This window comes from Paraburkholderia sartisoli, from assembly GCF_900107685.1.
Lineage (GTDB): Bacteria > Pseudomonadota > Gammaproteobacteria > Burkholderiales > Burkholderiaceae > Paraburkholderia > Paraburkholderia sartisoli.
This window is the reverse complement of sequence record NZ_FNRQ01000001.1, coordinates 1088777-1146447: the sequence shown is the minus strand read 5'-3', so window position 1 is coordinate 1146447 and position 57671 is coordinate 1088777. Positions and strand designations below refer to the sequence as shown.

Genomic DNA, 57671 nt, shown 5'->3' with positions numbered 1-57671 from the left:
GGCGTACACAGCGACGACAGCCTGAGCGCGCCCGCCACCGATTGCCCCCGGCTTGGCCGGGCGCTTGCGCTATACGGCGCCGCCGATGCGCATTGCAAGGCATCGGTCGACAGCCAGCAAGCCGACCTCGACACCGCCCTCGCGCGTGCCGCCGACATCCTGGCGCAGGCACGCAGGCCGCTGTTCGGCGGCATGGCGACCGATATCGCCGGTGCCCGCTCGCTGTATGCGCTGGCCGCGCATTGCGGCGCGATCGTCGATCATCTGCATGGCGACGCGCTGACGGCATCGACGCTCGCGCTGCAGGATCGCGGCGCGTTCTTCACGACGCTCTCCGAAGTCCGCGCGCGCGCCGATCTCGTCGTGGTGTTCGCGTGCCAGCCGTCAGCGCGCCATCCGCGTTTCTACGCGCGCGCGACCGGCACGGCTCCATTCACGCGCACATTCAGGTTCGTCGGCTGCGAAGCCGATCCGGCCGTCGACGCGCTCAGGCACGCAGGCGCCGCCTCGCTCCTCGCGGGAGGCGACCTGTTCGACCTCCTCGCGGTGTGGTCCGCGCTGCTGGAGGGCCGCGGCGTCGAAGCGCTGGACGATGCGAGCGGCACGGCACGCGCGCTGGCGGGCCTGATCGACGAGATACACGCCGCGCGCTACACGGTGTTCGTCTACGAGCCCGAAGCGTTGCCCGGGCCGCACGCGGCGTTGCTGATCGAAGCGCTGAACCGGCTCATCAAGGCCGTGAACCGGACCACGCGCGCCGGCGGCCTGCCGCTCGGCGGCGCCGACGGCGCGCTCAGCGCCAGCCAGACGTTCACGTGGCTATCGGGTTTTCCGCTGCGCACGCGCATCGCCATGCCGGGACGTCTCGCCGAAGCCCCGCTCGACCATGATCCCACGCGTTATCGCACCGACACGCTGCTCGCCCGCCATGAGGTCGACGCGCTGCTGTGGGTGTCGAGCTTCGGACCGCAGCCGCTGCCGGATACGCTCGATCCCGATGTGCCGGCGATCGTGCTCGGCCATGCCGCGATGGCGGCGGCGACAGCGAGCGCGGCCGCCGCGCGTCGCGGGCCGACGGTCTTCATTCCTGTCGCGACGCCGGGCATCGACATCGGCGGCCACCTGTTCCGCATCGACGGCACGGTCGTCGCGCCGCTTTCCGCGGCCCGCCATGCCGGTCTGCCTGGCGTCGACGCGATCGCCGCGCGCCTCGCCGACAGCGTCGAAAAAAGCCGCCACGCAGACACGCCCGCAAGCGGCGTCGCGGGTACCACACGGAGCGCGCCATGAGCCTCGCGCGGCTAACCGGCGGCCTCGTCTACGATCCGGCGAACAACGTCGACGGCGAACGCCGCGACCTGTATATCCGCGACGGCCGCATCGTCGCGGCGCCGCCGGCCGGCACACATATCGATCACGATTACGACGCCACTGGCATGATCGTGATGGCGGGCGGCATCGACCTGCATTCGCACATCGGCGGCGGCAAGACGAACCTGTCGCGCCTGCTGCTGCCGGAAGACCATCGCAACGACGCGCCGCGCGACTCCAGTTACGAATCGGTATCGGATGCCGAGGGCCGCTATCTGCGCATGCCGTCGTGCGGCGTCTGCGCGCCGGGCACGCTCGCCACCGGCTATCGCTACGCGGAAATGGGCTACACGGCCGCGTTCGAGCCGGCGATGATGCCGTCCAACGCGCGCCACACGCACCTGGAAATGGGCGACACGCCGATCATCGATCACGGCGCCTACGTGATGCTCGGCAACGACGAACTGCTGCTGCAGATGCTCGCCGCCCGCGACGGCTTCGAGCGGCTGCGCGACTACGTCGGCTGGACGCTGCATGCGAGCAAGGCGCTCGGCGTGAAGGTGGTGAACCCGGGCGGCATCTCGGCGTTCAAGTTCAACCAGCGCTCGCTCGACGTCGACGAGGCGCACGTGCATTACGGCGTCACGCCGCGCGACGTGCTGCGCACGCTCTCGCGCGCGTTGACGGAGCTGCGCGTGCCGCATCCGCTGCACGTCCACGCGAGCAATCTCGGCGTGCCGGGCAACGTCGCCTCGACGATCGCGACGATGGACGCCGCCGACGGCCTGCCGATCCACCTGACGCACATCCAGTTCCACAGCTACGGCACGGAAGGCCCGCGCAAATTTTCCTCGGGCGCGCGCGCGATCGCCGAAGCCGTCAACGCGCGGCCGAACGTCTCGATCGACGTCGGCCAGATCATTTTCGGCCAGACCGTCACCGCGTCCGGCGACACGATGATGCAGTTCAAGAATGCGCCGCTCGCCTCGCCGCGCAAGTGGATCGTGGGCGACATCGAATGCGACGCGGGCTGCGGCATCGTGCCGTTCCGCTACCGCGAGCAAAGCTATGTGAACGCGCTGCAATGGATCATCGGCCTCGAGATCTTCCTGCTGATCGACGACCCGTGGCGCGTGTCGATGACCACCGACCATCCGAACGGCGGCCCGTTCACGAGCTATCCGCACCTGATCCGCCTCCTGATGGACAAAAGCTTTCGCGACGAACAGATCGCGAAGCTGCATCCCGAGGCGCAGGTCGCGAGCGCGCTGCCCGAACTCACCCGCGAACTGTCGCTCTACGAGATCGCGATCGTCACGCGCGCCGGGCCGGCACGCCTGCTCGGCCTCAAGGATCGCGGCCAGCTCGGCGAGGGCGCGGCGGCGGATATCGCCGTCTATCGCGACGACGCGGATCGCGAGCGCATGTTCTCGTCGCCCGCGTATGTGTTCAAGGACGGCCAGCTCGTCGCGCGCGACGGCACGCTCGTCGCCACGCCGACAGGCGGCATCCACTTCGTGTCGCCCGACTTCGACCGCGGCATCGAGAAAACGCTGCGCGCGTACAGCGACGCGAACCTCGTCGGCAACTTCGCGCACGCGGCGATCAGCGACGACGAAATCTGCGCGTGCTGCCGCGGCGGCCGGCTGCTGCCCGTCGCCTGTTTCACGGCGGTACGCCCATGACCCACGCCGCCACGCCGATGGAAATCAACGGCACACTCATCGACGACACCTTCGCGGAAGCGTTCCCGATGAAGGCCACGCGGCTCGTCATCACCGCGCACACTTCCGTCTGGGCGAGGCACGCCGCGCAGTCGCTGACCGGATTCGCCACCTCGGTGATCGGCTGCGGCTGCGAAGCGGGCATCGAGCGCGATCTCGGCGGCGACGAAACGCCGGACGGACGGCCTGGCGTCGCGGTGCTGCTCTTCGCGGTGTCGTCGAAGGAACTGGCGAAGCAGATCGAGCGACGCGTCGGCCAGTGCGTGCTGACATGTCCGACGACCGCGATCTACAGCGGCATCGACCCCGCGACGAGCCAGGCGCCGCGCTCGGACGACGCCGCGCTCGGCAAGAACCTGCGTTTCTTCGGCGACGGCTGGCAGATTTCGAAGATGATCGGCAACACGCGCTACTGGCGCGTGCCGGTGATGGACGGCGAATTCGTCTGCGAGGAAACCGCGGTCACGGTCAAGGGCGTCGGCGGCGGCAACCTGCTATTGCTCGGCACCGACATCGACGCCGCGCTCGCCGCCGCCGAAGCGGCCGCCGACGCGATGCGCGCGCTGCCGAACGTGATCATGCCGTTCCCGGGCGGCGTCGTGCGCTCCGGCTCGAAAATCGGCTCGAAATATGCGGGCGCGACGGCGTCGACGAACGACGCGTTCTGCCCCACGCTCACCGGCCTCGCGAAAAAAAGCGAACTGACCGCCGAAGTGGGCTGCGTGATGGAAATCGTGATCGACGGCCTGACCGATGCCGACGTCGGCGCGGCGATGACGGCCGGCATCGCCGCGGCTACCGCGCGCGGACGCGCCGCCGGCGTGCTGCGGATTTCAGCGGGCAATTACGGCGGCAAGCTCGGCCCGTATCACTTCCATTTGCATGAAATGGCGGCCGCTGCCGGGCGGAGGCCCGCATGAGCACGACCACGCTGCGCGTCAGGCACGCGCCGGGCTTTCGCGTGGACGCCGCGCGCCTGCTCCCCGCCGCGCTCGCTGCGTTGCCGGTCGCGGACGTGGCGCGCATCGCGTTGCCCGCCGGCAACGAAACCTGCGTGGCGGCCGACCTGTTCGACATCGCGCGCGCGGATAGCGAACACACCGCGCTCGTGATCGAAGGCGACGTGAGCTGGCTCGACCACGTCGGCGCGCAGCTCGACGCGGGCAGCCTCACCGTGCGGGGTTCGTGCGGCGATTACGCCGGGTTGCGGATGAACGGCGGCACGCTCGTGATCGAAGGCGACGCGGGCCGCTTCACCGGCTGTGAAATGCGCGGCGGACGCCTGACGGTGACGGGCAACAGCGGCGCGTTCGCGGCCGGCGCGCTGCCAGGCGACATGGAAGGCATGACGGGTGGCACGCTCACCATCCACGGCCACGCCGGCGCGCGCCTCGCGGACCGGATGCGCCGCGGCCTCGTGCTGGTGGGCGGCGACGCGGGCGAATGCGCGGCCTCGCGGATGGTGGCGGGCACGGTCGGCATTGCGGGACGCGTCGGCGCGCACTACGGTTATGGCATGCGGCGCGGCACGTTGCTGCTGTTGCAGGCGCCCGCGCGGATTCCGCCCACCTTCACCACGGGCGGACGCGGCTTCGACGTGTTCTGGTCGCTGCTGGTGCGTTCGTTCGCGCAGGAAATCGCGCCGTTTTCGGCGTTACGCGGCGCGGCGTTGCCGCGGCGATACGCGGGCGATCTGGCGGTGGACGGCCGTGGCGAACTGCTGATCGTCCGTTAGCGGCAACGGATTGCCGGGTGGACCCTGGGTAAAACCGGATGGCCCGCGGCACGCGAGAGGAACAAACAGAAAGCGGGCGACGTGCAACATCAAGGCGGCGCCCGCGCAAGAACATGGAGGCAGGCATGAACACCGCGCAATCGCCCGATGCGACCCGGAACCCCGGGGCACACGGACCGCGCTATGCGCCGTCGCTGATCGTGCTGCACTGGCTGATCGGGCTCATCATCATCGCGATGCTGGGCATCGGCCTGTACATGGTCGGCCTGCCGAAAGGCCTGCCGTTCAAGGCGACCCTGATCAACTTCCACAAGTCGCTGGGAATGACCGTTTTCCTGCTGGTGCTGATCCGCATTGTGGTGCGCATGGCTGTCGGACGACCGGCCATGCCGCCTATGCAAGCGTGGCAACGCGCCGCCGCGCGCATTACGCAGGTTCTTTTATACGTGGTGATGATCGTGATGCCGCTCGCCGGCTATCTCGGCTCGTCGTTCAATTCATATGGCACACGTTTCTGGGGCATTCTGCTGCCCAAATGGGGCTGGGACGACAAAGAATTGCGGAGCGTCTTCTTCGGCGTTCATACGATCTGTGCATGGATCATGATCGCGCTGATCGCACTGCACATCGCCGGTGCGCTCAAGCATCAGCTGGTCGACCGCGACGGCCTGCTCGCGAGGATGCTGCCATGAACACACCGGCCAGGTATCTTCTTCGACCATTCGCGCCGGCCCTTCGCGGAGGCGCCCGATGAAAATCCGCGTACTCGGTTCCTCGGCAGGCGGCGGGTTTCCGCAGTGGAACTGCAACTGCCGCAACTGCGACGGCGTGCGGCGCGGCACGTTGAAGGCGACGCCACGCACGCAGTCGTCGATCGTCGTCGGCGCGAACGGCGAGGACTGGCTGCTCGTGAACGCGTCGCCGGACATCCTCGCGCAGATCGCCGCGCATCCTGAACTGCAGCCGGCGCGCCGCGCGCGCGACAGCGGCATCGCCGCCGTGCTGACCATGGACGCGCAGATCGATCACGTCACCGGCCTCCTGATGCTGCGCGAGCGCGACACGCCGCTGCCGCTCTACACGACCGATGTCGTGTGGCAGGACCTGAGCAGCGGCTTTCCCGTCACGTCGATCCTGTCGCATTACTGCGGCGTGGAGCGGCATCGCGTGCCGTTCGACGGCGAGGCGTTGACGATCCCGGCGCTCGCCGGTGTGCGCATCGAAGCGCTTGCGCTGTCGAGCAAGGCGCCGCCGTATTCGCCGCATCGCGAGGCGCCGCAGCCGGGCGACAACATCGGCCTGTCGTTCGTCGACACGCACTCGGGCAAGCGGGCGTTCTACGCGCCCGGCCTCGGCGCGATCGAGCCGCATGTGATGGCGGCGATGCGCCAGGCGGATCTGCTGCTTGTCGACGGCACCTGCTGGACCAACGACGAAATGATCCAGCTCGGCCTGTCGGGAAAAACTGCCGCCGACATGGGGCATCTCGCGCAAACCGGCGCGGGCGGCATGATCGAGGTGCTCGATTCGATCGACCGTCCGGGCGTGCGCAAGGTGCTGATCCACATCAACAACACGAACCCGATTCTTGTCGAGGACGGCCCCGAGCGCCGCGTGCTCGCCGAACACGGTATCGAGGTCGCCCGCGACGGCATGGCCTTCGAACTCTGACGCACGTTGACATGAACCCGACCGATGGAGACCCGCAGGTGAACACATTGCCCTTCCCGCCCCGCAGCAACGTCGAACCCGCGCGCGCCGGCGACTCGAAGCCCGCCTGGTCGCGCGAGGAATTCGAGGCACAGTTGCGCGCCAAAGGCGCGGGTTATCACATTCATCATCCGTTCAACGTCAAGATGAACGGCGGCGGCTGTTCGCACGAACAGATTCGCGGCTGGGTCGCGAACCGCTTTTACTACCAGATCAACATTCCGCTGAAAGACGCCGCGGTGCTGTCGAACTGCCCGGATCGCGAGACGCGGCGCCGCTGGGTGCTGCGCGTGCTCGATCACGACGGCTACGGCGACGACGAAGGCGGCATCGAAACGTGGGCGCGTCTGGGTGATGCGGTCGGCCTCACGCGCGACGAACTCTGGTCGCTCGAACATGTCGCTCCCGGCGTGCGCTTCGCGGTGGACGCATACGTGAACTTCGCGCGCCGCGCGCCGTGGCAGGAAGCGGTGTGCTCCTCGCTCACGGAAATCTTCGCGCCGCAGATTCATCGCGACCGGCTCGCGACGTGGCCCGCACACTATCCGTGGATCGAGCCTGCCGGGCTCACGTATTTCCGCTCGCGCATCTCGCTCGCGCAGCGCGACGTGGAGCACGGCCTCGCCGTCACGCTCGGCTACTTCAGGACGCGCGAGCAGCAGGAACGTGCGCTGGACATTCTGCAGTTCAAGCTCGACATCCTGTGGACCATGCTGGATGCCATCGAAAAGGCCTTCCCGACATGAACGACACCCCTTCCCCGGAAAACGGCACGCAGGCTGCCGGTGGCGCGTGGCGCCCACGGCTGAAGAAACTGTTTCGCCTGCAGTGGGAGCCGGCGCAGGACGCACACGTGCTGCTCTACCCCGAGGGCATGGTGAAACTGAACCCGAGCGCCGCGCAGATCCTGCTGCGCTGCGACGGCACGCGCGATCTGCCCGCGCTCGTCGCCGACCTCGAACAGGCGTTCAGCACAACGGGCCTCGCGCCCGAGGTGCAGACTTTCGTCGACCACGCCCAGACGCGCGGCTGGCTGGAATAAACAGCATGACCGACCTTTCCCGTCCCGACACGATTCCGCGGACCGCCGCGCTGTCCGAAGCGAAACCGGAAGCCATCGCGCCGCCGCTCTGGCTGCTCGCGGAATTGACGTATCGCTGCCCGCTGCACTGCGTGTTCTGCTACAACCCGACGAACTACACCGACCATTCGCGCGAGCTCTCCACCGCGCAGTGGATCGACGTGCTGCGCGAGGCGCGCGCGCTGGGCGCGGCGCAACTCGGCTTTTCCGGCGGCGAGCCGCTGCTGCGCGACGATCTCGAAGTGCTGGTCGGCGAGGCGCGGCAGCTCGGGTTCTATACGAACCTGATCACGTCGGGCATCGGCCTGACCGATGCGCGCCTCGACGCGCTGAAAGCGGCGGGCCTCGATCATATCCAGCTGTCGTTTCAGGATTCGACGCAGGAGCTCAACGACTTCCTGAGCAGCACGCGCACGTTCGATCTCAAGAAGCGCGTGGCCGCGTCGATCAAGGCACATGATTTTCCGATGGTGCTCAACTGCGTGCTGCATCGCTTCAACCTGCCGCACGTCGACAAGATCATCGACATGGCGCTCGCGATGGGCGCCGAATACCTGGAACTCGCGAACACGCAGTACTACGGCTGGGCGCACACGAATCGCGCGCAGCTGATGCCGACCGCCGAACAGCTGCAGGAAGCGGAAGCCGTCGTCAACCGCTACCGCAAGGAAACCGGCGAGCGCTGCAAGATCTTCTTCGTCGTGCCCGATTACTTCGAAACGCGCCCGAAGCGCTGCATGAACGGCTGGGGCGCGGTGTTCCTCGGCATCGCGCCGGACGGCGCGGCGTTGCCGTGTCACACCGCGCGCTCGCTGCCAGGTCTCATGTTTCCGAACGTCACCGAAACGCCGCTGCGCGAGATCTGGTACGAGAGCGACGCGTTCAACCGCTTCCGCGGTTTCGGCTGGATGAAGGAGCCGTGCCGCAGTTGCGATGAAAAGGAGCGCGACCTGGGCGGCTGCCGGTGCCAGGCGTATCTGTTGACGGGCGACCCGGCGAACGCCGACCCGGTCTGCGACAAGTCGCCGGAACATGAGCGCGTCGTGCAGGTCGTGCGCGCGGCCGCCAACCGCGCGCCGGAGCAGCCGCTCGTGAAAGAGCAACCGGTGCTGTTTCGCAACGACGCCAATTCACGACGGCTCGCTTCGGCACCCGATGGCCACCCACCGGATCACCCGGTCAGTCGAGGAGATCGCACATGACAACCGCCCCCGTCTCCGTCCTGCTGGTGGACGATCACGCGGTGGTCCGCGAGGGCTACCGGCGGCTCCTCGAACTGAGCCCCGACGTGCGGGTCGCGGGCGAAGCGGGCGACGCCGCGCAAGCCTATCAGCGCTTTTGCGCGTTGCAGCCTGACGTCGTCGTGATGGACCTCGCGTTGCCGGGGGCGAGCGGCATCGAGGCGATGCGGCGCATGCTCGCGCGCGAACCCGACGCCCACGTGCTGATCTTCAGCGTGCATGAGGAAACGCTGTTCGTGCGGCGCGCGCTCGATGCCGGCGCGCGCGGCTACGTGACGAAGGCGAGCGCGCCGGATGTGCTCGTGGAAGCGGTGCGCTCGGTCGCCCGGCGCGTGTGCTATCTGAGCGCGGATGTCTCGCAGGCGCTCGCGCTGCGCGCGTCGTTTCAGGAAGGGCCGCCAGGGCGGCAGCTATCGGCGCGTGAATTCGAGGTGCTGCGCCTGCTCGTGCAGGGTTACACGCTGCCGAGCATCGCCGAGCGTCTCGGCCTGAGCCAGAAGACGGTGGCCAATCATCAATCCGTGATCCGGCAGAAGTTCGGCGCGGACAACGGCGTGCAACTCGCGCAGATGGCAAACCGCCTCGGCCTTCATTTTTCGGAATTCGCCGCGGCGCCCGCCGGTTCACCGGCTGCGTTCGGCGCCACCGGGCTTGCCTGAGTTGGCACCGGCACGGGCACGCGCGCGCAAAAGAGAAACCCGCTGCCCGGCTCGCTCGCGACGTGAAACTCGCCGCCGAGCGCCTCGACACGCTCGCGCATGCCGATGAGCCCAAGCCCCTTGCGCGGTATCGACAGATCGACGCCGGGCCCGTCGTCGGCCATCGTGACGACGATCTCGCCGCCCTCGCCCGCCGTGCGCACCAGATAAATCTCCACGCGGGCGTTGCGCGCGAACTTCGATATGTTCGTGAGCCCTTCCTGCACAAGCCGGTAGAGCGTGATGTTCCGCGCGTCGCCAAGCGTGGAGAAATCGCCTTCCACCGTCAGCGTGAAAGAAACGCCCGGCAGCCGCTCGCGCCAGCCGTCGACGCAATGTTCCAGCGCGCCCGGCAGGCCGAATTCGTCGAGCCCGGTCGGGCGCAACCGACGGATCATGCCGCCAATCTCGCGGTACACGTGATGCGCGCTTTGCATCAGCGCGAGGGCAATCCGGTGGATCTCGGGCTCGCGCGGAGCCGCCAGATCGCGGATACGCGCGGCGTCGAGTGAAATCGCGTTCAGATACTGGCCGAGTTCATCGTGCAGTTCACGGGCGAGGTGACGCCGCTCGTTTTCCTGCGCATCGATGCCCTGGCTCGCGAGCCGGCGATTGTCGGCGAGCAGCCGTTCGGCTTCTGCCTCCAGTTCGCGGCGCCGGGTCAGTTCGCGCTGCGCCTCGCGATAGCGGCGCCACGCGAACCACGCAAGGCCGCTGGCCAGCACGAACAGCGTGGGCGGCAATTCGTCGACCTGGAAGCGCTCGGCACCGCGCGTCCAGCGATAGAACCGTTCGCCGAAATCGAGCGTCGCGCACAGCACCGCCGCGATCACGCCGATCGCCGCCACGCACGCCAGGTCGCGCCGCACCGTCGAGTGCGGTGAGGCGCGCTTGCCTGCAGCGGAAGAAGGTGAGGAATCGGGTGGCATCACGAACCTATTCTACGCAGCGAATCCGCTGCAATTGCATGCGCGCGCAACGAAAACGGCCATCAGGAACGCTTCCCCGCACGATCGGGAGAACTTCCCGGGCCATGCGGGACCGCCTTGTGCGACGCTATCTGTAAGGTACCGAACCGGTCCTGCGCGTACGCCTCGACATCCATGCGAACGGCGGCACGCGAAGCATCACTCCGACAACGACAACCAGCGTACCAACAGGGACAACGATGAAGAGCATGCCGCACAACGTGCCCCGAGCGCATCCGTTCAAACCCCGTGCCGCGCTGCGCCTGTGCTTCGGTGGCGCGCTGGCGGGCGTGAGCGTCGTCGCCGCGGCGCAGGACGCCTCGTCCGTGCCGGCCGCGCCCGCGACCGCGATCGCGGCTTCCGCGACGCAGGCCGCCGTGCAGGAGCTGCCGCCGATCATCGTGATCGGCACCACGCCGCTCGTCGGTGTCGGCACGCCGCTCGAACGGGTACCGGCGAACGTGCAGACCATACGTGGACGCGATATCGACAGGCAGCACCCGGTCACGCTCTCCGACTACTTCTCCGCGAACCTGCCCGGCGTCGATATCTCCGACGCGCAGGGCAACCCGTCGCAGGCCGACATCAACTATCGCGGGTTTACCGCGTCGCCGCTACTCGGGACGCCGCAGGGGCTGTCGGTGTTTCTCGACGGCGTGCGCATCAACGAACCGTTCGGCGACGTGGTGAACTGGGACCTGATCCCGCAGGCCGCGATCAGCACGATCCAGCTGATTCCCGGCTCGAACCCGAGCTTCGGGCTGAACACGCTCGGCGGCGCCATCGCCGTCACGACGAAGAACGGCAACACGAACCCTGGCGGCAACGCCGAAGTCAGCTTCGGCTCGTTTGGCCGCAAGATCGCGCAGATCGAACAGGGCGGCGCGATCGGCTCGAACCTCGACTACTACTTCACGGCCAACGTCACGAACGACAACGGCTGGGCCGATCACAATTCGAGCCAGTTGCGCCAGGCGTTCGGCAAGCTGCGTTACCACGATGCCGACAACACGATTTCGCTCTCGATGGGCGGCGCCGACAACACGCTCAACGGCTCGCAGACCATTCCGAAGTCGTTCCTCGACAACCGCAGCCAGGCGTACACGTATCCGGACACCAACGAGAACAGCGTCGGCTACCTGACGCTTTCCGGCGAGCACTATTTCACGCCGAACGTCGAGCTGAGCGGCAACGTCTACTACCGGCACTATCGCAACAGGAACACCAGCAGCAACGTCAACGACGACTTCGGCAGCATCGGGGACGACGGCGACGTCGACACGATCCAGGCGACCAACGACCAGTCGGTGATCGTCACCGACAGCTACGGCGCGAGCCTGCAACTCACGTTGCTGAACCGGCTGGCGGGCATGGACAACCAGCTCGTGCTGGGCGCCGCCGCCGATTTCGCGAACTCGCATTTCACGCAGCAGTCGCAGAACGCGTTTTTCACCGACACGCGCGCGACCATCGGCATCGGCGGTTTCGAGCCGCAGACCGACGCGAAGACGCGCAACCAGACGTTCGGCGTCTACTTCGAGAACACGCTGGCGTTCAACGAGCAGTGGTCGATGACGCTCGCCGGACGCTACAACTGGTCGAAAGCCGTGATCAGCGACGACAGCGGCATCCAGCCGCTGCTCGACGGCAACCATACGTTCTCGCGCTTCAACCCGGCGGTGGGCATCAACTGGAACCCCACGTCGTATTTCACGGCGTACGCAACATATAACGAAGGCATGCGCTCGCCGACCGCGATCGAGCTGGCCTGCGCCGATCCGGCTTCGCCCTGCTCGCTGCCCAACGACTTCATCGCGGACCCGGACCTCAAGCCGGTCGTCTCGAAGACATTCGAGATCGGCGCGCGCGGACGCATCGGCAGCGCGACGTCGTGGAGCGCGGCGATCTACAGCACGACGCTCGACAACGACATCCAGTTCGTCAGCAGCAACGGCGCGGCGAGCTCGCTGGGCTTTTTTCAGAACGTCGGCAAGACGCGCAGGCAGGGGCTCGAACTCGCGGGCCGCACGCAATACGGTCCCGTTGGCTTTAGCGCGAGCTACAGCTACGTCGACGCAACCTATCGCTCGTCGTGGACGGAGAACAGCGCGAGCAACTCCAGCGCGGACGCCGAAGGCAACATCACCGTCAAATCCGGCGACAGGATTCCCGGCATTCCCGCGAACACCGTCAAGCTGCGCGTCGACTATTCGCCGTTTGCGAAGTGGAACATCGGCACGAACCTGTCGTATCGCGGCAGCATCTTCGCGCGCGGCGACGAGGACAACCAGGATGTGAACGGCAAGATCCCCGGCTATTTCCTGATCGACCTCGACACGACGTACAACGTCACGAAGCAACTGCAGATTTTCGGCAGCATCAAGAACCTGCTCAACAAGAAGTATTCGACGTTTGGTATCGTCGGCGAGAATTTCTTCAACGGGCCGAATCACACGTTCGACGGCGCGAACCCGGTCAACGAGCAGTTTCTGGGTCTCGGCGCGCCACGCGGATTCTGGGTCGGCATGCGGTACGCGTGGAATTGACGCGGGCGGTGATGGTGAAGATGGGGGTTTGAGGCACAGTAGAACGGAAAACCGGGTCGAGTATTTCCATGAGTCACTGTCTACCGGATCACGTAAGGGCCGGGGCTCACTCTCGTCAAGGGTCATGGGCGTCGCCGTGAAAAGAATCGGCCCCGCTCGCCTTTCGATCCGGCCTGAACCGGTCGAGGCGAGCAGGACCTGGCCCACTGCAGCCCAGTGACGCTCAGTCGGCGAGCGGCCCGCGCGATGTCTCCCGACTCGCGAGCATGGCTATCAAGGCTACCCCTGCCGCCCCTACCATGTACCACGCCGGGGCCAGCTTGTTGCCGGTCGCATGAATCAACCAGGTCGCAACGAACGGCGCCGTACCGCCGAACAAAGCGTTTGCTGCGTTGAAACAGAAGGCGAAACCGCTGTAGCGCACGCGCGTCGGAAAGATCTCTGACAGAAAGCACGGCAGCGTGCCGTCGTTCATCGTCAGGAGCGCACCGAACGCGATCTGGATCAACACGATCGTCATGAAGCTGGCACCGACGAGCCCCTTGAACAGCGGTACCGTGAGTATGGCAAACAGGATCGAAGCACCGATCAGCATCGTTTTGCGACCGACGCGGTCCGACAGTGCCCCCATGATGAAGATAAAGCCGATATAGGCGGCAAGAGAGATCGTGGCCGCAATAAAGGACTGCGTTTCGCCCATCCCCATCTCGGTCGACAGATAGGTTGGCATATAGCTCAGCACCAGATAGAACGCCACCGCGTTAAGACACGTGACGCCAAACGCGATCAGCATCTTGCCGCGATGGACGCTCAGCAGTTCCCTGACCGGTGCGCGTGCGACATGATGGGACATCTCCAGCGCCTTGAACCTGGGGGTATCTTCGAGGCGAACCCGAATGTAGCGGCCAATCAGCCCGAACGGTGCGGCGAGCAAAAACGGCAGGCGCCAGCCGAAAGACTGGATCTGTTCGGTGCTCAGCACCGCGTGCAGGACCGCGACGAATATCGAACCGAACAGCAGGCCAGCCGCCGTGCTGGCCGGAACGATACTCGTATACACGCCCCGCTTGCCCTCCGGCGCATATTCGGCGAGGAAAGCGGACGCGCCCGCGTACTCACCGGACGCCGAGAATCCTTGAATAAGTCGAACTAGCAGAAGAAGGATCGGTGCCATGACGCCGACCTGCGCATAGGTCGGCAGAAACGCAATCGCGAAGGTCGAAGCCGACATGATCAGGATCGACAGTGAGAGCGCCGTCCTGCGCCCGATCTTGTCGCCGAAGTGCCCCCAGATGATGCCGCCGATCGGGCGGACGATGAACGAGATCGCAAATACGGCGTAGGCGGCGAGGAGTCCCGTCGCAGCGTCGGTCTTCGGGAAAAAGACGACCGCGATGATGGTCGCAAGATAGCCGTACGATGCGTAATCGAACCACTCGACAAAATTGCCGATGAAACTGGCCATCGCAGCGCGCTTGAGCAGGCGCCCGTCTGCCACCGGAGTGGCCTGACCATCGCCCGACGCGAATGGGGATGGTATGCCGGGCCTTGAGATGATGCCGGCTGACGCCGATCGACCTGAAACCGCTTTCCTGTCACTCATTTGTCGTCTCCAGACATGAATCGTGAGATTGCTGTGTTCCGGTGGCGGCTCTTGCGGGCGCCTGTCCGATGCGTCCGTTCCCTGGCGATATGCCGGGCCCGTTTGAGCGAATAGTAGACGCTCGACCAATCGAAAAATTTCCAGCTACGACGGAACACTTTCTCGTTTCGACATCGCGGGTATACACCGGCGAACGAACAACCGGCGCGCGGCGCTAGCGGAAGGTCTTTCGGATATCGGGTGAGGAATCATCGTCGGGTGGTGGGCTCAGAACGCTGCCGAGGGGCGCCATATCCGATGCGTGATCGAGAAGCCCAGGCAGCGCTGCCTGAAGTGCGTTCTGGTATCGCTTGCGGCCTTTGCTGGGCAAGATTTCAGACATCTACCCTGTAGCGTGCCGCGAAGTGCATCGTCGATGTGAAGCCCAGGCGAGAACGGGCGTCATCCAGCAGCTGGGTGGGGCGATGCAGCAGCTGGCGCACACAGGAGGTGACGCGAGCCTGCGGCTACCCGTGTTGCCACGTCCTCACTGCGTTGAAGCAGCCATGGTTGCTTTCGTTCATTCCGATGCCGCAAGGGGCGATCACGCCTGCGCGCGCAATGGCCTCTGAAATGCCGCCAGCAGCGCGCCTGCCCCCAGTAGCATCGCGGAGTAGACCAGACCGCGCGAAAGTCCCGCCCCATCGGATACCCAGCCGATCACGAGCGGCCCGACGATCTGTCCGAACGCGAAGACAATCGTGAATGCGCTAATCCCCCTGGCCCAGTGACTGGCAGGCAGGTTGTGCCGGACAAAGGCCGTGGTCGACGCCACGGCGGACAGGAAGGTGGCGCCGAACAGCACCCCTGAAGCAAACGCAATCAGCGGATGCGTGAGCAACGCGGGCAGCAACGTCGCAAGCCCGAGCAGGCCGTTGAGCACCGCGAGCGCCAGGCCGCCGCGCATGCGGTCGAGCAACCCGGACCAGAGCCGCGCCGACACGACCGTCGCCGCACCGAGCAGGATGTAGAAGGCGGTCACGACGGCTGCGCTCATTCCGGCATTGCGCAGCAGCGCAACGATAAACGTCATGTAGCCGATATAGCCGACGCCAAAAAGTCCGTAGCCGGCCAGCGCCAGACTGAAGCGCGGCCAGTTCGGCGCGTGCCCCTCCGCGACGCGCGAACCCACTGCCGGCGAAGCCACTGCGTGGCCCGCTGCGATCCTGCGTGCCGCGCCGATCGCGATCAGCGAGAACGCCACGCACGCCGCCGCCAGCGCGAACCACGCGAACTGCCAGCCGTGCGGGGATTTGAGAATCGTCAGCGGCACGAGCAGCGCGGAGACCACGATACCCCAGCCCGTGCCGCCGTAGTACAGGCCGAGCACGAGGCCCGCGTCGCGCGGCCGGGTCGACGCGAGATGCGCCGCCAGCACGCCGCCGCTGACGAAAATGAACGCGCTGCTCGCGCCGGTTATGACGCGCTGGGCAAACAGCGTATGCATATCGGACAGCACACCGCTCACCGCCATCAGCAACGCCGTCGCCACACAGCCCGCGACGAACAGCGCACCGGGTGGCCAGCGCCGCGACAGGCGCGGAAAAGCCAGCGCGCCGAGAAGATAACCCAATGCATTGGCCGTGTTCATTGCGCCGGCTTGCGCGAAACTCCAGCCCAGATCGCTCTTCATCGCGGGAAGCAACAACGCATACGAGAATCGCGCGAGCCCCAACGCAATCGCGCTCCCCAGCGAAAGCCCCACCGCCAGCAGCAGCGTGTGCATCCGGTCCGGCGGTTCAGCGTCCGCTGACGGCGACGCCGGTTCACGCTGCGGATCGCACCTGCATCCCTCGACGAAACGACTCAGGTACGCACCCGTCCAGGCGCCCGCACGTCGTGTAAAGCTCGTGCCCATTTCACCCTTTATTGGTTCTCCGTCCGGCAGCGGTCGCAAACCATCGATCAGCAATTGCACCCTGCCACGTTCTGGCCAGCTCGCTGGGATCACGAACATTGCAAGCTCGCGCCCCAGTCGCTTTTCTGTTCGTTGACTGGAAAAACCCGCGCGGGCCATCCTGGTGCCCAGACAGACCGGGCAGATTCTACATGCGCCACATTGCTTCGCGTTTTCAACATCCGCGACATGCCCAGGACACTATGAAGCAGCCCGCCCTACTGAAGCACGACGGTCCGGTTACCGTTGATGAAAATTCGATGCTCGATAAAAAGCTTGACCGCGCGCGCAAGGGCGAGGCACTCAACATCACGTCCGGTCGCGAGCAGCCGGTCGGGGCCGTATGCGTGCGTCACCCGTTCGACGACCTGCTCGATGATCGGTCCTTCGTCGAGATCGTCGGTGACGAAATGCGCGGTTGCGCCGATCAGCTTCACGCCACGGGCATGCGCCTGGTGATACGGTTTCGCGCCCTTGAAGCCAGGCAGGAACGAGTGGTGAATATTGATTGCGCGACCCGCGAGGGATGCACTGAGCCCGGCGGACAGCACTTGCATGTAGCGCGCCAGGACGACCAGTTCGGCTCCGCTTCGCCTGATCAGATCAAGCACCTGCGCTTCCTGCTGGGGCCTGGTGTCGGCAGTCAACGGCAAATGATGGAACGCGATGCCATTCGCGGCACCCAGTGGCGCTAGATCCGGATGATTCGACGCAATCCCGACGATGTCCATCTTCAGTTCGTCCATGCGCCAGCGGAACAGCAGGTCGGCCAGGCAATGATCGAACTTCGACACCATGATCAGTACCCTGGGTTTCACCGACATGTCGTGGATCGACCAGACCATGTCGAAGCGTGTCGCGACGGCCGCGAACTCGTCGCGCAACGACGCAACGTCCAGGTTGTGCGCGGATGCAGCGTGGAAAATGCAGCGCACAAAAAAACGTGTGGTGAATTCGTCGTCGAATACATCGAATTCGTCGATATAGCATCCCCGCTCGTCGAGAAATCGAACCAGCGCTGCCACCTGTCCGGGAGCGCTGGGACAGATGACAGTCAGCGCGAACTGTGGTGCCCGATCCGTGCGCTTCGTAATGGTTTCGGTCATGACGACTCCGTATGTGGGATGTGTCAGGCGTGCCTGGCTTCGGCGACGCGTGCCGCCGCCGTGCCGGCACGCCAGCGCAGATAGTCTTGACGACTCCAGCGCAGGCGCACACCGACCTGCGCCGCCGACCGCACGGCGTGCGGTTTGTAGAGCGTGAGCACAGCGCTTTCGAGTATCGTGAAGCGGTCGAACGCCAACGCCAGCAGATCCGCCGCGAGCCGCTCGACCAGGTCCGTGTGTACCTGTTCGTCGAGGTAAGCGCACAGCATCTGGCAGAACGCGTCGTAGTCGAGGCAATCGTCGATATGCTCCGGCAATGCCTGACTTCGGCAATGCAATACCGCATCGATCACCACCGGCTGTGATGCGCGTTCATGACCATGGATTCCGACTCTCGTCTGCGCCCGCAACTGGTCGATCACGACATCCCATTCGACTGTCGGTCCTGCTTCCGGATGTTTCATCGAATGATCTCCTCTGTATGACGCACAGCAGCCGGCGCGCGTGCTATGCAAGATACGGCTGCGCCGCATCGAGCAACATCAGGCAGAAGTATTCGGCGAAGCTTCGCCGCACGATGACCTGAAACCGGTCGCCACCGTCGCGGCACACCATGACACCGGCCTTGAAGAAGTGCGTCTGCGCACATTGCCCGTCCGCGAACACGCGGGGATGCAGATCGAGCGGGCAGCCGCTCGCCAGCACCTCGCGCACATGTGTGCCGGCAATATCGATCATCGTGTAACCGCTGCTCACGTCGACGACCGCATGGTGCTGACCCGTGAGTGCTTCGCGCAGCGCGCGCTCGAGGTCGACCGCCATATCCTGGGTGGACTGGATCAGCCACTCGTCCGGCCCCATCCACCACACTGCCCGTTCACCCGCGGCCGCGCGACCGCCGGCTTGTTTCGGCAATGCGATGCCCAGCACGCGCTGCACGGCGGCATCAAACGCCGCGCCATTGCCGCGCAACGTGAGGAGCGTCATGAACGGCCGCCCGGTGAACTGAAAGCGCCGCGACACGCCGCCCGATGCAGCGGCAATCCGTGCCTCGATACCGATGAGCGGCGACTCCTGAACCAGATCATTCAACATGCTGACGTACCCCTTCCGGATCATGGAAAACAGGACTGCACACCTCGGCCTCGACACAGCGCGTAGCGGACATCGACACAAAGACCCGCTGACCGATCCTGTCGAGACCACCTTTGACTACCGCGAGTGCGATCGACCGCTTCAGGATCGGACTCATGTAGCTCGACGTCACATGACCGAGCATCGGCGTCAGGTCTTGCGTGACCTGCGTCGCCACGATCTGTGCGCCTTCGTTCAGACTGACGCGCGGATCGACAGTTTTCAGGCCGACAAGCTGCTTGCGCCCTTCACGTTGCGTATCCGAACGCGACAGCGAGCGCTTGCCGAGGAAGTCCTTCTTCGCGACCATCCCGCCCATGCCGAGATCGAACGGCGTGACCGATCCGTCGGTGTCCTGGCCGACGATGATGTAGCCCTTCTCCGCGCGCAGCACGTGCATCGTTTCGGTGCCGTAGGGTGTGATGTCGAACTCACGACCGGCGCTCATCAGTTCCTCCCAGACGCCACGCCCACAGTTCGCCGGCACGTTGACTTCGTACGCCAGTTCACCGGAGAAGCTGATGCGCATGACACGTGATGCCACGCCGGATACCGTCCCGTTGCGATACGTCATGAACGGGAATGCCGCGTTCGCGAAGTCGATGTCCTTACACACCTTCTGCAACACCTTACGACTGTTCGGCCCGACCACCGCGAAAGTCGCCCAGTGATCGGTCACGGATGTCAGATGGACGTTCAGGTCCGGCCATTCCGTCTGCAGCCAGCGCTCCATCCAGTTCAGCACGCGCGCCGCACCGCCCGTCGTCGTGGTCATCATGTAGTGCTGTTCGCCCAGGCGTACCGTCACCCCGTCGTCGAAGATCATGCCGTTTTCGTCCAGCATCAGGCCGTAGCGGCATTTGCCGACTTCCAGCTTGCTCCACGGGTTCGTGTATATCCAGTTCAGCAGCGTCGCAGCGTCCGGCCCCTGAATGTCGATCTTGCCGAGCGTCGATGCGTCCAGGATGCCGACGCTGTTTCGCACCGCGAGGCATTCACGCGCCACGGCCGCGTGCATGTCCTCGCCGCTCTTCGGGTAGAACCATGGACGCTTCCAGTTGCCGACGTCCTCGAATTCCGCGCCGTGCGCCTCGTGCCACGGGTGAATGCAGGTCTTGCGGATCGGATCGAAAAAGTCGCCAAGTTCACGCCCAGCGATCGCACCGAACGTCACCGGCGTGTAGTTCGGCCGGAACGTCGTGGTGCCGGTCTCCGGGATCGTCTTGCCGAGCGCACCGGCGAGAATTGCCATGCCGTTGATGTTGCCGAGCTTGCCCTGATCGGTGCCGAAACCCATCGCCGTATAACGCTTGACGTGCTCGACCGAATGGTAGCCCTCGCGCGCGGCAAGCAGGATGTCGGCCGCCGACACGTCATTCTGGAAGTCGACGAACCGCTTGGGGCCGCGCGACGCTTCATCGAAGTTCGCAACCAGCCACAGCGGCAGCAGCGGTTGCTCATTCGAAACTCCGGCCTTCCACTGCGGTTCAGCAGCACTCTTCAGACCCGCGAACCCGGCAGCGCGTCGGCCAGCGTTGATGCCATCATCGAGCGCCTCCGGCAGTTGAAACGCACCGCGCGCGGCACCGATGCTGCATTCTTCCTGGACACCCGCGCCCGGAATGAAGCACGCCTTGTCGTCGTTCCAGAGTGCCTTGCCGCCCGACTGCGCAAAGAGGTGCAGCACGGGATTCCAGCCGCCCGACATGCCCACCAGGTCACAGCCGAGCGTCGCGACGCGTTGACCCACGCGTCCCTGTGAATAGCGGGCAACGGCGACGTTACGCACGCGCTCCTTGCCGCCTGCGTCGATCACAACGGCGTTGTTGACGATGGCGATCCCGCTGCGCGCTGCCTGTTGCGGCAGCATGCCCGCGCTAGCGTCGCGAGGATCGACAACCGTCACGTCTGCTCCGTGTGTCTTGAGAGCGAGCGCGGCGCGATAGCCTTCGTCGTTGTTGGTGAAAATCACCGCACGCCGTCCCGGCAAGACACCATAGCGATTGATGTACGTCGAGATCGCCGATGCCAGCATGATGCCAGGCAGGTCGTTGTTGCCGAACACGACCGGACGCTCGTGCGCGCCGGTCGCGAGAATCACCTTCTTCGCGCGGATCTTCCACAAGCGTTCGCGCGTGCCGCCGCGGGTCGATACGGGCAGGTGGTCGGTCAGCCGTTGCGTGACCGTGACGAGGTTGTGATCCTGGTAACCGAATGCCGTGCTGCGCGTCAGGACGGTGACCTCCGGCAGGTGCGCAAGCTCGATCTCGATACCGCGCACCCAGTCGGCGGCCGGCTTGCCGTCGATCATTTCCGCGCCCGACAGCAGGCTTCCACCCAGTTCGGGCTGATCGTCAACAAGAATGACCCGTGCGCCACTCGCGCCGGCCGTTCGCGCGGCAGCCAGTCCGGCGGGGCCCGCACCAACGATCAGCACGTCACAATGGGCAAAACGCTTGTCATAGCGGCTCGGATCGTTCACCTCCGGCGACTTGCCCAGACCCGCGGCATGGCGAATGCGTTCCTCGTACTTCGGCCAGAAGCTGCGCGGCCACATGAAGGTCTTGTAATAGAAGCCCGCCGGCATGAACCGGGCGAACTTCTGGTTGATCGCCATGCGATCGTGTTCGAGACTCGGTTCAGCGTTCACGCTGGTTGCGTCGAGCCCCTGATAGAGCTCAACCTCGGTAGCGCGCGCATTCGGAATGGTGTGGGCGCCGCGCTCCAGCTGGACCAGCGCATTGGGTTCCTCGACGCCTGCGGTCACGATGCCGCGCGGCCGGTGATACTTGAAACTGCGCGCGACGAAATGTACGTCGTTGGCCAGCAGCGCGGACGCCAGGGTGTCGCCCTGAAAGCCCTGCCAGGTCCGGCCGTTGAAGGTAAACGTCAGCGGGATCGCGCGATTGATGCGGCCGCCCGAAGGCAAACGGTTCTGCTGGGTCATGCTGCGTCTCCTTCTTTCGGACCGCCGATCTTGCTGACTGATTTGAATGCGTAAGTCACCGTGTCGCGCTCGGCATTGAACCAGCGGCGGCAGCCCTGCGCGTGATTCCATTGTTCACGGTGCAGGCCACGCGTGTTCTTGCGCATGAAGAGATACTCTCCCCATTCCTTGTCGGTGAGTTTTTCGGTGTCGAGCGGCCGCACGATCCCGGCTTCGCCGCCGTACGAAAATTCGGATTCGGCGCGCGGTCCGCACCAGGGGCATTGAATGAGCAGCATGGATATCTCCCTGGTTAGTGCGCGACCGCTGCCGCGCCGTGTTCATCGATCAGATGGCCGGTATAAAAACGATCCAGCGAAAACGGGGCATTCAGCCGATGTGGGGCATCGTTGGCGATCGTGTGTGCAAAAGCCCAGCCCGAACCGGGCGTCGCCTTGAAGCCGCCCGTGCCCCAGCCGCAGTTGAAATACAGGCCCTTCACGTCGGTCTTGCTGACAATCGGGCATGCATCCGGCGACACGTCGACGATGCCACCCCACTGCCGGTTCATCCGCACGCGGCTGAACACCGGGAACATCTCGACGATGGCCTGCAACGTGCCTTCGATGGTATGGAAGCTGCCGCGCTGGCCGTAACCCGTGTATTGATCGACACCCGCGCCGATCACCAGATCGCCCTTGTCGGACTGGCTGATGTAGGCATGCACTGCGTTCGACATGATCACCGTGTTGACGACCGGCTTGATCGGTTCGGACACCAGCGCCTGCAGCGGATGGCTTTCGAGCGGCAGGCGGATACCGGCCATCTCCGCGAGCACACTGCTGTTACCTGCTGCGACCACCGCGACTTTCTTCGCCTTGATGAATCCTTTGACGGTATCGACGCCCACCACTGCGCCATTGGCGCGGCGGATGCCGGTCACGCCACAGTTCTGCAGAATGTCGACACCGTGCTGGTCGGCACCGCGCGCATACCCCCAGGCCACTGCATCGTGCCGGGCAACACCCGCGCGGCGCTGGAACGACGCGCCCAGCACCGGATAACGGCTGTGCAGGTTGATAACCGGCACGATCTCCTTGATCTGCGCGGGCGTCAGGAATTCCGCATCGACACCGTTGAGCCGGTTCGCGTTCACGCGACGTTCGGTGTCGCGCACATCCTGCAGCGTGTGTGCGAGATTCATCACGCCGCGCTGGCTGAACATCACGTTGTAGTTGATGTCCTGCGACAGGCCTTCCCACAGCTTCAGGGCTTTCTCATACAGCGCGGCCGACTCGTCCCACAGATAGTTCGAGCGGACGATGGTGGTATTGCGCGCGGTATTGCCGCCGCCAATCCAGCCTTTTTCCAGCACTGCGATGTTACGCACGCCGAGCTCTTTCGCGAGGTAGTACGCGGTCGCAAGACCATGCCCGCCGCCACCGACGATCACCACGTCGTATTCCTTCTTCGGCTCGGGGCTCTTCCATGCGCGCTCCCAGTTCTCGTGATACGACAACCCGTTGCGCAACAAACTGAATATCGAATACCGGCTCATGGTCCTTCTCCTCAACACTCGATCACGTTGACCGCAAGGCCACCGCGTGATGTTTCCTTGTACTTGGTCTTCATATCGGCACCCGTCTCGCGCATCGTCTTGATGACCTTGTCGAGCGACACGTAGTGCTTGCCGTTGCCGCGCAGCGCCATGCGGGCGGCATTGACGGCCTTCACTGCGCCCATCGCGTTGCGCTCGATGCAGGGAATCTGCACGAGGCCGCCCACGGGATCGCAGGTCATGCCCAGGTTGTGCTCCATGCCGATCTCGGCGGCGTTCTCGACCTGCTCCGGAGAGCCGCCCATCACGGCCGCCAAAGCCGCCGCAGCCATTGAACAGGCGACGCCCACTTCCCCCTGGCACCCGACCTCGGCACCCGAGATGGAGGCGTTTTCCTTGTACAGCAGGCCGATCGCAGCGGCGGTAAGCAGGAACGTGACCACGCCGTCGTCGCTCGAACCAGACACGAACTTCACGTAGTACTGCAGCACTGCCGGGATGATCCCGGCCGCGCCGTTGGTGGGCGCCGTAACGATGCGGCCACCCGCGGCGTTTTCCTCGTTCACCGCCATCGCATACAGATTGATCCAGTCGATCATCGACAGCGGGTCGCGCAGGCTTTCTTCCGACTGGGCTTTCAACTGCTGAAAGAGTTCGGCCGCACGACGCCTGACCTTCATCGGCCCGGGCAAATGGCCTTCCCTCGCGCAGCCGCGTGCGATCGCTGCCGACATCACGTCCCTGATCTTCAACAACCCTTGCCGCACCGCCTCAGGCGTACGCCAGGTTGTCTCGTTGCCCAGCATGAGTTCCGCGATGGACAGGCCGCTCTCGCCGCACATGCGCAACAGGTCCACGCCCGTCTTGAACGGATAGGGAACTTGCCTGGCACCTTCCTGACCGTTGAGGCGTTCCCCTGCATCGTCAACGACAAAGCCACCTCCAACGGAGTAATACGCCTGCTCGTCGAGCACCTTGCCGTCTTCATCAAACGCGGTGAACCGCATGCCATTGGAGTGAAGCGGCAGCACCTCGCGGCGCAGAAACACAATCTGCGACTTTTCCTCGAAGGCAATCCGGTGGACCCTGGCGACTTCGATTGTTTTCGTTGCGCGAATATGAGCCAGCCGGGTTTCCACGTAGTCGGGATCGATCGCGTCCGGCAGGTTTCCCTCTAGGCCGAGCAACACGGCCTTGTCGGTACCGTGTCCCTTGCCCGTGGCTCCGAGTGAACCATACAGGTCCGCCCGGATCGCGCTAACCCCGCCAAGCGTCCCGGCGTCGCGCATGCGGGTCGCGAACCGGCAAGCCGCGATCATCGGCCCGACAGTGTGCGAGCTCGATGGCCCAATGCCGATCTTGAAGAGGTCGAAAGTGCTGACGTTCATGGCGTTCTCTTTAGAGTCCGGCGTATACCGGCAAGCGCGCGCACAACCCCGCGACCTGTTTGCGGACCCGTTCCTCGACTTGTGCGTCGCCCAGGCTGTCCAGCACATCGCAAATGAGCGCGGCAGTCAGCGCCGCATCGGACTCGCTGAAACCGCGCGTCGTGATGGCAGGGGTACCAATACGGATACCGCTCGTCACGAACGGCGATTGCGGATCGTTTGGCACCGCGTTCTTGTTGACCGTGATGCGCGCACGGCCCAACGCCGCATCCGCGTCCTTGCCAGTCATGCCCTTCGCGACCAGGTCGACGAGAAACAGGTGATCGTCCGTGCCACCGGACACAACGTCGTAGCCGCGTTCGACGAACACCGTGACCATTGCCCGCGCGTTCGCGAGTGTCTGCTTCTGGTACTCAACAAAGTCGGGACCGAGCGCTTCCTTGAATGCGACCGCCTTCGCCGCAATGACGTGCATCAGCGGGCCGCCCTGAGTACCCGGAAAGACCATCGAATTGAGTTTTTTTTCGATCCCGGCGTTGGTCCTGGCCAGAATCAGACCACCACGTGGGCCACGCAGGGTCTTATGGGTGGTTGTCGTGACAATGTCCGCAAACGGCACCGGGTTCGGATAAACCCCCGCTGCGACGAGTCCGGCGACGTGCGCCATATCGACGAACAGGTATGCGCCGACGCGGTCCGCGATCTGGCGGAAGCGGGAGAAATCGAGCACCCGCGAGTAAGCCGAGAAACCCGCCACGATCATTTTGGGTTTGTGTTCGACGGCAAGGCGCTCGACTTCCTCGTAATCGATCAAGCCGGTCCGCGTATCGACACCATATTGAACCGCGTTGTACAGCTTGCCGGAAAACGACACCTTCGCACCGTGCGTGAGGTGGCCACCGTGCGCGAGACTCATACCGAGAATCGTGTCGCCGGGGGTAAGCAGCGCCAGATAGACCGCGGCGTTCGCCTGTGAGCCGCTGTGCGGCTGCACGTTCGCATAGTCGGCACCGAAGAGCTGCTTCGCACGCGCAATGGCCAGTGACTCGACCACGTCGACATGTTCGCAGCCACCGTAGTAGCGCTTGCCTGGATAGCCTTCCGCGTATTTGTTGGTGAGCACCGAACCCTGTGCTTCGAGCACCCGCGGACTGGTGTAGTTTTCCGATGCGATCAGTTCGATGTGATCTTCCTGGCGCTGGCGTTCAAGGCGCATCGCGTCGGACAGCTCCGGATCGAACCCGGCAATGGTCTGTTCTCTGGAAAACATTGAAACGTCTCCTGCAACATCTCGGGGTCCCCGCGGCCATCGTGGCCGCAGGGTCGTTCTAGTGAGACCGGTCAGGCCTTGATGATGTTGTGTTCCGGACCATACGCGAAGCCGGTGATGTTGGTCGCATCCTTCTCGCCAATCACCAGGATGTCATGCTCGCGGTAGCCGCCCGCGCCAGGCATGCCTTCCGGCAACATGATCATCGGTTCCATCGAAATCACCATGTTCGGCTCGAGCACGGTGTCGATGTCTTCGCGCAGTTCCAGCCCCGCTTCGCGGCCGTAGTAGTGCGACAGCACGCCGAACGAATGGCCGTAACCGAACGTGCGGTACTGCAGCAGGTCATACTCCGCATAGATCTTGTTGAGCTCATGGGCAATGTCGCTGCAGCGTGCGCCCGGCTTGATCAGCTTCAGACCCGCCTCATGCACTTCGACGTTGACCTTCCAGAGACGCAGGTGTTCGTCGGAGCAGTGATCGAAGAACATCGTGCGCTCGAGCGCCGTGTAGTAGCCCGCGATCATCGAGAAGCAGTTCAGACTCAGGATGTCGCCCTTCTGCACCTTGCGCGTCGTCACCGGATTGTGGGCGCCGTCTGTGTTGATGCCTGACTGGAACCACGTCCACGTGTCCATCAGCTCAGAATCCGGAAAGCGCCGCGCGATCTCGCGCACCATCGCCTGGGTCGACGCGAGCGCGACCTCGTGTTCGGGCACCCCCTCATGAACGGCTGCAGCGAGCGCCGCACCGCCGACGTCGCAGACATTCGCGCCGTGCGTGATGACAGCGATTTCCTCGGCCGACTTGATCATGCGCATGCGCATTGTCTGCGCGCTGATGTCGACGAATTCCACCGACGGCAGCGCTGCCTTGAGCTTCTCCAGCACATCCACGGGGACATGATCGAACTCGATGCCGACACGCCCCTTGTTGTCGATTTCCTGCTGCACGCCACGGAAGAAGTTGTCGCGCTGCCAGTCGGTATAGACCACGTTGTAGTCGCCGACCGTGCGGCGCCACGGCTGGCCACCGTCGATGTTCGCCGAGATCGACACGGCCTTTTTCTGCGTGACCACGAACCCGTACTTGCGGCCAAACGAGCAGTACAGGAAGTCCGCGTAGTAGTTGATGTTGTGATACGACGTGAACAGCACGGCGTCGATGTTCTCGCGCGCCATCAGTTCACGCAGCTTGCCCTGGCGGTTGGCGTACTCGGCGTCCGAGAAGGTGTGCTTCACCTTTTCGCCGTTTTCGATCCGGATCAGGTTCTCCAGTTTCATGCGCTCGCTCCTTGATGAAAAAGTTCGGGTGGGTGTGAGCGAATGGTAGGAGTTTGGCGATTTCTAAAATTTCCCGATCCGACGTAACACTTTCTGATTTAGACATCGAGGGTATACACCGGCGAGCGCATTCACCGGCGCGCGGCGTCGGTGAATGCGCTCTCGAATAGCGGGTGGCGAGGTGTTCGCGGCCCGTGGACAAAGCGCTTCCAGCGAACCGGGCCTGTCTGGCGGGTTCTAAAGCGCGTTCTGGTAACGCCGACGATCGGCGAGCGGCGAGATCTGGAACTGTGCCTTGTAGCGCGTGGCAAAGTGCGTCATCGACGTGAAGCCGGTTCGCGCGCACACCTCTTCCAGTGGCAGGGACGTGCGGTACAGCAACTGACGCGCGCGCAACAGGCGGATCTCCAGATACGCCTGCGCGGGCGTCTTGCTTAGCCGCTCATGAAACCAGCGTTCGAGTTGTCGCTGCGATACGTGAAGATACGATGCGATCTCCGCGATCGCGAGCGTTTCCTCGACGTTGCTTTCCATGATCTGTAGCGCTTCGTCGAGTTTCGCGTGTTCCGCGCCCATGTACTGGCGTAGCGACGTGCGCTGACGCTGCTCGTGACTGCGTCGTTCCGCGACGAGCAATTCGAGCACGCGCGCCGCAAGCGACCGGCTGCCCGGCGGCATGCCGAGCAGATGAACCATCAGGTCCAGCGGTGCAACGCCACCACTACAGGTGTAGCGGTCACGATCCACCTCATACAGGCGATTCGACACTGTCAACTGGGGAAACTGCTCCATCAGCACGTCCCGATCTTCCCAGTGAATCGTGCATCGGTAACCGTTCAGCAGACCGGCGCGCGCGAGAAAGTAGCTGCCGGTGTCGAGCCCTGCGAGTGCCGTTCCGTTGCGGGCATGCAGTCGCAGCCAGTCGAGTACCGCCCCGATGCCCTTGCGCGGAATCGGATTGGGTCCCACGACGAACACCACATCGAACGAACCGCTATCGGCCATCGTCGCATCGGGCAGCACACGGATGCCATCGCTCGACTGGGCGTAATCAGCACCGGTCGAAACCAGTTGATAGTCATAGACGCGCCGCCCGACGATCATGTTCGCGATCCGCAGCGGATCGACAGCAGCCGCCAGCGCAATCAGCGAGAAGTTATCGAGCAGCAGAAACCCGTATCTGGTAACACGCAGATCGTGCAGTCCGTCCGGTCTCCGGTCTTCGGGCTTGATAGGGTTCGTTGGCATAAGTGGGCATCTGGCGGGCCATGATCCAGTGAGTTTGCTGGAAACCCCGCCATCATATCTGCCCTTGGCGTTGCGTCATTTTTTGACCGGCGGACGGGCGCTTTCCGCCAGCGGCGGGAACGCCCAGTCTGCAGGGACGCCTGGCCTGGCTCGCCGCGCGAACCCTGTCCAGGCTACCGGAATTCCCGCCTCACACGGCAAGCATTCACGCTTAACCCGGTTTTCCGTTCCACTGCACCTTAATTCCCAATACGAAAGGCCGCGAGGATATCGCGGCCTTTCATATTGCAGGGTTCATCGGACGTACCGATTTCGCCGGACGCTCAACGCGATTCGATCGAACCCGGACTCGCCGGATACGTGACGATGCCCCACGCGAGCGGCAGGTCGGGAATCTGCTTGACCGTCTGATAGGTCGAAGCGTCCAGCACGTACACCGCGTTCGAACGCCCACACGCGAGCAGCACCTTCGAGCCATCGGGCGTGAAGCTGAAGTGCCAGCAACGTTGGCCCACGGGCGCGTCGCTGACGTGCTCGTACGTCTTCGCATCGAACACCTGCAGCGTCTTGTCGCGCGAAGCCGCCACCAGCAGATGTTTTCCCGACGGATCGAAGCCGACGCCGTAAGGGCCGAGTTTCGTATCGACGGTCTTCACGGTCTTCATGCTGGCGCCGTCGAGCACGACGAACTTGTTGGTGTTCTCGAGCGTGACGACATACTGCTTCCCATCCGGCGAAGCGCGGATGCCGCGCGGCCGCGAGCCTTTGGGCATCTTCACGGTCCGCACCGGCGTACCGCTGCCGACGCGATACACCGAAACGGTGTCGTCACCTTCGTTTGTGACGAGCAGCAGCTTGCCGTCCCGCGAAAACTCGACGCCTTCCGTTTCATGACCGCTCTTCACCGAGTGCACCACTTTCATCGTCTTCAGGTCGACGATCGCGATTTCGGCGGGCGGCGAGTTCGCATCGTCGTCGTCCTTGCCGCCCTGTGCGTGCTGCTCGCCTCCGCCCGATGCACCCGCTGCACCCGATGCTCCCGCGGCACCCGGCACGCCTGGCGGCGGTCCGCTTTCGCCCGGCTCATACGTCACATACGCGAAGCCGCGATGCACGCGCACGAACTCCGGGTTCTTGCCGATCTTCGCGCGCCGCTCGACCTTGCCGGTCGCGGTGTCGATCTCCACGAGATCGTCCGTCTTCTTGTTCGCGACCAGCAGATGTTTGCCGTCCGCGGTCAGGCTGAGCCCGCGTGGACCGTCGTCGCCGAGCGAGATGGTGTTCGAGAGCGTCATCTGGTCGAGATCGATGACACCGACGCCAGCGGTCTCGCTCGTCACGTACGCGAGAGGGGTCGCCGCCCGCGCGATGCCCGCGCCCGATGCGATCACCCCAAACGCGGATAAAAACGCGAGATGTGCCGCTGTTTTTTTGAAATGCATGATTGTCTCCGGCATTCTGTTGACATGCGGTCCTCGGGACGTGCGGTCCCCGGGGTTTGTCTGATTTGAAGCCCGATCCTCAAGTTAGCCCATCCGCCCTTTGTCTGGCAATGCGACGGGGCGGGAGAATTTCCCGAATTCCGCGCGGCCGCGACGCTGGCGAAGCCAGATGACACGCTCCCGGGCATGGGCCGTTATTTCTGTTTCTGTTCCTGCGCCACCAGATCGACCAGCGCGTCCACGCCGCGCCGCCACGACAGGTCGGTATTGCCGCGAATGTCGACGGAGCGCTGGAAGACCGTCGCGCCGGTCGCCACGTCTTCGATACGCAGGTTGATGTTGAGGATCAGGTTGCTGATCTTCTGCACCCAGCACAGGCCGACGCGCCCGGCGTTCAGCCGGCGCCCCACTTCGCGCTCGCAGCCGTTGCACGCGTTGAGGTCCTGCATGGACTGCAACGACGCGATCATCGCGGCGGCGGGCGCGTTGTCCGCGACGCGGTAGAGGCCGCGTTCGCGCAACGCGTTGCGCAACTGGTCGCTGATCATCGTGACGCGCAACTGCTGGACGCGGGTCACGTCGGCGTCGTTGTAGGCGGCGTTGTCGTCGATCAGCGTGCAGTCCGGGACCGCGATCGTCGAGGGCGTGCCGGCGGGCTGCGCGAGCGTTTCGGCAGGCAGCGCGGCCGCGCAGGCGCACATCAACGCGACGACGACGTGTGCTTTCCAGACGAGGCGCGGTGTTCCAGGCAGGCGGGTCAAGATGGCGCATCTCCTCGATGACGGCATATACGGCGATATACCCACCACGCAAAAAGCGTGCAATGAAGCAGGAATGGAACAGTCCCCCGAATGCCTGCCCCCGTTCGCTGCGCCGCACGATGCGTCCGGTACGCGTGATGCAGGCGTGCGGCGCCCGGTGGCCACCGACGTGACATGGCACGCCCCGCGCGCTATTGCCACAGGCGTACCGCCCGCATATTCCCCAACAAAATCAGCCACCTGTCGCCACGCGCCGAAACAATTTCGACGATTTTTCACGCCCCGGCGATGAAATCCGCCCGCGCGCGTCGCATACTGGGTCACGGGCATCCTGAACGCCCTGTCCGGCTCCCTCGAAACACGACGCGGCAAGTCGTATCCCGGCAGGACGCGTGACACCTTGTCCGCCCGTTGTCGCCCGGTGCGACACGCTGCCCTCGGGCTGCAAACCTGATCAAGCGGGACGAACATGAAAATCGCAGAACCACACCCGACCTTCGTCGCGCCGCCCGAGCGGCAGCCGTCGCATCGCTTCGCACTTTTCAATCTGGGCTTCCGGCCGCTCTACCTTGGCGGCGCCGCATGCGCCACGGTGGCGCTCACGCTATGGCTGCTGGTGCTAAGCGGCGTGCCGCTGTCCGGTGGCTATCTGATGAAGCTCAATCCGGTCGCGTGGCACGCGCACGAGATGGTGTTCGGCTTCGCCGCCGCGGTCATCGCGGGTTTTCTGCTGACGGCCGTGCGCGCGTGGACCGGCATGATGACCGCCCGCGGGCTCACGCTCGCGCTGGTCGTCGCCACGTGGCTCGTGGCGCGCGTGCTGGTATGGAGCGGGCCGGCCGTGCCCGCGGCCGTGATCGACAGCCTGTTCCTGCCGGCCGTCGCGCTGTTGCTGCTGCGCACGCTGCATCGCGCGGGCAACCGGCGCAACTATTTTCTCGTGCCCGTGCTGCTGCTTTTCGGGCTGCTGAACGCGCTCTTTCACTACTTCATGCTCTCCGGCGAAGCGGATTTCGCGCTGCGCTGCGTGATGGCGTCCGTGGGCATTATCGTGCTGCTCGTGAGCGTGATCACCGGACGCGTCGTGCCGATGTTCACCACCAACGCCATTCCAGGTTTCGTGTCGCGCCGCTGGCGGCCGGTCGAACTCGCGGTGCCGCCCGTCACGCTGCTGGCGCTGCTCGCGGACGCGGCGCAAGCGGGCCCGTTCGTCGTCGCCCCGCTCGCGGCGCTTGCGTGCGCGATACATGTCGCGCGGCTGGTTGCGTGGCGCTCGTACGCGGTGCGCCGCCCGCCGATCCTTCTGATCCTGCATCTCGCGTATGCGTGGATTCCGGTCGGCTTCGCGCTGCTCGTGCTGAGCGCATTCGGCGACGTGCCGCATACACTCGCCATGCACGCGTTCACGGCGGGTGTCATCGGCGGCGCGATCATCTCGATGATCACGCGCACTGCACGCGGACACACCGGCAAGCCGCTCACCGCCGACCGCCGCGATATCGCGAGCTATACGCTCGTCATGGCGGGCTCCGCGCTGCGGGTATTCGGACCGCTCGTCGCACCGCGGTTCTTCCTGTTCTGGATCACGGCGGCCGGGCTTTGCTGGATCGTGGGCTTTGGCCTCTATGTCATTGCGTATGCGCTGCCGCTGTGTCGGCCGCGTCAGGACGGCAAGCCCGGTTGAGCGCGGCCTGTTTCGCCTCAGCATTACACGTTGCCTTCAGCGCGCCGCACGAACGAACGTCAGGCGATGAACGGTTACGCCGGGTGGGAATGGCGTCGCCCCGCACTCATGTATCCACGCGCGATCACAGAAACCCGGAGACCGAACCGCCCCCCGAAAGTTGGACAACCGCTCATTCTCTTTGAGGGGTTTTTAATGACGAAATGCACAGTGGAGTTTCGCCAGCAATTGGCCGGGGAATATCTGGCGAGGAGAACAGGAATGGAAGCATTAGCGGCGCGCCATAGGGTACGGTCGCGCCGGCGCCTGTGACCTGGTCGTCGAGAATGATGGACAAGTCGGAAGACGGCGGAGGGACGGAGTGAACCGCTTGTTGTGAGAGCGGTTTCGGCCATGAACGGTCCTTCGACATTCCCGCTCAGATCGTCGACAATCCCCTTCACGGAACTCGCGGATGAGAGGTAAGAGTGAATCGATTGGGACGTGACGAGCCGCTGCCATCACAGATGCAGGGTCGCTGGATAGGTGCGGACGATCCGCTTTCTGAGCTAGTTGTGAATGGGGGCGAGATTATTTGTTTCGGAACGGTTGTGAACTATGACCACAAGATCATAGTGGCGGAGGACGGGGCCTTGGCCGTCAGCCTCGGCGTTGATGAGGATTTCCGTCTAGACGACTTTCAGCGGGAAAATATCACTGGCCTCGTCATGACGCCCGAAGGCCGGTTCCTTGTATATAACGTGAAGTTCGGGCTGGAATTTGTGAGTCCGATCCCTTGATTCGCAAACGTCCCCGGCGCGTCACTTCAAGGCGGGGACGGCTCTCTAATCGGGCACCGGTCGGCCAAAGTCGGCCAGTGGCGTGACAGTCCACGCGGACGTTTGAGTGTCTCCAAGCCTTGGCCAAGTCGCCACTCATGATCGGGCCGCAAACGTTAAGCATTGACCATCGTCGCTAACAGTCCAATGCCATTTCGCTGAATGCCGTTGAAAATTTAACTAACAATAGTATTCAACACGGCAGACCTGCAAACGGGCAGGCAATCAGCCGATCTTGCCTGAAGCTGGACAGAGTGCAATCGAATCTATAGCATGCAGTTCGAGAATTGTAGTATTTGCATGTCACCTCGTAGTAGATAATTTTTCATATTATAGGCTGATGTTCTAGCGTAATTTCAATTCTATCCTGCTTGACCTGGATGTATCTAAGAAAAAGGAAAAGACGATGGTGACCAAGAAGACTGCTGGAAGAAAGGTTGCGAAGAAAAAAATCCGTTCCATTGCCATTACAGAGAAGATCGTCTCCCAGCCTGCTAAATATCCTCGGAATGCCGTCGATAGATCGTTGCGGATACCAAAGGCAATTCTAGAGCAGAACGCAGGAAAACCTTGTTCGGTCAAGGAGTCAGCAGCATTTTTAGGTGTCGGAGCTGCAGGCACTTATCAAGTCGAGGTAAGTTCAGGCATAAAATATGGCTTCCTTGAACGACCGAGTCCGGGTTTAATTGCCGTAGCGGAACGCGCAAAGCGAGTATTACGCCCGCAGGATCCCCAGGATAAGCTGGAAGGCTTAAGGGAGGCAGTACTAAATGCTCCCGTGATATCTGATGTTTACGGGCATTATCGCGGGGAGAATCTTCCGGATAGTCAATTTTTTCACAATGCCCTCACCGACACGTTTGGTGTTCCCGTGGATAAGGTTGTCGAATTTCAGGATATTTTTATTGAATCTCTAAGAGCGGCTGAGCTCTTGATCGAAACGGATGGTAAGCTGAGGATAATTGACGTCTCCCAAGGCTCTAACATTTCGGGTGCGCAATCACCTACTCTTAAGAAATTAGAGAAGGCGGTAAAGGTTGATGCTAGCGACTCGTGTTTCGTTATGATGCCCTTCGCACCCCCGCTCGGAGATTATTATGCAAAAATATATAAGCCGGCCATTGAAAAGGCTGGCTTACGCCCAGTCAGAGCAGACGCAGAAATATTTGGAACCGGAAAGATAATTGACCAAATATGGGCGGGCATAAACTCCGCAAAGGTACTCGTCGCTGAACTAACCGCTAGAAATCCTAACGTATTCTACGAATTAGGGTTGGCGCATGCGCTGGAAAAGCCGGTCGTCCTTGTATCGTCAAACGAGGCTGATATACCATTTGATCTAAAGCATATTCGAGTTATCTACTATGATATGGCCGATCCGTTTTGGGGTGGAAAGCTTCTCGATAAGGTCGCTGAAAATATTCTTTCCGCAATCGAACATCCTGAAGAGGCAGTATTAAAAAGGACATTGTAAAATCTGGATTTTTACTGCAAAGGGCAGTTGCATTCATCCCTTGGCCCTGATGGCGGTCGTCCAAAGTTCTGTACCTTTTTCTGCGGACAGCAACGTCCCCTAATGGGACGCTAGCTGTCTCTAGTTATTTGTAATATCGAACGTCTGAGATGGGTCTGAGCCGATTGTCGCCAGGCTCTGTCCGGCCCGCTACGGTCAATCGACAGGGAGGCCTGGATCGTCGACAATCGGACCGACCGTGCGCTGTCGATGCCATTGGCCTTCGACCTGCATGAATACCCCGATTCGATCGGGTTTCCCCGTCATTGATCGCTGAAAATCACCCGATTGCAACTGAAGGAAAATAACGCATGGCGAATGATGATCGCACCACGATAATTTCGAGGAGAACGCCGGAATCGGCGGCCATGTCGGCCAACGTCAAACGGGCGATGGCGATCACCGCGGATCTCAACCGGTTGACCTTCAACGATGCGGATGAAGTCCGGGCCTTGTTCAGTGATCTCATCGGCAAGAAGGTGGACGACAGCTTTGTATTGATACCACCGTTCTATACAACCGGCGGAGTCGACATCCGTGTCGGGCGCAATGTCTTCGTCAATCAGAATTGCACTTTCTATGACCTTGGCGGGCTCGACATTGCCGACGATGTGATGATCGGGCCGAACGTGAACATCATCACGTCCAGCCATCCGGTTGAACCTTCCCAGCGGCGCAACGGCGTAATCGCAAAGCCCATCGTGATTGAGAGAAACGTCTGGATCGCAGCCGGCGCGACCATTATTGGCGGCGTGACAATAGGCGAGAACTCGGTAGTCGCGGCAGGATCGGTCGTCACCAGGGACGTTCCCCCGAATACGCTTGTCGGTGGAAATCCAGCGAGGGTCATTCGTTCGATAGCTGATTAGGCGGGTCGAGTCGGAGCTCACGCATCCGGTGAAGTGCGGCCATCAAGGGACACCCATCCGGACGATCCAGGCAATGTCCAAACCACCGCTGTATCCGGCGAACCGGCCATTCCGATGATGCGATCAACCAGGCTCATCCACCCGCATTCCCAGGTTTGCCGAACCATCGCGCTAAAGCTTCGCAAACATCCTCATCGCGAGGGGCGGTTTCAGTTGCCCACGCGACGAACCCGTCAGGACGCAGTAGTACTGCGCGCAATCCCAGCCGTTCCTCGACGTCGCCTGCCAGATAGGTGACCTGCTCTCGCCAGCGGCTCGCAAGCGCCTGAAGCGATGCGGTCGCGTCAAACTCCAGGAGCAGGCCTTTTCCTTCGCGCAGAAGGTTGCCGACCGTTGTTCCGCCGACCAGCTTGAAATCAGGCGCGCTGCGGCCTGCCAGAGGATGACTGCCGCCAAGGTCGTAGCGGAGCGAAATCCCCCACACGCGCCCGGCAAAGTATGTCGCGCCATCGCGGGTCTCGATGAGATCGCGGATGATGGCTGCAACCGCGCGCGTGCTTCGGGTGGGTCGCATGAGTGCCACCTGCGCGCGCGACCAGTCGAGAATGTCCTCCCCCACCGGATGCCGTTCCCGCTGATAACTGTCGAGGAGATCGGTCGGTGCGTCGCCGCGAATCGTGGCTGCCAGCTTCCAGCCCAGGTTCATCGCGTCTCCCAGGCCGAGATTAAGCCCCTGACCGCCCAGGGGAGAGTGGATGTGTGCAGCATCGCCCGCAAGCAGCACGGGTCCTTTGCGATACGTTGTTGCCTGAAAAGCTCGATCCGTCCAGGTGGTGGCGAGTTCGAGTTTTCTCAGGGTGATGTCTTTGCCAGACACGCGGCGCAAGACCGCCTGCACATGCTCCAGCGTGACTGGCTGGATCCGGTGAAAGGCGCCGCCGTCGAAATCGACCATCGCGATCGTGCCGGGCGGCGCATAGGTGTACATGCCAGTCGGTGTGTAATGCCGGCCGGGCGGGAGCACCTCCGGGTCGGCCATCTCGACTTCGACCGAATAGCCCGTGAATTCGGGATCGGTGCCGACGAAATTAAAGGCGCCTGCCTTCCGGATTGCACTGCGGCCCCCATCGCAGCCGACGAGCCAGCGTCCACGAAAAGTTTCCGCGCCAGCGTGAACGGTCACGCCTCCATCTGATGTCTGAAATTCGCCGGCACTGAAGCCACGCAGAATCTTCGCTCCCGTCGCGCAGGCCCGGCGCGCCAGCACGGTTTCGAGTGTCTCAAGTGCGACTGCCATGCTGGTGCCGGCTGGGCCAGGCACGCGAAACGGCCACTTCGCGCTGTCGATGTCGTCGTGATAGAACTGAATGCCTGCGAAGTGGCCGGCAGGCCGGCGCGGCTGCTGCATCCAGTGCGTGGTCGTAGCAGTCTTGCCTGCGGCATCGCTCGCATGCTGCGCCGCGACTACTTCGTCTAGCAACCCACGACGGTAAAAGGCTTCAAGTGTGGGCGCCGAAAGGCCGCGCATTCCAGACGGCAGGCGCTTCAGCGAAGAGTGTGGGTGGTCGGCTTGCTCAAGCACCAGGACCGAGAGGTCAAACAGGCGTAGCTCGCAGGCGAGAAACAGGCCGACGGGGCCGGCTCCAGCAATGATGACGTCGAAAATATCCTGATGATGCTCATGCATGAGGTGCTCCTTGTCGATGTCCGACCGGAGCGTTCCTCATTCGGGAGCCACACGGACGAACGTTTAGACGCTTGAATAGCGTCAAATATTCGTCGTGGGGATCTCGTGCGCGAGGCCAAAGACCAGAGCTTTCGTTACCGAAAGGACTTGGGCTTACCAAACCAAGTCTGCCTTTTCCGACGCGGCTTTATAACATGGCAGCGATGTGCCGGCAACAATCGGCGGCGCTCGAAGCCTGGGCGATAAAGCTTCTGACCCGCTCGCCGCAGTTGTCCTTCGATTGTTCGGAAAATCCATCCTGTCAATTCGTTCTGAGCCGCTTTATCGCAGGCGTTCAGACGTCTAGATTTACACGGTCGCTGACAGATGGTTCGAACAACCGTCGATCAGTTTCCACAGTACAACATCTCTCCAAGGCAACAATCATGAGCAAGCTCACAGGTAAAGTCGCCATCGTCACGGGCGCATCAAAGGGTATCGGATCCGCAATCGCGGTGGCCCTAGCGGCAGAAGGTGCATCGGTGGTAGTCAACTATGCCAGCAGCAAGGCAGGCGCCGATGCCGTCGTTGCAACGATTACCGCAGCCAACGGCAAGGCCGTCGCCGTAGGCGGTGATGTCTCAAAGGCGGCGGAAGCACAAGGCATCGTCGATGCGGCCATCGAAACGTATGGTCGCCTCGACATTCTCGTCAACAATTCGGGAATCTATGAATTCTCACCGATCGAAGAGATCACGGAAGAGCATTTCCACAAACAGTTCAATACCAATGTACTCGGTGTGCTGCTCACCACGAAGGCCGCTGCGCGCCACCTGGGCGAGGGGGCGAGTATTGTCAATGTGAGTTCGGTAGTCACCACCATTTCGCCTCCGGCAAGCGCCGTTTATAGCGGCACAAAAGGCGCGGTCGATGCGATCACCGGCGTGCTTGCGCGTGAACTCGGTCCGAGGAAAATCCGGGTGAATTCAATCAACCCCGGCGTCGTGGTAACCGAGGGCACCCACAGCGCGGGGATTATTGGTTCTGACCTTGATGCATGGGCGCTCAGCCAGACTCCTCTCGGCCGACTGGGCCAGCCGGATGACATCGCGTCGATTGCAGTGTTTCTCGCATCTGACGACGCGCGCTGGATGACAGGCGAACACGTCGTCGCGAGTGGCGGGATGCGGTGATCCGACGACGATCCGGACCTGCCGTGGCTCCCTCGAGCCTTGCATACTGAATAAGTGTGCGGGCCCTGGGGGAAGCCGGACTTGAGAATCGCTATTCCTGACGCGACATTAAAGATCTGTGCGAAAGGCCGTTGCGGCGAAATATCCATGCGAAAACAGCGTGATGATATGGACGCAAACCCGCCTGGAAAACGGAGGCGTGGATCACGTTGATCGCCGTATGGCTGGGTATGATCGCGCCAGGAACCTGACGGTTTCGCGTCGCACCCTGGAGGCCCCGAAAACCTTGACCATTGAAGACGGGAGTTGGCATTCGTGCCAGTGGTACGGTTTCGGATGTCGACTTCCGGATTCGGCCACCTAGCGAAGTCCAAGACGCTGAATCGAACGTCCGAATCGCAGCCCAAATTGGTCATCCAGATTCGGTGCTGAGGTGGACCGGCAGAGCATCGGCGGTTGGACCCATCGTCCTTACGCTCTTGATCGCGGTTCGTGAAAGGCCGCGCAAGCCCGTTTCCTCCTCGAGGCTGCTGGCGAGGAGGACCGGGAGAGAGACGGGACGCAACGCCGAGCCGCATAGTATGTGACGCAATTCGGGCTACGCGGAGTACGTCGCGCGCTCCTTTGAGGCCCTTGCGACGTCGGGGTCCTCAACCGTTTCAACCATCGCGATGTGTTCATCGAGGTAGTCCTGCGGGAGGCCATGTTCCTGGGCGCCAGCCAAGACATGATCCTTGTACCAACTGTAAGGCCGGAGGCTTTCGTCGATGGCGTCGTTCGAGGCGATATATGTCAGGACCTTCCGCCTGCGGCCCTTGTCATTGACGACCGTCACTATGGCGGCGTCATATCCCTTACCGGTACCCTCAGCAGCGTCGAGCTTTCTACGTTCTGATGGATCAAAACAGAAAAGAACACCGACCACAGCGCTCTCATTGTCATCCGTCGCGAACGCGTTGCACTTCCCCGAACCGTCCTTGCTACGCTTGTGAAACCGCAGTTCATGCCCAGGGAGGGTGGCGACCCCCAGCGGCTTGGCGCTCGGAATTCGTTGCCGCAGCCGCGCGGTCGCCATGTTCGACCCATAAGCGAAATATTCGGTGGGCTCCGGTGGCCCGGTCTCTGCGTCTTGTAATGCTTCGACCGCCGGATCGCCTGGCTTCCGGATGGCACGCAACGGCACGGTCATGATGCTGTGGTCATGGGTCTCCTTGCCTTCGCGGGTTATGAGTGGCCGCCCGTTCTCGGCATCAAGGATTGGAACAGGTCTGCCGGCCCATCCGCAGTCGGCGCATCGCGGTCGTTCCCAGACCACGCCCGGCGCCGCAGTGTTTTCGCCCTTTTCGGGCACAAGATCGGGCGATCCGCAATTCGGACAAGCCTCCGGCACGCCGCGTAGCTCACGAAGGATCAGGGAGGTGGCCATACCGATGGCATGCTGAATCAACGTGTGCGCCAAGTCGGCATCGAGCCAGGTGGCTGATTTTGCATGTGTCAGCCAATTGGAGAACGTCCAAGCGCTATCGAGCGCACCTTTCAATGCACCGCGCCGCTCCCGATTGCTGTTGCCGGGCACGAGAGCGTTGCAGATGATTTCCGACCACTCGCGGAAATTGGCGCGCTGAGGTGGCGTTTCCGTCCAGACCGCGGCGTCCTGGGCGACGCCGATCAACTCAAGCAAAGTCTCTCGGCAACGAACACCAACCGCCTGGTAGTCCGCGAGATTGTGGGCGTGGCTGACTGCATCGCCGGCCTCTTCCATCTTTTCGAAGACTGGCCCGAACGGAAGGAGGCGCATATCGTCGCGTTGGTCCTGCTCGGTGCGGGGGATACGCAGAATCAGACCGATGTGGAAGGTCAGCGCCAGGTCCATATTAGGGAACTGTTGCTGGGAATAGAGGTTGGTGCCGCCAGTGATGACCCACCATCGGTCTTTGTTGGTGTGTATGTCCCACACGTCGTGGCACGTGTTCAGCACCGATTCGGAGTAGACCTTTTGCATGAAGGTTACTTCTAGGTCGGGGGCTTGCCATTCGAAGTATTCCCGAATGGACTCGATTTCCTCTTCGCTGGCCTTCAGCATCCTGGCTCCCATTTGAGGCGGGCGGCCTCAAGCAACAATTTCGTTCGTGGCCACTATAACTCTGCGCAAACAACAGCAGGAGATGCAAACGGGCGAACCAGGCGTCGCTCTCGGCGTCCTTCGGAGTCATGTATCCCTTTTGTTCATGCCCCATGCTATTGTCCACCGCTATGGTTGAAGGTAGGTTCGCAAGATGATCCGCGATGACATGAACGCTTTCTATGCTCCGGTCGAGCAACGGGATAACCCAACACTGCAGGGTAAGCCGGTGGCTGTCGGCCATGGGGCGAGCCTCGCGCTGATCAGTTCGGTCTACCCGCCGCCGAAAGGCATTCGGCTGGTCGGCGTCACGCTGTCGAACTTCGCGGCCATGACCGAGCCCCCCGCGTTGAACAACGCGGAGGGCTCACTCCTATGATCCCGGGCGACAATCCTCCAAGGGTGTTCCAAGCCAACACCGACCGTCTCTTTCAGCGGTTGATCTGGCCTGGCTTAAACGCGCTGCCGATCCACACCGAGCTTCGATTCGACGAAGCAGCATCGATGAACGAGTTCCTCGACCGTGCGGCGGCGCAGGTCGATAACCATACCGCGAACGAAGCTGCTAAGGCATTTACCCTCACTCTAGCCGGCCTCTTTGAACGTCAGCTGCGCATATGGGGTCGCAGCCTCGGCGTGACCGGCAAGAAGCCCGGTCGGGAGCTGTTTCGCGAGCACCTTCCCGAATGTGCCGCAAAAGGCGGCGTCGATCTCAGCGGCATCTGCGACAGTCTTGTAGAGATGTTCCTCGTCGCGAATGTCTATCGCCATGGCGATGGCACCTCGGTGAACGATCTACGCGCCCATGCACCAGAACGTTGGACCCACGATCCCTCGCGATACATCGACATTCTTCCGCCGAACCCCGAGGAGAGTGAGCAGATCCTTATCCGACCCGAGGACGTCGTCCGCTATGCCGGCGCCTGCGCAAGATTTTGGGGTCGGGCCGACAAGCTGCCCGGCGTGGTACCCGACCCTGGCTACGGCTGATGCGATCATGCCTTTGACAATGACGATCGATGAGACTGGAACGCATCGCCGACCGCCTACGATAGACCGACACTTATGAATCCGTTCGACGAACTGCCGCGCCGTGATCAGAACCACGAAATAGAGGACCAGGCTCTTGCCGCCTTCCAAAAGCGGCTGGCCGACAGCGGTTGTTTTATCCTCCAGGCGTCGGACCGCAAGGATTACGGCACAGACTGCCAGATTGAGGTCGTCGCGGGCGGTCAGGCGACAAACGTCCGGGTGCATGTTCAGGTGAAAGGTACAGCCCGGAACCTGAATGCCGACGAGTCGCTCAGCGTCTCAGTCGAGCGCGCGAACCTGAACTACCTGCTGATGCAGCCCTACAGCTTCTACGCCTGCTACCACGTCCCGACGGGTTCGTTGCGCATCTGCCTGGCCGACGCTGTCCTGCAGCAATATGAGCACGACGGGCGCTCATGGACGGACCAAAGCTCGGTCACCGTCACCTTCACGCGTGAGATGACAACCGATCGATTGTGTAAGGTGGCCGCGCTCGCGCGGTCCGGCGCCAGGTCTTCGCGGGACCGTCGGGTCGCTCAAGCCTCCGCCGGTCCTAAAGACCTACCCAACGCCATCCTGGACGCCGCACCGGAGGTCCACGTCCCGGAGGATCAGCGCCAAGCGGCGACGCTGCTGCAGCAGCTTTATGACCAGAATGCAGACGACGTGATCAGCGCAAGCTTCGAGCGGTTTGCCGCAGCGCTCGGCGCTGATCACGACTTCATGGGCATCCCCTATATGTCGGAGATCAATCTCGGCATGGCGCGCCGAACTCGGCATCCAGAGCGGATCGTCGAAGGCATCGCGTTTTTCCAGCGGCAACTGGCAAGTGGCCGCTTTCAGGCCGCCAGCTTGCATTACACCATTGGAAACGCATATTCGGCGGTTCCTGACGATGAGCAGGCCAAGTTGGCCTACCAAGCCGCCCTTGCAGATCCAGCACTTATAGGCGCCTCCGAGTTGGCGGCCCAGATCCACAAGAATCTAGGCACGAGCTTCGAGCGACTCGGCGATCAAGATTCGGCCGTTGAGCACTATTGTGAAGCGCTGCGGCTGGATTCGAACCTGGCCGAAGCCCACAATGCCATGGGCAACCATCTCGTTCGGATCGGCCGTTACAAGGACGCTCTGAATCACTTCGACCAAGTCGCCTTCGTAGATCGCAACCAGGGAAAGATGACGGCGGTGTCCGGGTGGCGCGTCAACGTCTTGTTCAACCTCGACCAGGGCGCAGCTGCATTCCACGAGATCAATGCTCTAACCGTTCAGGCCGACCGCTACGAATGGATTTGGCCGTGGTGCCTCCGGCTGGTGGCGAGTTTCGGCCGCACTACGATCGACAACGCAGTGCACGCTCGCGCCTTCTGGCGGCGCTACGTCCAAGCCCATCCTGACAGTTCGCAAGGACGATGGGAGCTGTTAATGAGTAATTTCTATCTGAGAGGGCGGGGTTATGACCTCAAGAAAACCTATGCCGAATTCAGGGATGAATTTGACCGCCATATCGCCCACGTCAGCGCGGATGACGCCGCATTGCCGTGGGATCGCCTGGGCCATTGGGCGCAGGAGAACGGGGACTGGGCGGAGGCTGAACGCTGTTTCCGCAAGGCCTACGATCTCGAAGGCGGCCACTATGGCTATTGTCTGGGAACAGCACTGAACTTTTTAGACCGCTTTGACGAAAGCCTACCGATCCTCTTGGAGCAGGCCACAGCACTCCAGCCGGACGCAATGAGTTGGTTTCAGGTCGGCGTGGCATACGCGCATCTTGGGCAGGCGGAACAGGCAATCGACGCCCTCCATCGGGCGGTCACCCTAGATCCCGAATATGCTGCGGCAATGTTCGAGCTCGGCGGAGTGCACTGGAACAGCGGCGACCATGCAAAGGCGAAGCAGGCTTGGTCAGTGGCCTGTGAACGCTTTCCTGACCACGAGCTCGCCTCCCAAGTGAAAGCACTTTTGCAGTGAGCGAACTCTATCGCTTGCGAACAGCTGGCAAAAAGCGACGTTTTTGGAAACGGGATTCGCAGCAGGATCTGGCGTTATGTCACGGAGCACCATGCCCCGGCGTGCGGACCAGTGTCAAAGCATCTGCATAGCGGTCGCTGCATCGGATCGGCGTCGGGAACGCTCCTCCCGGCAAGCGCGGGAGCAATACTAGCCTCAGCGCACAGGCTCATCCAGCGCTGACGCCGACACACCATCATTTGTCAGGTTCACAGGCTCGCTGCCAACGGCCGTTTGGCTCCAGAAAGCGGTCATCTCTACATCCGTGGCGAGGGACCGCTTCGGGTCGAACACCGAAGTTCAGTGATGGAGCCGATGCGATAGGCAAGCACTCCCAGTGAACTTCCAATTTCGACCACAAACGGCCGGTCGGCGGCGAGGTCTAACTTCCGGTTCCGGCCAACCTTCGAACCGCGCAGTTCGTCAGGTTCCCTTGCCCGCGCCGTATCTTCGACTGAAACGGCTAGAGGGTTACTGGCCGCTGAAGCGCTAAAAGACCTTGGGTCAATCCGGCAACAGTTTATAAATACACCCCTATTCCTGCGGATCGACCTGTTTCCCTTTATCGTTGAAAGGGTGTGCTTCCCCCTTCTGTCGTGCCTAGTGTTTCGGCGGGCTCGCCGCGCTACACGCCTCTAACGCGGCTATCGCCTTTTTCGCGACCAGAAGCGTTTCTTCGCATGCGGCAATGTCCTCGAATATGCGACACCCGCCGCCCGATTTCACTTGCGAAAGCGCAGTGCGTGCCTTGTCAAGCGCAGCTTCCGGTGACCCAGTGTCCGCGATTAGAGCCGCCACATTGAATGTACTGCCCGAGGGTGACACCACCACATCCGGGCAGTTCGAACCGGCATGGGCGCCGACGGTGAGTAGAGTCGCAACAAGGCCGACTGCTCGCGAGCGAGGGCGGAGCGACTCGTCGAAGACGGTTGGCATTGCTGCTCCCCCACAAATGAACTGACGCTCACTGAAGACGGTTCGCGTCCGAAGGCATCATTTCATCAATATAACAATCAGCTTTCACGTCGAAGGTTGGCTAGCGCACATACACAGCTAAAAACGGCAGTAGCAACCTGGCGTCGCTACCAGCCCAGCGCGCGATGTGAGTCAGGCAGAGAATTCAACGACTCAACCGGCAAGTACCCGATGGACTTCGATTTGTGTTTAGCCCTCACCTGCAGAATGCATCCTCTCTCAAGATATCTCGCTGGATGCCGTAAAGGCTGATCAGGCTCGCTTGCATTTTTGAGCGAGATTACGCGTGATTCTGATCCGCACATACCCCTGATCAATAACCATGAAATTTAGCCGAACACTCATCCTGGGCGCATGCTCGCTCGCCATCACGGGTTGCGCGACAACTTATCAGGAACCGTCCCAGGCGGACGCCGCCACTGTTGTTTTTCGCAAAGCCGGCGATTTCACAGCACAAGCATTTATCTATGGCGGCGCGGCTGAATGCACCGAGCGGCATCGTCTTCCCGTAATGGATACTGCAAAGGAGATTACGCGCAAAGTAACACCAGACGCGCCGCTGTCATTCTCCATGTTCTACACAAAAAACATGCTGGTGACCGAGAAATTCTGCGTCGACACCCTGACGTTCACACCGGCAGCTACCCACCGCTATGTTGCTCTTCTCTCGGTGACCGACGGTCGCTGTCATATCGATCTGAACGACATGGGCACGCCTGCAGCACCACTCGCTTCCCCTGCCCCGGTTTCCAGTACGGAACACACCTGGAAGCGCGCGATGAGTGAGCAAGGCCCTTTCTGTGGGTCATAGCCGTACGTCGTGTTGTCAGCGGAGCGGCGCTTTCCGTTGAACGGGCGCGTCCAGGTCGGGCCGCCTTCCACTGGATTCGACCGGCGGTGGATTCATCACAAGACAACGAAACATTGCGAACGTTTTGAGTATGTGCGGTAGCAGACGAGGCTGCACCGAAGTCCGGGCGGAGTATTGCATTGCCTGTCCTTTATGGGGCAACGCCGTTTTTGGGCGTTCGCGCGTTATCGCAGCCTGGAGGTTTCCTCATGAAGACTCCCGTCGCGTCGCTATACCTTTCGATGTTTCCCAGGCGATTTTGCAATGCCGCAATCTTGCTCGGCTGTCTAACGACAGCCGCGATGGCCCAGGAGACAACAGGTACGCCTGTGGCTGATGCGCCGGTCTACCGGGTCGGCGACAGGTGGACAGTCATGTATGGAAAAACTGCAATAGCTGAAACCGTGGTCTCGGTAACCGCAGAACAGACCACGATAACTGAATCGAAGAATGGTGGAGCGCCGTACGAAGCCGTTTTCGACAGTCAGGGATGTCTGACTCGAAGTGGTAACACGACCTATGAGCCCAGTCTGGGTTCACTAAGCTTTCCAATGATGGTCGGCAAAAGCTGGGATTCTCATTGGGTCGTGCGAAACTCATCCGGATCCCACGAAAACGATGCGCACGTGCGGGTCGAGGCATTTGAACGCATAGAGGTATCCGCAGGCTCGTTCGATGCCTTCAAGATTGCCATGCGCGGCATCTCCGTGTGGACCCAGACGGGTCTGAGCCAGGCACCATGGGCGGCGACCTACTGGTATGCACCAGACGTTAAAAGGGTCGTGAGGTCTGAGTTTTCCCAGATCCATTGGGGCGGCTCAGCGGACTTCGAAGTGTCTGCATTTTCGCTTGCGCCTTAATGCAGCGAAACGCTGTGATCCAGTTCTGTTATTGACATCCAAAAGCATTGCGAGCCTGCCCGGGACGCGACCGGATGCCTGGCCGCGGGCATTTTACGAATGACCATCATCTGATACCGTCACGGTCCACTCGCCGCCATGCCGCTGTCCTGGTCAATGCCGAGGCGCGCAATCGGAGCAGGCTGTCAGCGTGAGTCCCTTGAATAGAGAAGCCGGCAGGTGCAACCGAAAGCCCCCAGCAGAAAAGAATGATGAAAGTGAAAAAGTCTGAGCCAGAAGCAGGAGGTCGCGACGCCTATGGTGTCATGTTGGTTGTTGTCCCGGCTGCCATTGCCCTCGCGTGGGGCGCATCGTTCGATGGACCTGCAGTGCGCATCAGCCATGAATACTGGCGCTGGATGGTGCCAGTCGCCGTTGCAGCAGCCATTTTGATTGCCTGGCAGATCGAGAAACGACTGGTCGGCTCGTGGTACACGCCGCGCTACGCTAGACACCAGCGGCAGATGGGCGTCGGTGAGGCGTGGGTGACGGGCGCCATCGCGGCAGCTGTTCTGGCGGGATTTGGCACGGGCGCGGTGGCCAACGTGATGAATCAGGTCGCCGGTGTTCCATACGTTACGACGTATGTCGTTGCCGGAAAGTTTATCGAGCGGCGAAAACACACCTGCTATGGTTTGATGCTGTCGAAAGTCGGCAACCCGGTTGATCAGTTCCAGATGTGCGTATCTCAGCCGGAGCAGGAAAGCACCGTCCCAGGCGAGATAGTGCGGGTGAGCGGCAGGCGCTCGAAGTATGTCGATCAGATAGTCAGCTACAGTCGGGCCAAATAAGGGACGCTGAGACACGCTTGTTGGCTCTGCACTGAAAGGTATTAAGAAGTTCACCGAGGTGCCACAGACATGGAGCTAAAGCGCTGGACATCTCCGTGGTGAATGGCAGTTCTGCGCCAGGGCGAGCGGCCGCGTCGGACAACTCCCGGCCAACAACGGTCACTCATCGATCCGCGACGATTGTCCGGTAGGGGTGTAACTACGGTCGGATAGTCGCACCGCGGAGTGTCTGCGGCATTCATCCACCTAGCTGCAGCGTGGTTGCAAGACGCGCTGCATCTGCGACCACGTCCAGTGTCGGCTCGGCAATCTCACCGTGGGCGATCTGGTCTCTGACCTTTTTGACTTTCGCGAATATTTGAACATCAACGTCAGTGACATGGCTCCAAACATTGGCCGTGCACCAGTCGAAGCGATCTCGCAGATTCTTTGATCCGTCGGTGTGCTCCGCCGAAGCGAACGATAGGTGCGTTTGGCGCTCAATTGTCAAAAAGAAATACAAAAAACGCTTCAGGGAATCGTTTTCAAATAAGGCCAAGTTAAAGAATCGAGATACCTTCGGGCTCATCGTTGCCGCCAACTTCGTTGCTTGGTGAAAGTTGGCGCTCGCCTCCTCTGATGTCAAAGACCTCGACACCAACAAAGTCCCCTCCATTCGAAGCTTGATGTCGATGACGCGGGCACCGGTCGATGTGGTCCCAAACGTCTCTCGCGCCAATTCTTTCATTGACACCGGATGGTCGGGTGCGCTGAAGGCGCATGCCACTGACGACAAAACAGCAGGCAATGCTGCCTCCTGCAGCACACGCAATTCGGCCTTCGCGTCTGGAAAACCGTCATAGGTTTCGTAGCCGTCGGCTTCTTCCTTAATGTACTCGCCAGTCATTGCGTACGCGTTCGTCGGTCCGACAAGCACAACGAGATAGGGCGGAGAGCATTTGCGCTCCGTTTGCCAGGCTTGCTCATCTTCGCAATATTGCTCATCGACTAACGCAGACGTGGCAGCATTCACGCTATTGGCTAAGCACGCCGAATACTTGGCACCATCGACAACTCCGTTCGACAGCACGACCGAATCCGCAGGGAGGACAAAGCCTTGCAAGCCAAAGAAGCTCACTCTCGAGAAGCTCACCGTGAGCGATTCCCGTGTGTCACGACGTCGATACCCCAACTGCTGAAGCGCGTAGTAGGATAGATTCAACTCCAGCCTCCGATTAAAAGTACGATCTGACACATACTACGACGGGGCTGTCGACTGTTCACAACTGAAGAGCCACTCGCATTTTTATCTCGAACGTCCGCTTCTGTGTACACACCAGCCGTGCCGGCGTTCGACGTGTTGAACGACAGCGAGCCAAGTAGTCCGCCCTGAATAACCCGGGAAGCCTTATAGGGCGGAGTCTTTGATCCGGAATGGTGTTGTTGGAATTGCAGGAACCTGGCATATTTCCGTGTGAAGCCTGCAATTTCTGACGAGGTTCCGATGGGTCCCAAGACACCTGTGTCCGCGTGGTATCAAAGACTTCATCGAGCGCTGCACGGGCCGTGCCGATCTGTCGGCAGACCGTCGGGCGACTCACGCGTTACGCTTAGCCAGCACACTGATGGGTTCGGTGCGCGCGAGGGCCAGAAGTGCGATCGCTTTGCGTTTGTCGTCGCTCAGTTTGCCAACGGCAGATCGGGTGTTTTGAGTCATGGATGCCGCATATGAAAATGCGGGCACCATTATCGCCTGGCGCCCCATGTGTAACACGGCTTCGAACCTCACCGGAAAGTCATACTGCCTTAATCGGATGGACTTTCCCGTCTGGATTTACAGGCTGCGCGGCCAGACCTTTCTTCCCACACCGGCTAACGGAATGACCGCGGGGTTGAATACCCGGATATGAGCGTTTCCGATCTTGCGAGATTGGTTTGCGCTTATATCGGTTTGGACGATCGCCAGACCCACTTTCAACTGCACATGCGGGGTCACGCCATCCACATTAAAAACAATGCCGTTGGGAACACATGCAATAGCACCGGCGCTGATGCTCATGCCTGCCGATGGAATCAGCTGTATATGTACGATGCCAGCTTCCTTACTATTCTTCAGTCTCTGAAGGTGATGGTCGCGGCAAACCTCCAGACCAAAGCGAATACCATCCATGGTGAAGATGCAGCCTCCGACCAATTCCGATAGGCGGGCTCCTGCTAGTGCACTGCCGATGGGGTCTCGTCGCGCACCCTCCGGCATGAAATGTTTCTCACTCACCCCTGCAATGTTTGCTTTTGATTTGGCTGGATCAAACCACTGATGGTCCGTGACGCCCGGGTGTTTAAAGTCAATATGAGAAGGAAACTCCTTGGCGACCACAATGTTATTCGCTTCAGAGGAATTTCCACCGCCACGTTGCACAAGAGCATAGTTCTCAAGTAAATTACCTAGCTTCAAGCCAGAGAGTTCTTTGTCAGATGAGCAAATGGCTGTTCCAAACACAAACAACCAGTCGCGATAGACATTTTGACTAGTTTCTAGCGCCATAGTGTCGAAAATCTTGTTGATGCAACCGATGTCAGCATAGGCACCATATGGCCCCCTGAAAAAGAATTCGGGGGCCATGAAGATTTTCAGGCTTTTCCTTTTCTCGGCGTCAGATTCCTTGGCAGCGCTCATCTCATAACATTGTGCAGACACGCGAATTGCTTTGATCAGTTCCTTGCAACGCTGTACAAGATCATGCTCCTCGTCATTAATTCGCGTCGTATGGTTAGCGGGCACGAGACGTGGGTCGTAGGCGCCTGTCTTCACAGCATAGCCAATACATACGGCATTGCTGTACCTGTGGCCGCCGCGATTGTCCAGTGCATTCAGTTTTGCGATGACGACGTTTTCCAACGCCACCATGGCGGGCAACCTCCGGCTGCCTTCCTTGCGGTCGTATTTGTCAGTTGCCCAGTCTTTTATAGCGGTCATCAACTCCATCAAGATATTGATCTTGGCTGTTATCAGAACTTGATGGTACTTTTCGATCAATACATCAATGCGCTTCAGGTTGGTTGAGCGCGAGCTGGTCCATGACCAGCTGTCACGTTTCCATGCCTCCAACTTAGGGATGTCGGTATAGTTCATGATGCCGTTCCTTTCGATTGAGACAGGCGTGATTCTTTAGCCATCTATGATCTCCTGGTTTGCGCGTAAGGCAGTATGACTTTCCGTGGGGCATTGGGCTGGCCTGGCGTGGGGAATCAAACGCGGGTTAACATTGCTGCCAGAGCTGCGCGGTGCCGGCAACGCCACACCCGGCGATTTCCACCACGGAGACCAGCATGAAGAACGATAGCACGCTGTACGTTGGTTTGGATGTGCACATGGAATCGATCACGGTGTGAGCGGCCCCAGTAAACAGTGCCATGATGTAAGCGAGCTTTCGGCTGGCTTGAAAAAACCACGTTCACGATAAAGGGTGCCGAAGTTATCGCCCGGGGCAGTGTGGGTTGGCGCGACGCGGTGGGGGATGTGAAGCCGACGGTATCGGAGTCGTTCGCCGGTGGCTCGCCGTTCGATATCTCTGGTGTGCCTATTGCCCGGAACGAGGCGGTGGTCGATCTCGGCCTGGGTGTTCGCGTCACGCGCAATGCCACTGTCAGCGTGTCGTATAGCGGGCAATATGCTTCGGGCGTCACGAGCCAGGGCGTAGTGGGATCGCTGAACATCGCGTTCTACAGTACGACGGAGATAGCGGCGCCGGGGGCATCCGGCACCGCGGTTCTCTGGGCGTTGACTAAATCGCGAGTACGGCTCGGATCGCGCCTCTGTCTCATCTTCGCCGTAAATCGGACATACCCGTCAGCCCGATCAATGACCGCGTTGGGTCGAACACGGAAGTTCAGTGACGGAGTCGATGCGATGGGCAAGCACTCCTGGTGTACTCCAACTCCCGCCACTCGCCATCCATCTCGTTGGGCCATCGGCCACTTTCGCTTGTGTTCGCCACCTCCCTGGCTAGAGTGAAAAGTACCGTAGGTGCCTGCTTGAGGGCCGGCCGCCGCGAATCGCGCGGACGGCCGACGGGCGCGCAAGTCGTGCCAACCAGGAGATGACATGAAACGCTTCATCGCGAGGCTCGAAATGAGCATTACCCCGAGGCTGACACGGGGCACCGCGGCGGGCGCGGTCCTGCTGGCGTCCTCCGTCTTTTTCCCGTCAGCGTATGCCCAGCCCGTTACCACGGGTCCACTCAGTATCACCGGGTCGGCTGTCGTCCGCGGGCCGTTGACCGTCGATGGCTCGCTGACAGTGGCCGGTGACATCTACGCCCGCGGGCCGATCACGGCGGCCTGGATTGAACGGATTCCGCTCAACGATCCTGCTGTACGCAGGCGCCGGGGAGAAAACATGTTCGATGGCCCGCTCACTGTGCATGGCCCGCTGATCGTGCATGGCGATCTGGAAGTGGATGGCCCGATCACCGTCGGTGGCCCCGCCGGTGCGGTCGGGCGCGTGGATGCCGAGGGGCCGGTTACCGAGCGCCGTTGAATGTGCATCGGGCGAGATGTCTGGACGTCTGTAGCGATGCGAATCGCGCAGAATACAATCTCGGGCACATTCGAGCCCGTGAAAGGACGTTGCGCCTGATTCCGGTCGTTAGGCCCCTGGCGTTAGCGACAACTTTGCTGCAGAGAGACAAAATGAAAAAAGGAAGGACAAAACTTACCCGGCATGATGCTGAGCGCCTTTTCGAGGGATTGCCCGCGGGGAAAGCGAGCGTATCGAGCCGGCCCGTGAACCCATTTGAGGCAGGGGTGTTCGACGTGGTCAAGCGCGTCGACGACGAAACCCGACTTTGGAAAGACAACCTCATTACGCTTCCGATGGCGCTCGAATTGCCTGCTTGTTACGAGTCGGTGGCTCGCATGCGCGAGGCGATAGAGCGGGCATGGCGCGTGAAATGGATAAGGGAAGGTAAAAACGAGGTTGTCACCGAGTTCCCTGAAGGATGGACGGCCGTTCGCCCGAAAAGCGGACCCATCGAGTTGCGGGATCCCTCCGGCGTTGTCCGCGCCTTATACGGGTGGGCCGAGGATGCTGAGCTCAGGATTCTGCCAAGGTATCTGGTTGAGTCGCAGGCGAACAGTTCAAGCGGACTAGGCAGCCTGCTGGTCCGCGATCGCGGGAACGGTCAGATCCTCGAGAGATCGTCGATCTGGTCCGCTCAAACAGGTGTCAGCCATCCAGACTGGATGAGGCTGTCACAGTGGCTCAACCTGCGCTATCCAGAACACCGCGACCCGCTTCGGTACTGGGAAGATTGCGAGGACAACATCCAGCAATGAACTGGCTTTGTGGCTGCTCTGCTTTCGCGTCTACTTAACCCCGCTTGACTGGACTTCCGGGTTCGACCACTGCCGAAGCGAGCGCGCTGATGCTCTCAATCGCGCCAGTGCTTTCGCTCGCCCGATTCCATTCGACAAACGTCGCTCGGGGGCGGTAGTGAGAAAGTATTTGAGCGGCTCCGTATCTCCATCACGCCATTCAATGAGCAGCCATTCTTCGTCGCGAACGGTACTTCGCCAATAGTCGCGATGGGCGGGCGAACCCGTACGGCAGCAAAGCGAGAGGAAAGTGCCGCGTTGCGTGCAATCACCAGATTCGCCAGAGCGAACAGACTGAATTCGATCAGCAGGCGCCGGAACTTCAACAGCGTGGTCGCATCCGGCACGTCCTCGACCGCCAGATCAATGCCGGCGAAGGCGCGCAGCGCGATGCTGTCATACAGCGCGTCTTCCAGCCCTTCGTCGGACAGCCCGTAGCACTGCTGCAGGAAATAGATTCGCAACATTCGCTCCAGGCCAATCGGCGGATGCCCTCGCGTGCCCTTTGGGTAATGCGGCTCGATTGCCAACAGCAAGCGCTGCCACGGAACGATCTTCTCCATCTCGGCCAGGAAGCGTTGGCGCCTCGTCACGCGCTTCTTGCCTGCAATTTCTGCTTCCGCGACGCCGATCTGCCTCTTCATCGTCGTGGGTCCGTTCCGTGAGCTGTCTTCTATAACGTCCTCGGCTACGTCAGCGATGGCCGCCGAGCTTCATTAATCAGCGTTTCCCTGGCGCATGGCGTTCGACAAAAGGCGCCGCCTGGCGAATTGTCTCGTCAGCCTGGTGGACACGTCTCTCGCTACGGCGCTTCAGCCAGGCGCAACTCATGGACCAGGCTAACAAGGGTGCGCAACCGCGCGGGCACGAAGCGATGACCTGAATAGTAAAGCCTCAGTCCGCCAAACGACGGGCACCACGGAACCAGCACGGGCACCAGAGCGCCGGTCTTCAGCTCTTCCTTGATGAACCATTCGGAGATAAAGCCGATGCCCAGCCCGAGCAGCACCGCCTGTTTGATAGCCAGCAATTCATTGAGCGCGATGCGCACAGGCAGATCCATCTGCAGCTTCTGGCCCTTGTGCTCCAGCTCCCAGTGATAGATGCCACCGTGGGACATACGCATGCCGACGCTCTGGTGCCGGAGCAGATCGCGAGGGTGCCCTGGCGTGCCATGGCGCGCCAGGTATTCAGGCGTTGCCACCACAAGCATGCGGACGTCGCGCGAAAGCGGCACGGCGATCATGTCTTGCGGGACGGATTCGGCCAGGCGGATACCTGCATCGAATCCTTCGGCCACGACGTCGATCATGCGCGACTCGCTCACGATGTCGATCCGTACCTCGGGATAGCGCTGCGCGTACAGGTTGAAAAGCGGCTCCAGCAGCAGGTTTGCCGCGCCTTGCGGTGCATTGATGCGCAGGGTGCCACTCGGCACATCTGGGCCGGTACCGGCTTCTTCACCTGCGCTCCTGATTTCCGCCAATGCGGGGGCAATGCGCTCCACATAGCGTAGCCCCGCGTCAGTGAGGGCTACGCTGCGTGTCGAGCGATTGAACAGACGCACCCTCAACCGTGCCTCCAGGCCGGCCACGGCGCTGCTCACGGCTGTAGTGGACATGCCCAACTCCTGCGCCGCGCCACGAAAGCTATTGCGGCGCGCGACGGCCAGAACCACTTCCAGCCCGGTCATTCCTGTTCTGCGCATGGATTGTCCTGAAATTACGGATATATCATCAGCCACAAGACGGCTTATCAGAACAATAAACTAATCTTAGACTTCGTTGCATCCCACTCAGAGGAAGCCGACATGCAACGCATTGAGCACATCTACATCAACGGCGAATTCGTCACGCCACACGGCGAGGAATGGTTCGACCTCCACAACCCGAGCACCGGGGAAGTCATCGGTCAGGTGCGGCTGGGCGACGCGCAGGACGCGCGGCGCGCCATCGCGGCGGCCCAGGCGGCGTTCCCCGCCTGGTCACGCACCACGCGCGAGGAGCGCATCTCTGCCCTGCAGCGCATGCACCGGGCCGTGGCGGCGCGTGAAGATGAGTTGATGGAAGCCATCCTGACGGAATACGGCGCGCCGTTAGTACGCGGGCGCTGGATGGCAACGTATCCGGCCGATGTCATTGCCCAGGCCATCGATACCCTGGAGTCCTTCGCGTTCGAAGAGCAAGCCGGCTCGGCTAAGGTAATCCAGACACCTGTGGGGGTTGCCGGTCTGATCACGCCATGGAACAGCAATGCGGGCTTCATCTGCAACAAGCTGGCCACCGCCCTGGCGGCGGGTTGCACCGCCGTCGTCAAGCCCAGTGAGATGAGCGCGATGCAGACGCAGATCGTGGCCAGGGCGTTGCACGAAGCCGGCCTCCCTCCAGGGGTATTCAACATCGTTAATGGCCGGGGCGAGGTCGTCGGCGAAGAGATCGCGCGCAACCCCTGCGTCGCCAAGATTTCGTTCACGGGGTCGTCTGCAGTGGGCCAGCATCTGGTGGCTGCCGGCGCGGCGACAATGAAGCGCGTGACCCTGGAACTGGGTGGCAAATCGCCCACGATAGTACTGGCAGACGCGGACTTTGTAGCCATCATGCCGCTGGTGCTGCAGGCGGGTTTCGCCAACAGCGGCCAGGCTTGCATTGCCGGGACGCGTGTCCTCGTGCCTCGCAGTCGTCTGACCGAGTTCGAGCAGATCGCGAAGGAGGCAGTCTCACATATTCGATCCGGGGATCCGCGCAATGCCGACACCGACATCGGTCCGATGGTGAGCAAGAAGCAATGGGAACGGGTGCAGGACTACATCCGTATCGGACAGCAGGAAGGCGCGACGCTGCTGGCAGGTGGTGAAGGCCTGCCCGACGGAATACGTGCCGGATGGTTCGTGAAGCCCACCATCTTTACGCATGCCAACAACCAGATGCGCATCGCGCGCGAGGAAATCTTCGGGCCCGTGCTCACGATCATCCCCTACGAGGATGAAGCTGACGCGATCGCCATTGCCAACGACACACGCTATGGCCTGAGTGCCCTGGTGCTGGGCAAGAACGCGGAGAGCTGCGAACGTGTGGCACGCCAGATTGATTCAGGCCGGGTGCTCGTCAACACCCTGGCCCATGAGCCGCGCGCACCATTCGGAGGCTTCAAGCACTCAGGGCTCGGGAGAGAAATGGGCAGATGGGGTATGAGCGCCTACCTGGAACCGAAGACCTTGCTTACATGTACAAACTGAGCTGCATAAAAACCTGGCTACACCGATGGGCTAACCGGCGAAGCCACTCCCCCATCTGCTGCGCCTCGCGCGACCAGACAGCAACGCATGGCGCGTCCAGGTTTACCGGCTGGCGCAAGGTCGCCCGATCGCCCAGGCTCGGCGCCGCGGGCGATCGGCGCCCGCGGCGCTGCGGAGGGTACTCTGCAACGAGTGGGACATGCTCGATGCCTGATCGGATCGCCGCCCTTCAACGTCGCGCCAAGACCCATTCCGGGGGTTTCAATCTCAAGATATATCACGCCGTGAGATATGCCCGACGCGCGTAGCCAACGCCCCCCACCTCAACGATCCAGCATTTACAGGGGTTTCAGACGAAAATTCAAGTCACGTTCCGTTTCGGCGAACCTCGATTTATATCACGCCGGCATACATTCATGAGAATAAGTTCTTTCCCTTATTCGAAGGTTTCGCTTATGGTGACGGCACTTTTCACCCGACCCACCAGGCCGTGCTCCGTCCGAACCTCGCCAATACGCTGTCCGTATCCTCCACGCTCTCGTGGCTTGCCCGCTTCGCCCCCGCCGCCCTCACCGTCCGCTGGCCGGAACGGGTCCGCGCGTGCCTCGGCGCGCTGATCGGCATCGGCTTCACCGGGGTGATCACGCATTTCCTGGTCGGGCCCGTCGCCATCATTCCACTGCTGGTGGCGCCGATGGGCGCTTCCGCCGTGCTGCTGTTCGCCGTGCCGTCGAGCCCGCTCGCGCAGCCATGGTCGCTCATCGGTGGCAACCTGGTCTCGGCGACGGTCGGCGTGTTCTGCGCGCAATGGATCGCCGATCCGGTCATCGCTTCGTCGCTCGCGATCGCGCTCGCGATCTGCGCGATGTTCGCGCTGCGCTGCGTACACCCGCCTTCGGGCGCGGTCGCGCTGACGGCGGTGCTGGGCGGCCCCGCCGTCCATGCGCTCGGATTTGGCTTCGTGTTCGCGCCGATCGCGATGCAGTCGGCCACGCTGCTGTGCGCCGCGCTCGTCTGGCACGCGGTCACCGGGCACCGCTATCCCCATGCGGCGCACGCGTCGCCGGGCGCGGCGGCAGGCCGTAGCGAGCCGCGCGGCGGCGTCACGCGCGCGGATCTCGAGGCGGTCATCAACCGGCGCGGCGAGCTGCTCGCCATCGATCCGGACGACCTGGAATCGCTGCTGCACGAGGCCGAGATGCGCACCTACGCGCGCACCTTCAGCGGGACCAGCTGCGCGGACGTGATGTCGAAAGACGTGGTCAGCGTCGCGCCCTCCACCACGGTCAAGGCCGCGCTGAACCTGCTCACGCGCCACGGCGTGAAGGCGCTCCCGGTCACCGACGCCACCCGGCGCGTCGTTGGCATCGTCACCCGCGCCGACCTGTCGGGCAACCCGACGGGCGCGCGGAAAAACCCGACCGAAAGCCTGTCGGCGCGCTGGTTCACCCGCGCGCCCAACCCCGAGTCGACCGTCGACACCATCATGAGCACGAACGTGTGTACGGTCCACGCCGCCACGCCGATCGGCGAACTGGTGCCGCTTTTCGCGGATCACGGTCACCACCACATTCCCGTGCTGGACGCGGCACGCCAGCTCGCCGGCATCATCACGCAGGCCGACCTGATCGCCGGCCTGTACCGGCAGACTCAGGTTCAGCTGCGCCAGGTCGCGTGAATTTTCAAACGGCTGGATTTGCGTCATATTGCGATATACCCGCCGTTTAACCGGCTTCACGAACAGGTCATTCCCCGATGAAAGTAACCACGCGCGCGCTGACGAAGCCCGACTTCGAGCAGCTGTCGGAGTTTCGTTACCAGATGCGGCGCTTCGAGCGCTTTTCGGAGCACGCCGCGCAGGGCGAAGGCATCACGCCGCTGCAGTATCTGCTGCTGCTTCATATCAAGGGCTACCCGGAGCGCGACTGGGCGACCATCGGCGAGCTGGCCGAGCGGCTGCAGGCGCAGCACCACAGCGTGGTCGCACTGGTCT

General features: G+C 61.9%; 47 protein-coding genes and 3 pseudogenes (2 of these 50 running past the window's edge). 28 read left to right on the top strand and 22 right to left on the bottom strand.

Going from position 1 to position 57671, the window contains the following annotated elements; translation table 11 throughout:
* From BLV45_RS05220 to BLV45_RS05175, 10 genes are all read left to right on the top strand, one after another.
* Positions 1-1290, top strand: the 3' portion of a protein-coding gene (locus BLV45_RS05220; RefSeq protein WP_245753117.1) for a molybdopterin-binding domain-containing protein. 114 nt of this gene lie to the left of the window's left edge; only the last 1290 of its 1404 coding nucleotides appear in the window; its start codon lies beyond the left edge, outside the window; the stop codon is at positions 1288-1290.
* Positions 1287-2996 carry a formylmethanofuran dehydrogenase subunit A gene (locus BLV45_RS05215; RefSeq protein WP_090529848.1) on the top strand — a complete coding sequence of 570 codons (1710 nt, stop codon included), beginning with the start codon at positions 1287-1289 and terminating at the stop codon, positions 2994-2996. Before BLV45_RS05220 ends, BLV45_RS05215 begins: the two co-directional genes overlap by 4 nt.
* Positions 2993-3955, top strand: coding sequence for a formylmethanofuran--tetrahydromethanopterin N-formyltransferase (gene fhcD, locus BLV45_RS05210; protein ID WP_090529845.1), 963 nt, complete (start codon positions 2993-2995; stop codon positions 3953-3955). Before BLV45_RS05215 ends, fhcD begins: the two co-directional genes overlap by 4 nt.
* Complete coding sequence (locus tag BLV45_RS05205) at positions 3952-4770, top strand: formylmethanofuran dehydrogenase subunit C (RefSeq protein ID WP_090529842.1); 819 nt, start codon at positions 3952-3954, stop codon at positions 4768-4770. The genes fhcD and BLV45_RS05205 overlap by 4 nt, the downstream gene beginning before the upstream one ends.
* 125 nt (positions 4771-4895) lie before the next feature.
* Positions 4896-5462 (top strand): cytochrome b, encoded by a 567-nt coding sequence (locus BLV45_RS05200; RefSeq protein ID WP_090529839.1) that lies wholly within the window; start codon positions 4896-4898, stop codon positions 5460-5462.
* A gap of 58 nt (positions 5463-5520) precedes the next feature.
* The gene (gene pqqB / locus BLV45_RS05195; RefSeq protein ID WP_090529836.1) at positions 5521-6441 is read left to right on the top strand and encodes a pyrroloquinoline quinone biosynthesis protein PqqB; all 921 of its coding nucleotides are present in this window, start codon (positions 5521-5523) and stop codon (positions 6439-6441) included.
* 11 nt (positions 6442-6452) lie between these two features.
* Positions 6453-7226, top strand: a complete 774-nt coding sequence (gene pqqC / locus BLV45_RS05190; RefSeq protein ID WP_407670954.1) for a pyrroloquinoline-quinone synthase PqqC — start codon at positions 6453-6455, stop codon at positions 7224-7226.
* Complete coding sequence (pqqD, locus tag BLV45_RS05185) at positions 7223-7522, top strand: pyrroloquinoline quinone biosynthesis peptide chaperone PqqD (RefSeq protein ID WP_090529832.1); 300 nt, start codon at positions 7223-7225, stop codon at positions 7520-7522. The genes pqqC and pqqD overlap by 4 nt, the downstream gene beginning before the upstream one ends.
* Positions 7523-7527: 5 nt before the next feature.
* Complete coding sequence (pqqE, locus tag BLV45_RS05180; protein WP_090529829.1) at positions 7528-8763, top strand: pyrroloquinoline quinone biosynthesis protein PqqE; 1236 nt, start codon at positions 7528-7530, stop codon at positions 8761-8763.
* Positions 8760-9461, top strand: a complete 702-nt coding sequence (locus tag BLV45_RS05175; RefSeq protein WP_090529827.1) for a response regulator — start codon at positions 8760-8762, stop codon at positions 9459-9461. The genes pqqE and BLV45_RS05175 overlap by 4 nt, the downstream gene beginning before the upstream one ends.
* On the opposite strand, the gene BLV45_RS05170 is transcribed toward BLV45_RS05175, so the two are convergent.
* Positions 9392-10429: a histidine kinase gene (locus BLV45_RS05170; protein WP_090529825.1), complete on the bottom strand. Its 1038-nt coding sequence runs from the start codon at positions 10427-10429 to the stop codon at positions 9392-9394. The genes BLV45_RS05175 and BLV45_RS05170 overlap by 70 nt on opposite strands.
* 239 nt (positions 10430-10668) lie before the next feature.
* Between BLV45_RS05170 and BLV45_RS05165 the strand changes: the two genes are divergently transcribed.
* Positions 10669-13014, top strand: coding sequence for a TonB-dependent receptor (locus tag BLV45_RS05165; protein ID WP_090529821.1), 2346 nt, complete (start codon positions 10669-10671; stop codon positions 13012-13014).
* A gap of 223 nt (positions 13015-13237) precedes the next feature.
* Here the strand turns inward: BLV45_RS05165 and BLV45_RS05160 are convergent, their stop codons facing one another.
* The 14 genes from BLV45_RS05160 to BLV45_RS05095 all read right to left on the bottom strand — a co-directional run bounded on the left by BLV45_RS05160 (position 13238) and on the right by BLV45_RS05095 (position 30669).
* Positions 13238-14617: an MFS transporter gene (locus tag BLV45_RS05160; RefSeq protein WP_090529818.1), complete on the bottom strand. Its 1380-nt coding sequence runs from the start codon at positions 14615-14617 to the stop codon at positions 13238-13240.
* 583 nt (positions 14618-15200) lie between these two features.
* Positions 15201-16382 carry a YbfB/YjiJ family MFS transporter gene (locus BLV45_RS05155; protein ID WP_245753116.1) on the bottom strand — a complete coding sequence of 394 codons (1182 nt, stop codon included), beginning with the start codon at positions 16380-16382 and terminating at the stop codon, positions 15201-15203.
* A 389-nt stretch (positions 16383-16771) separates the two neighbouring features.
* Entirely contained in the window at positions 16772-17659 is an 888-nt protein-coding gene (purU, locus tag BLV45_RS05150) for a formyltetrahydrofolate deformylase (RefSeq protein ID WP_090529811.1), read from the bottom strand.
* Between the two features lie 23 nt (positions 17660-17682).
* Positions 17683-18123, bottom strand: coding sequence for a dihydroneopterin aldolase (locus tag BLV45_RS05145; protein WP_090529808.1), 441 nt, complete (start codon positions 18121-18123; stop codon positions 17683-17685).
* 43 nt (positions 18124-18166) lie between these two features.
* Positions 18167-18754: a sarcosine oxidase subunit gamma gene (locus BLV45_RS05140; protein WP_090529805.1), complete on the bottom strand. Its 588-nt coding sequence runs from the start codon at positions 18752-18754 to the stop codon at positions 18167-18169.
* Positions 18744-21740: a sarcosine oxidase subunit alpha family protein gene (locus BLV45_RS05135; RefSeq protein WP_090529802.1), complete on the bottom strand. Its 2997-nt coding sequence runs from the start codon at positions 21738-21740 to the stop codon at positions 18744-18746. The genes BLV45_RS05140 and BLV45_RS05135 overlap by 11 nt, the downstream gene beginning before the upstream one ends.
* Positions 21737-22018: a sarcosine oxidase subunit delta gene (locus BLV45_RS05130; protein ID WP_090529799.1), complete on the bottom strand. Its 282-nt coding sequence runs from the start codon at positions 22016-22018 to the stop codon at positions 21737-21739. The genes BLV45_RS05135 and BLV45_RS05130 overlap by 4 nt, the downstream gene beginning before the upstream one ends.
* 14 nt (positions 22019-22032) lie before the next feature.
* Complete coding sequence (locus BLV45_RS05125) at positions 22033-23277, bottom strand: sarcosine oxidase subunit beta family protein (RefSeq protein WP_090529796.1); 1245 nt, start codon at positions 23275-23277, stop codon at positions 22033-22035.
* 11 nt (positions 23278-23288) lie between these two features.
* Positions 23289-24665 (bottom strand): L-serine ammonia-lyase, encoded by a 1377-nt coding sequence (locus BLV45_RS05120; protein ID WP_090529794.1) that lies wholly within the window; start codon positions 24663-24665, stop codon positions 23289-23291.
* A 10-nt stretch (positions 24666-24675) separates the two neighbouring features.
* Positions 24676-25935 (bottom strand): serine hydroxymethyltransferase, encoded by a 1260-nt coding sequence (gene glyA / locus BLV45_RS05115; RefSeq protein WP_090529792.1) that lies wholly within the window; start codon positions 25933-25935, stop codon positions 24676-24678.
* Between the two features lie 71 nt (positions 25936-26006).
* Positions 26007-27218, bottom strand: a complete 1212-nt coding sequence (locus BLV45_RS05110) for a M24 family metallopeptidase (protein ID WP_090529789.1) — start codon at positions 27216-27218, stop codon at positions 26007-26009.
* Positions 27219-27455: 237 nt separating this feature from the next.
* Positions 27456-28466, bottom strand: a complete 1011-nt coding sequence (locus BLV45_RS05105; protein ID WP_090529786.1) for a GlxA family transcriptional regulator — start codon at positions 28464-28466, stop codon at positions 27456-27458.
* 323 nt (positions 28467-28789) lie between these two features.
* Positions 28790-29908: a beta-propeller fold lactonase family protein gene (locus tag BLV45_RS05100; RefSeq protein WP_245753115.1), complete on the bottom strand. Its 1119-nt coding sequence runs from the start codon at positions 29906-29908 to the stop codon at positions 28790-28792.
* 194 nt (positions 29909-30102) lie between these two features.
* Complete coding sequence (locus BLV45_RS05095; RefSeq protein ID WP_245753114.1) at positions 30103-30669, bottom strand: DUF3280 domain-containing protein; 567 nt, start codon at positions 30667-30669, stop codon at positions 30103-30105.
* A gap of 469 nt (positions 30670-31138) precedes the next feature.
* Here BLV45_RS05095 and BLV45_RS05090 point away from each other — a divergent pair, with 469 nt between their 5' ends.
* The 4 genes from BLV45_RS05090 (at position 31139) to BLV45_RS05075 (ending at position 35553) form a co-directional block, all read left to right on the top strand.
* The gene (locus tag BLV45_RS05090) at positions 31139-32353 is read left to right on the top strand and encodes an NnrS family protein (RefSeq protein WP_090529779.1); all 1215 of its coding nucleotides are present in this window, start codon (positions 31139-31141) and stop codon (positions 32351-32353) included.
* Positions 32354-32820: 467 nt separating this feature from the next.
* On the top strand, positions 32821-33132 hold the full coding sequence (locus BLV45_RS05085) for a hypothetical protein (RefSeq protein WP_218133530.1): 312 nt from the start codon (positions 32821-32823) through the stop codon (positions 33130-33132).
* A gap of 445 nt (positions 33133-33577) precedes the next feature.
* Positions 33578-34645, top strand: coding sequence for a nucleoside 2-deoxyribosyltransferase (locus BLV45_RS05080; protein WP_218133529.1), 1068 nt, complete (start codon positions 33578-33580; stop codon positions 34643-34645).
* 350 nt (positions 34646-34995) lie between these two features.
* A complete protein-coding gene (locus BLV45_RS05075) occupies positions 34996-35553 on the top strand; it encodes a sugar O-acetyltransferase (RefSeq protein WP_090529773.1) in 558 nt (185 codons plus the stop codon).
* 133 nt (positions 35554-35686) lie between these two features.
* On the opposite strand, the gene BLV45_RS05070 is transcribed toward BLV45_RS05075, so the two are convergent.
* The gene (locus BLV45_RS05070; protein WP_090529769.1) at positions 35687-37240 is read right to left on the bottom strand and encodes an FAD-dependent monooxygenase; all 1554 of its coding nucleotides are present in this window, start codon (positions 37238-37240) and stop codon (positions 35687-35689) included.
* 425 nt (positions 37241-37665) lie between these two features.
* On the opposite strand from BLV45_RS05070, the gene BLV45_RS05065 reads away from it, so the two are divergent.
* Entirely contained in the window at positions 37666-38412 is a 747-nt protein-coding gene (locus BLV45_RS05065) for a glucose 1-dehydrogenase (protein WP_090529766.1), read from the top strand.
* A gap of 598 nt (positions 38413-39010) precedes the next feature.
* On the opposite strand, the gene BLV45_RS05060 is transcribed toward BLV45_RS05065, so the two are convergent.
* The gene (locus BLV45_RS05060) at positions 39011-40495 is read right to left on the bottom strand and encodes a gamma-glutamylcyclotransferase family protein (protein ID WP_090531141.1); all 1485 of its coding nucleotides are present in this window, start codon (positions 40493-40495) and stop codon (positions 39011-39013) included.
* A 193-nt stretch (positions 40496-40688) separates the two neighbouring features.
* Here BLV45_RS05060 and BLV45_RS05055 point away from each other — a divergent pair, with 193 nt between their 5' ends.
* The 6 genes from BLV45_RS05055 to BLV45_RS05030 all read left to right on the top strand — a co-directional run bounded on the left by BLV45_RS05055 (position 40689) and on the right by BLV45_RS05030 (position 47088).
* Positions 40689-40913, top strand: a complete 225-nt coding sequence (locus BLV45_RS05055; protein WP_090529763.1) for a Y-family DNA polymerase — start codon at positions 40689-40691, stop codon at positions 40911-40913.
* The gene (locus BLV45_RS05050) at positions 40910-41524 is read left to right on the top strand and encodes a hypothetical protein (protein ID WP_090529760.1); all 615 of its coding nucleotides are present in this window, start codon (positions 40910-40912) and stop codon (positions 41522-41524) included. The genes BLV45_RS05055 and BLV45_RS05050 overlap by 4 nt, the downstream gene beginning before the upstream one ends.
* Before the next feature lie 75 nt (positions 41525-41599).
* Positions 41600-43534: a tetratricopeptide repeat protein gene (locus BLV45_RS05045; protein WP_090529758.1), complete on the top strand. Its 1935-nt coding sequence runs from the start codon at positions 41600-41602 to the stop codon at positions 43532-43534.
* 1336 nt (positions 43535-44870) lie between these two features.
* The gene (locus BLV45_RS26945) at positions 44871-45359 is read left to right on the top strand and encodes a hypothetical protein (RefSeq protein ID WP_143130388.1); all 489 of its coding nucleotides are present in this window, start codon (positions 44871-44873) and stop codon (positions 45357-45359) included.
* A gap of 248 nt (positions 45360-45607) precedes the next feature.
* Positions 45608-46258: a hypothetical protein gene (locus BLV45_RS26940; protein WP_143130387.1), complete on the top strand. Its 651-nt coding sequence runs from the start codon at positions 45608-45610 to the stop codon at positions 46256-46258.
* Positions 46259-46506: 248 nt separating this feature from the next.
* Positions 46507-47088 carry a hypothetical protein gene (locus BLV45_RS05030; RefSeq protein ID WP_143130386.1) on the top strand — a complete coding sequence of 194 codons (582 nt, stop codon included), beginning with the start codon at positions 46507-46509 and terminating at the stop codon, positions 47086-47088.
* Positions 47089-47326: 238 nt separating this feature from the next.
* On the opposite strand, the gene BLV45_RS05025 is transcribed toward BLV45_RS05030, so the two are convergent.
* Positions 47327-48289: a hypothetical protein gene (locus tag BLV45_RS05025; protein ID WP_090529749.1), complete on the bottom strand. Its 963-nt coding sequence runs from the start codon at positions 48287-48289 to the stop codon at positions 47327-47329.
* A gap of 612 nt (positions 48290-48901) precedes the next feature.
* A complete protein-coding gene (locus BLV45_RS05020; RefSeq protein WP_090529746.1) occupies positions 48902-50200 on the bottom strand; it encodes a hypothetical protein in 1299 nt (432 codons plus the stop codon).
* 324 nt (positions 50201-50524) lie between these two features.
* Here BLV45_RS05020 and BLV45_RS28185 point away from each other — a divergent pair.
* The 3 genes and pseudogenes from BLV45_RS28185 to BLV45_RS05010 all read left to right on the top strand — a co-directional run.
* Positions 50525-51082: pseudogene (locus tag BLV45_RS28185) on the top strand (autotransporter outer membrane beta-barrel domain-containing protein); the annotation flags it as partial.
* Between the two features lie 90 nt (positions 51083-51172).
* Positions 51173-51607 (top strand): hypothetical protein, encoded by a 435-nt coding sequence (locus tag BLV45_RS05015; RefSeq protein ID WP_090529743.1) that lies wholly within the window; start codon positions 51173-51175, stop codon positions 51605-51607.
* Between the two features lie 152 nt (positions 51608-51759).
* Positions 51760-52404: a hypothetical protein gene (locus BLV45_RS05010; RefSeq protein ID WP_090531135.1), complete on the top strand. Its 645-nt coding sequence runs from the start codon at positions 51760-51762 to the stop codon at positions 52402-52404.
* A gap of 147 nt (positions 52405-52551) precedes the next feature.
* On the opposite strand, the pseudogene BLV45_RS27775 reads toward BLV45_RS05010, so the two are convergent.
* The 3 genes and pseudogenes from BLV45_RS27775 to BLV45_RS05000 all read right to left on the bottom strand — a co-directional run.
* Positions 52552-52703 (bottom strand): annotated as a pseudogene (locus BLV45_RS27775) (IS701 family transposase); the annotation flags it as partial.
* 35 nt (positions 52704-52738) lie between these two features.
* Positions 52739-53087 (bottom strand): annotated as a pseudogene (locus BLV45_RS05005) (transposase); the annotation flags it as partial.
* Positions 53088-53245: 158 nt separating this feature from the next.
* The gene (locus BLV45_RS05000) at positions 53246-54136 is read right to left on the bottom strand and encodes a LysR family transcriptional regulator (RefSeq protein WP_090529740.1); all 891 of its coding nucleotides are present in this window, start codon (positions 54134-54136) and stop codon (positions 53246-53248) included.
* 117 nt (positions 54137-54253) lie between these two features.
* Here BLV45_RS05000 and BLV45_RS04995 point away from each other — a divergent pair, with 117 nt between their 5' ends.
* The 3 genes from BLV45_RS04995 to BLV45_RS04985 form a co-directional block, all read left to right on the top strand.
* Positions 54254-55678, top strand: coding sequence for an aldehyde dehydrogenase family protein (locus tag BLV45_RS04995; protein WP_090529737.1), 1425 nt, complete (start codon positions 54254-54256; stop codon positions 55676-55678).
* A gap of 490 nt (positions 55679-56168) precedes the next feature.
* A complete protein-coding gene (locus tag BLV45_RS04990; RefSeq protein ID WP_407670952.1) occupies positions 56169-57356 on the top strand; it encodes an HPP family protein in 1188 nt (395 codons plus the stop codon).
* 77 nt (positions 57357-57433) lie between these two features.
* On the top strand, positions 57434-57671 hold the 5' portion of the coding sequence (locus BLV45_RS04985; protein ID WP_090529733.1) for a MarR family winged helix-turn-helix transcriptional regulator. Its footprint extends 176 nt past the window's final position; 238 of the gene's 414 nt are visible here — the first part of the coding sequence; its start codon is at positions 57434-57436; its stop codon lies beyond the right edge, outside the window.

Coding starts and splice junctions, on each gene's coding strand:
- BLV45_RS05215 (WP_090529848.1), top strand. CDS start 1,287: ATGAGCCTCGCGCGGCTAACCGGCGGCCTCGTCTACGATCCGGCGAAC.
- fhcD (WP_090529845.1), top strand. CDS start 2,993: ATGACCCACGCCGCCACGCCGATGGAAATCAACGGCACACTCATCGAC.
- BLV45_RS05205 (WP_090529842.1), top strand. CDS start 3,952: ATGAGCACGACCACGCTGCGCGTCAGGCACGCGCCGGGCTTTCGCGTG.
- BLV45_RS05200 (WP_090529839.1), top strand. CDS start 4,896: ATGAACACCGCGCAATCGCCCGATGCGACCCGGAACCCCGGGGCACAC.
- pqqB (WP_090529836.1), top strand. CDS start 5,521: ATGAAAATCCGCGTACTCGGTTCCTCGGCAGGCGGCGGGTTTCCGCAG.
- pqqC (WP_407670954.1), top strand. CDS start 6,453: ATGAACCCGACCGATGGAGACCCGCAGGTGAACACATTGCCCTTCCCG.
- pqqD (WP_090529832.1), top strand. CDS start 7,223: ATGAACGACACCCCTTCCCCGGAAAACGGCACGCAGGCTGCCGGTGGC.
- pqqE (WP_090529829.1), top strand. CDS start 7,528: ATGACCGACCTTTCCCGTCCCGACACGATTCCGCGGACCGCCGCGCTG.
- BLV45_RS05175 (WP_090529827.1), top strand. CDS start 8,760: ATGACAACCGCCCCCGTCTCCGTCCTGCTGGTGGACGATCACGCGGTG.
- BLV45_RS05170 (WP_090529825.1), bottom strand. CDS start 10,429: ATGCCACCCGATTCCTCACCTTCTTCCGCTGCAGGCAAGCGCGCCTCA.
- BLV45_RS05165 (WP_090529821.1), top strand. CDS start 10,669: ATGAAGAGCATGCCGCACAACGTGCCCCGAGCGCATCCGTTCAAACCC.
- BLV45_RS05160 (WP_090529818.1), bottom strand. CDS start 14,617: ATGAGTGACAGGAAAGCGGTTTCAGGTCGATCGGCGTCAGCCGGCATC.
- BLV45_RS05155 (WP_245753116.1), bottom strand. CDS start 16,382: ATGCACACGCTGCTGCTGGCGGTGGGGCTTTCGCTGGGGAGCGCGATT.
- purU (WP_090529811.1), bottom strand. CDS start 17,659: ATGACCGAAACCATTACGAAGCGCACGGATCGGGCACCACAGTTCGCG.
- BLV45_RS05145 (WP_090529808.1), bottom strand. CDS start 18,123: ATGAAACATCCGGAAGCAGGACCGACAGTCGAATGGGATGTCGTGATC.
- BLV45_RS05140 (WP_090529805.1), bottom strand. CDS start 18,754: ATGTTGAATGATCTGGTTCAGGAGTCGCCGCTCATCGGTATCGAGGCA.
- BLV45_RS05135 (WP_090529802.1), bottom strand. CDS start 21,740: ATGACCCAGCAGAACCGTTTGCCTTCGGGCGGCCGCATCAATCGCGCG.
- BLV45_RS05130 (WP_090529799.1), bottom strand. CDS start 22,018: ATGCTGCTCATTCAATGCCCCTGGTGCGGACCGCGCGCCGAATCCGAA.
- BLV45_RS05125 (WP_090529796.1), bottom strand. CDS start 23,277: ATGAGCCGGTATTCGATATTCAGTTTGTTGCGCAACGGGTTGTCGTAT.
- BLV45_RS05120 (WP_090529794.1), bottom strand. CDS start 24,665: ATGAACGTCAGCACTTTCGACCTCTTCAAGATCGGCATTGGGCCATCG.
- glyA (WP_090529792.1), bottom strand. CDS start 25,935: ATGTTTTCCAGAGAACAGACCATTGCCGGGTTCGATCCGGAGCTGTCC.
- BLV45_RS05110 (WP_090529789.1), bottom strand. CDS start 27,218: ATGAAACTGGAGAACCTGATCCGGATCGAAAACGGCGAAAAGGTGAAG.
- BLV45_RS05105 (WP_090529786.1), bottom strand. CDS start 28,466: ATGCCAACGAACCCTATCAAGCCCGAAGACCGGAGACCGGACGGACTG.
- BLV45_RS05100 (WP_245753115.1), bottom strand. CDS start 29,908: ATGCATTTCAAAAAAACAGCGGCACATCTCGCGTTTTTATCCGCGTTT.
- BLV45_RS05090 (WP_090529779.1), top strand. CDS start 31,139: ATGAAAATCGCAGAACCACACCCGACCTTCGTCGCGCCGCCCGAGCGG.
- BLV45_RS05080 (WP_218133529.1), top strand. CDS start 33,578: ATGGTGACCAAGAAGACTGCTGGAAGAAAGGTTGCGAAGAAAAAAATC.
- BLV45_RS05075 (WP_090529773.1), top strand. CDS start 34,996: ATGGCGAATGATGATCGCACCACGATAATTTCGAGGAGAACGCCGGAA.
- BLV45_RS05070 (WP_090529769.1), bottom strand. CDS start 37,240: ATGCATGAGCATCATCAGGATATTTTCGACGTCATCATTGCTGGAGCC.
- BLV45_RS05065 (WP_090529766.1), top strand. CDS start 37,666: ATGAGCAAGCTCACAGGTAAAGTCGCCATCGTCACGGGCGCATCAAAG.
- BLV45_RS05060 (WP_090531141.1), bottom strand. CDS start 40,495: ATGCTGAAGGCCAGCGAAGAGGAAATCGAGTCCATTCGGGAATACTTC.
- BLV45_RS05055 (WP_090529763.1), top strand. CDS start 40,689: ATGATCCGCGATGACATGAACGCTTTCTATGCTCCGGTCGAGCAACGG.
- BLV45_RS05050 (WP_090529760.1), top strand. CDS start 40,910: ATGATCCCGGGCGACAATCCTCCAAGGGTGTTCCAAGCCAACACCGAC.
- BLV45_RS05045 (WP_090529758.1), top strand. CDS start 41,600: ATGAATCCGTTCGACGAACTGCCGCGCCGTGATCAGAACCACGAAATA.
- BLV45_RS26945 (WP_143130388.1), top strand. CDS start 44,871: ATGAAATTTAGCCGAACACTCATCCTGGGCGCATGCTCGCTCGCCATC.
- BLV45_RS26940 (WP_143130387.1), top strand. CDS start 45,608: ATGAAGACTCCCGTCGCGTCGCTATACCTTTCGATGTTTCCCAGGCGA.
- BLV45_RS05030 (WP_143130386.1), top strand. CDS start 46,507: ATGATGAAAGTGAAAAAGTCTGAGCCAGAAGCAGGAGGTCGCGACGCC.
- BLV45_RS05020 (WP_090529746.1), bottom strand. CDS start 50,200: ATGAACTATACCGACATCCCTAAGTTGGAGGCATGGAAACGTGACAGC.
- BLV45_RS05015 (WP_090529743.1), top strand. CDS start 51,173: ATGAAACGCTTCATCGCGAGGCTCGAAATGAGCATTACCCCGAGGCTG.
- BLV45_RS05010 (WP_090531135.1), top strand. CDS start 51,760: ATGAAAAAAGGAAGGACAAAACTTACCCGGCATGATGCTGAGCGCCTT.
- BLV45_RS05000 (WP_090529740.1), bottom strand. CDS start 54,136: ATGACCGGGCTGGAAGTGGTTCTGGCCGTCGCGCGCCGCAATAGCTTT.
- BLV45_RS04995 (WP_090529737.1), top strand. CDS start 54,254: ATGCAACGCATTGAGCACATCTACATCAACGGCGAATTCGTCACGCCA.